This window comes from Humibacter ginsengiterrae (genome assembly GCF_054780115.1).
In genome coordinates this window covers 1-41,978 of sequence record NZ_BAAGWY010000021.1, presented here as the reverse complement: position 1 = coordinate 41,978, position 41,978 = coordinate 1, and the positions used below count along the sequence as shown (strand labels likewise).

General features: G+C 68.0%; 35 protein-coding genes and 1 tRNA gene. 29 read left to right on the top strand and 7 right to left on the bottom strand.

The window, feature by feature from the left end; all coding sequences use genetic code 11:
* The coding region (locus ACYVII_RS17975; protein WP_460537678.1) for a hypothetical protein at positions 1-238 on the bottom strand (238 nt) is incomplete at its 3' end.
* A gap of 195 nt (positions 239-433) precedes the next feature.
* Between ACYVII_RS17975 and ACYVII_RS17970 the strand changes: the two genes are divergently transcribed.
* A complete protein-coding gene (locus ACYVII_RS17970) occupies positions 434-844 on the top strand; it encodes a hypothetical protein (RefSeq protein ID WP_460537676.1) in 411 nt (136 codons plus the stop codon).
* A 15-nt stretch (positions 845-859) separates the two neighbouring features.
* On the opposite strand, the gene ACYVII_RS17965 is transcribed toward ACYVII_RS17970, so the two are convergent.
* A tRNA-Leu gene (locus tag ACYVII_RS17965) sits at positions 860-942 on the bottom strand.
* A gap of 81 nt (positions 943-1,023) precedes the next feature.
* Between ACYVII_RS17965 and ACYVII_RS17960 the strand changes: the two genes are divergently transcribed.
* A complete protein-coding gene (locus ACYVII_RS17960) occupies positions 1,024-1,626 on the top strand; it encodes an ANTAR domain-containing response regulator (RefSeq protein WP_440293280.1) in 603 nt (200 codons plus the stop codon).
* Positions 1,627-1,672: 46 nt separating this feature from the next.
* On the opposite strand, the gene ACYVII_RS17955 is transcribed toward ACYVII_RS17960, so the two are convergent.
* On the bottom strand, positions 1,673-2,104 hold the full coding sequence (locus ACYVII_RS17955) for a hotdog family protein (RefSeq protein ID WP_460537674.1): 432 nt from the start codon (positions 2,102-2,104) through the stop codon (positions 1,673-1,675).
* A 62-nt stretch (positions 2,105-2,166) separates the two neighbouring features.
* Here ACYVII_RS17955 and polA point away from each other — a divergent pair, with 62 nt between their 5' ends.
* The 5 genes from polA to coaE all read left to right on the top strand — a co-directional run bounded on the left by polA (position 2,167) and on the right by coaE (position 9,606).
* Complete coding sequence (gene polA, locus ACYVII_RS17950) at positions 2,167-4,833, top strand: DNA polymerase I (protein WP_460537672.1); 2,667 nt, start codon at positions 2,167-2,169, stop codon at positions 4,831-4,833.
* An 11-nt stretch (positions 4,834-4,844) separates the two neighbouring features.
* Complete coding sequence (locus tag ACYVII_RS17945; RefSeq protein WP_460537670.1) at positions 4,845-6,518, top strand: DUF885 domain-containing protein; 1,674 nt, start codon at positions 4,845-4,847, stop codon at positions 6,516-6,518.
* Positions 6,519-6,723: 205 nt separating this feature from the next.
* On the top strand, positions 6,724-8,181 hold the full coding sequence (gene rpsA, locus ACYVII_RS17940; RefSeq protein WP_460537668.1) for a 30S ribosomal protein S1: 1,458 nt from the start codon (positions 6,724-6,726) through the stop codon (positions 8,179-8,181).
* A 223-nt stretch (positions 8,182-8,404) separates the two neighbouring features.
* Positions 8,405-8,983 (top strand): MOSC domain-containing protein, encoded by a 579-nt coding sequence (locus ACYVII_RS17935; protein ID WP_460537666.1) that lies wholly within the window; start codon positions 8,405-8,407, stop codon positions 8,981-8,983.
* A 2-nt stretch (positions 8,984-8,985) separates the two neighbouring features.
* Complete coding sequence (gene coaE / locus ACYVII_RS17930; protein WP_460537664.1) at positions 8,986-9,606, top strand: dephospho-CoA kinase; 621 nt, start codon at positions 8,986-8,988, stop codon at positions 9,604-9,606.
* 20 nt (positions 9,607-9,626) lie between these two features.
* Here the strand turns inward: coaE and ACYVII_RS17925 are convergent, their stop codons facing one another.
* Both ACYVII_RS17925 and ACYVII_RS17920 read right to left on the bottom strand, forming a co-directional pair.
* Positions 9,627-10,607, bottom strand: a complete 981-nt coding sequence (locus tag ACYVII_RS17925; protein ID WP_460537662.1) for a M56 family metallopeptidase — start codon at positions 10,605-10,607, stop codon at positions 9,627-9,629.
* A 42-nt stretch (positions 10,608-10,649) separates the two neighbouring features.
* A complete protein-coding gene (locus ACYVII_RS17920) occupies positions 10,650-11,009 on the bottom strand; it encodes a BlaI/MecI/CopY family transcriptional regulator (RefSeq protein WP_460537684.1) in 360 nt (119 codons plus the stop codon).
* Between the two features lie 135 nt (positions 11,010-11,144).
* Between ACYVII_RS17920 and ACYVII_RS17915 the strand changes: the two genes are divergently transcribed.
* From ACYVII_RS17915 to ACYVII_RS17900, 4 genes are read left to right on the top strand one after another with little or no spacing between them, the layout of a single operon-like run.
* On the top strand, positions 11,145-12,713 hold the full coding sequence (locus ACYVII_RS17915) for a cytochrome ubiquinol oxidase subunit I (RefSeq protein WP_460537682.1): 1,569 nt from the start codon (positions 11,145-11,147) through the stop codon (positions 12,711-12,713).
* A gap of 32 nt (positions 12,714-12,745) precedes the next feature.
* Complete coding sequence (gene cydB, locus ACYVII_RS17910; protein ID WP_460537660.1) at positions 12,746-13,777, top strand: cytochrome d ubiquinol oxidase subunit II; 1,032 nt, start codon at positions 12,746-12,748, stop codon at positions 13,775-13,777.
* The gene (gene cydC / locus ACYVII_RS17905; protein WP_460537658.1) at positions 13,774-17,244 is read left to right on the top strand and encodes a thiol reductant ABC exporter subunit CydC; all 3,471 of its coding nucleotides are present in this window, start codon (positions 13,774-13,776) and stop codon (positions 17,242-17,244) included. The genes cydB and cydC overlap by 4 nt, the downstream gene beginning before the upstream one ends.
* Before the next feature lie 23 nt (positions 17,245-17,267).
* Entirely contained in the window at positions 17,268-18,803 is a 1,536-nt protein-coding gene (locus ACYVII_RS17900) for a class I adenylate-forming enzyme family protein (protein WP_460537656.1), read from the top strand.
* Here ACYVII_RS17900 and ACYVII_RS17895 read toward each other — a convergent pair.
* The gene (locus ACYVII_RS17895; protein WP_460537654.1) at positions 18,787-20,106 is read right to left on the bottom strand and encodes an MFS transporter; all 1,320 of its coding nucleotides are present in this window, start codon (positions 20,104-20,106) and stop codon (positions 18,787-18,789) included. The genes ACYVII_RS17900 and ACYVII_RS17895 overlap by 17 nt on opposite strands.
* Positions 20,107-20,297: 191 nt before the next feature.
* Between ACYVII_RS17895 and uvrB the strand changes: the two genes are divergently transcribed.
* The 9 genes from uvrB (at position 20,298) to uvrC (ending at position 32,365) form a co-directional block, all read left to right on the top strand.
* On the top strand, positions 20,298-22,367 hold the full coding sequence (gene uvrB, locus ACYVII_RS17890; RefSeq protein WP_460537652.1) for an excinuclease ABC subunit UvrB: 2,070 nt from the start codon (positions 20,298-20,300) through the stop codon (positions 22,365-22,367).
* Complete coding sequence (locus ACYVII_RS17885) at positions 22,364-23,119, top strand: HAD family hydrolase (protein ID WP_460537650.1); 756 nt, start codon at positions 22,364-22,366, stop codon at positions 23,117-23,119. The genes uvrB and ACYVII_RS17885 overlap by 4 nt, the downstream gene beginning before the upstream one ends.
* 9 nt (positions 23,120-23,128) lie before the next feature.
* Positions 23,129-23,938 (top strand): DUF4129 domain-containing protein, encoded by an 810-nt coding sequence (locus ACYVII_RS17880; RefSeq protein ID WP_460537648.1) that lies wholly within the window; start codon positions 23,129-23,131, stop codon positions 23,936-23,938.
* On the top strand, positions 23,935-24,456 hold the full coding sequence (locus ACYVII_RS17875; RefSeq protein WP_460537646.1) for a hypothetical protein: 522 nt from the start codon (positions 23,935-23,937) through the stop codon (positions 24,454-24,456). The genes ACYVII_RS17880 and ACYVII_RS17875 overlap by 4 nt, the downstream gene beginning before the upstream one ends.
* Positions 24,457-24,477: 21 nt before the next feature.
* Positions 24,478-25,491: an AAA family ATPase gene (locus tag ACYVII_RS17870; protein WP_460537680.1), complete on the top strand. Its 1,014-nt coding sequence runs from the start codon at positions 24,478-24,480 to the stop codon at positions 25,489-25,491.
* Complete coding sequence (locus ACYVII_RS17865; RefSeq protein WP_460537644.1) at positions 25,488-26,822, top strand: DUF58 domain-containing protein; 1,335 nt, start codon at positions 25,488-25,490, stop codon at positions 26,820-26,822. Before ACYVII_RS17870 ends, ACYVII_RS17865 begins: the two co-directional genes overlap by 4 nt.
* The gene (locus ACYVII_RS17860; protein WP_460537642.1) at positions 26,819-27,334 is read left to right on the top strand and encodes a hypothetical protein; all 516 of its coding nucleotides are present in this window, start codon (positions 26,819-26,821) and stop codon (positions 27,332-27,334) included. The genes ACYVII_RS17865 and ACYVII_RS17860 overlap by 4 nt, the downstream gene beginning before the upstream one ends.
* Positions 27,335-27,478: 144 nt before the next feature.
* Positions 27,479-30,370: an excinuclease ABC subunit UvrA gene (gene uvrA, locus ACYVII_RS17855; protein WP_460537640.1), complete on the top strand. Its 2,892-nt coding sequence runs from the start codon at positions 27,479-27,481 to the stop codon at positions 30,368-30,370.
* 6 nt (positions 30,371-30,376) lie between these two features.
* Positions 30,377-32,365 carry an excinuclease ABC subunit UvrC gene (gene uvrC, locus ACYVII_RS17850; RefSeq protein ID WP_460537638.1) on the top strand — a complete coding sequence of 663 codons (1,989 nt, stop codon included), beginning with the start codon at positions 30,377-30,379 and terminating at the stop codon, positions 32,363-32,365.
* Positions 32,366-32,410: 45 nt separating this feature from the next.
* Here the strand turns inward: uvrC and ACYVII_RS17845 are convergent, their stop codons facing one another.
* Positions 32,411-33,238, bottom strand: coding sequence for a M23 family metallopeptidase (locus tag ACYVII_RS17845; protein WP_460537636.1), 828 nt, complete (start codon positions 33,236-33,238; stop codon positions 32,411-32,413).
* A gap of 279 nt (positions 33,239-33,517) precedes the next feature.
* On the opposite strand from ACYVII_RS17845, the gene rapZ reads away from it, so the two are divergent.
* The 9 genes from rapZ to ACYVII_RS17800 all read left to right on the top strand — a co-directional run bounded on the left by rapZ (position 33,518) and on the right by ACYVII_RS17800 (position 41,801).
* Positions 33,518-34,402: a RapZ family nucleotide-binding protein gene (gene rapZ / locus ACYVII_RS17840; protein WP_460537634.1), complete on the top strand. Its 885-nt coding sequence runs from the start codon at positions 33,518-33,520 to the stop codon at positions 34,400-34,402.
* Between the two features lie 84 nt (positions 34,403-34,486).
* Positions 34,487-35,464 (top strand): DNA-binding protein WhiA, encoded by a 978-nt coding sequence (whiA, locus tag ACYVII_RS17835; RefSeq protein ID WP_460537632.1) that lies wholly within the window; start codon positions 34,487-34,489, stop codon positions 35,462-35,464.
* Between the two features lie 97 nt (positions 35,465-35,561).
* A complete protein-coding gene (locus tag ACYVII_RS17830) occupies positions 35,562-36,188 on the top strand; it encodes a superoxide dismutase (protein ID WP_460537630.1) in 627 nt (208 codons plus the stop codon).
* Positions 36,189-36,288: 100 nt separating this feature from the next.
* A complete protein-coding gene (gene gap, locus ACYVII_RS17825; protein ID WP_460537628.1) occupies positions 36,289-37,299 on the top strand; it encodes a type I glyceraldehyde-3-phosphate dehydrogenase in 1,011 nt (336 codons plus the stop codon).
* A gap of 23 nt (positions 37,300-37,322) precedes the next feature.
* Positions 37,323-38,540: a phosphoglycerate kinase gene (locus tag ACYVII_RS17820; protein WP_460537626.1), complete on the top strand. Its 1,218-nt coding sequence runs from the start codon at positions 37,323-37,325 to the stop codon at positions 38,538-38,540.
* Complete coding sequence (gene tpiA / locus ACYVII_RS17815; RefSeq protein ID WP_460537624.1) at positions 38,528-39,352, top strand: triose-phosphate isomerase family protein; 825 nt, start codon at positions 38,528-38,530, stop codon at positions 39,350-39,352. The genes ACYVII_RS17820 and tpiA overlap by 13 nt, the downstream gene beginning before the upstream one ends.
* Positions 39,353-39,404: 52 nt before the next feature.
* Positions 39,405-39,650 (top strand): preprotein translocase subunit SecG, encoded by a 246-nt coding sequence (gene secG, locus ACYVII_RS17810; RefSeq protein WP_460537622.1) that lies wholly within the window; start codon positions 39,405-39,407, stop codon positions 39,648-39,650.
* A gap of 42 nt (positions 39,651-39,692) precedes the next feature.
* Positions 39,693-40,061: an RNA polymerase-binding protein RbpA gene (locus ACYVII_RS17805; RefSeq protein ID WP_460537620.1), complete on the top strand. Its 369-nt coding sequence runs from the start codon at positions 39,693-39,695 to the stop codon at positions 40,059-40,061.
* A gap of 120 nt (positions 40,062-40,181) precedes the next feature.
* Positions 40,182-41,801 (top strand): outer membrane protein assembly factor BamB family protein, encoded by a 1,620-nt coding sequence (locus ACYVII_RS17800; protein WP_460537618.1) that lies wholly within the window; start codon positions 40,182-40,184, stop codon positions 41,799-41,801.
* Positions 41,802-41,978 lie beyond the last annotated feature (177 nt).

Below are 41,978 nucleotides of genomic sequence, written 5' to 3'. Positions count from 1 at the left end.
CTTCCCGGATCGCGAACATCTGCCGAGCCGCCTCGATGTTCACCATCGTCTGCGAGCCGACCGCATCATCCAGAGCGAAACCGATCACATCCTGCGCCGAGACAAACGACGTGCGCTGCGAAGGCTCAGCCGTCCAATCAACGTCCTCAGGAACATCCAGCTCGTCGAACCATGGCAACTCGACGGCGTCAGCCCACGAGCCCTCGCCGGCCGGGCCACGGAACTCGCCGTTGTTCATACCGCCGAAGGTAGATCAAGCCACCGACATTCGACCGAGGTCGTCGAAGCATCCAGATGCAACGCCGACGGATGGCCTTCTGCGCCGCCACCAACACCGTCATGACGAGGAGACGCAAGCCCGTGTGAGGCCCGAATCGGTGTGGATACACTCCGCCTGCGAATGCAAGCCGTTCACGACGCAGAGGAGGAAACCATGGCTGAATCGAACGATGAGTCCCGGAACGGAAGCGAACAGGGCGGCGTACGACACGGCCCCGAGGAGTCGAAGTCTGTGAAGTACTCGCAAGAGATCACGTCGACGGAGGAAGACCCCGAACGTGAGGGGCGCAGCCTCGTCACCACCAACCACGAGGTGATCAAGCGGTGGGCGGATGCCCGCGGTGCACGACCGGCGACGGTCGACGGAACCGAACACGGCGACCACCTCGGCGTGCTGCGGTTCGACTTCGGGGAACAGACTCAAGGATTGCGCGAGGTGAGTTGGGACGAGTGGTTCGACACGTTCGACCAACGCAAGTTGAACTTCATCTATCAGGAAGAGAAGTCCGACGGCAGCCAGTCCAACTTCTTCCAGTTCGACAATCCCGGGCGGGAAGACGCCTGAACGAGCTCTAGAGAGTGCCGGTGGTGGGACTCGAACCCACACGCCCTTTCGGGCAAAGCATTTTGAGTGCTCCGCGTCTGCCATTCCGCCACACCGGCTCAGGTGCGCTGTACACCATATCGCGGCTTCGCCGCTGAGACGCTCAATCACCTCGCCGACGTATCGTAGGCTTGTTCACCGTGACCGACACTGAGAACACCGCTGCACCGCGTCGAGTAGTCGTCGCGGAAGATGAATCGCTCATCCGTCTCGACATCGTCGAGATCCTGCGCGACAACGGGTTCGAGGTCGTCGGCGAGGCCGGCGATGGCGAGACCGCCGTCGCTCTCGCCACGGAGTTGCGCCCCGACCTCGTGATCATGGATGTCCGCATGCCGAACCTCGACGGGATCGAGGCTGCGAAGCGGCTCTCCGAGAATCACGTCGCACCCGTCGTGCTGCTCACCGCGTTCAGCCAGAAGGAGCTCGTCGACCGGGCCACCGAGGCAGGCGCACTCGCCTATGTGGTCAAGCCGTTCACCCCGAACGACCTTCTGCCCGCCATCGAGATCGCACTGGCGCGTTACCAGCAGATCATCGCTCTCGAGGCCGAGGTCGCCGACCTCAACGAGCGGTTCGAGACCCGCAAGCTCGTCGACCGCGCCAAGGGGCTGCTCAACGAGAAGATGGGGCTCACGGAGCCCGAGGCGTTCCGCTGGATCCAGAAGGCGTCGATGGATCGCCGCCTCACCATGCACGATGTCGCCAAGGCGATCATCGACCAGCTCGCGCCGAAGAAGTAGCACCCACGCGCGCGCACCCGCACGATGGGCGTGAGGGGACCGGTCGTTAGCCGCGCTCCTTGATCAGGTTCGTGATGCGGATCGTGGAGCAGCGCCGCCCGCGGTCATCCGTGACGGCGATCTCGTGCGTCGTCAGAGTGCGACCGAGGTGGATCGGCGTGCACACTCCGGTGACCACGCCACTGGTCGCCGAGCGGGTGTGGGACGCGTTGATCTCGATGCCCACGGCGAGTCGGCCCTCACCGGCCCACAGATTCGCCGACATGGATCCCAGCGTCTCCGCCAACACGACATAGGCGCCGCCGTGCAGCAGGTCCGCCGGCTGCGTGTTGCCCTCGACGGGCATCGTGGCGACGGCGCGATCGACGGAGAACTCGACCATCTCGATGCCCATCTTCGCCGCCAGAGCGCCCAATCCGCGCTTCCTGACGTAATCGAGGGCGTCGGGTGCGGCATCCGTTTCACCGGTCGTCGACATGCTGCTCCTGGTGCTTCGCGGGCCGGAAAGGAACGTCGCACGCCGCTTGTAGGCTGGCAGGCGTGTCGGACTCGGAAAAGCCTACCCTCCTGATCGTCGACGGCCATTCGCTGGCTTTCCGGGCGTTCTACGCGCTGCCGGTCGACAGTTTCACCACCCGTGACGGACAGCACACCAACGCCATTCACGGGTTCCTCTCGATGCTTCTTCTGCTGCTGCAGAACGAGCGTCCCAGCCACCTTGTCGTCGCCTTCGACGTGTCCCGGTACTCGTTCCGCACGAAGGAGTACGCCGACTACAAGGGCACGCGTGGCGCGACGCCGCCGGAGTTCTCCGGCCAGGTGCCGCTGCTGCAGGAAGCCCTTGCCGCGATGAATATCCCGACGCTGGAGAAAGACGACTTCGAGGCGGACGACATCCTCGCCACGCTTGCCACGCAGGGCGCGGAGCACGGCTACCGCGTGCTCATCGTCTCCGGCGACCGCGACACCATCCAGCTCGTCGACGACGACATCACGCTCCTGTATCCGAACGTGCGAGGCGTCTCAGAGCTGAAGCGCTACGACCGGCAGACCGTGCTCGACCGGTACGGCATCCCGCCGGAGAAGTATCCGGAGGTGGCGGCGCTGGTCGGGGAGACCAGCGACAACCTGCCCGGTATCGACAAGGTGGGCGAGAAGACCGCCGTGAAATGGGTGCTGCAGTACGGCGACGTGCAGAACCTCATCGCCCACGCCGACGAGATCAAGGGCGTGGTCGGGCAGAACCTGCGCGACCAGAAGGAGAACGCGCTGCGCAATCGACGCTTGAACCAGCTCGTGCGCGATGTCGAGCTGCCTGTCGGGCCGGCCGATCTCGCCCGCCGGCCGATGAACGAGCAGGCCGTGCGCGACTTGTTCGCCCGCCTCGAGTTCCGCACGCTGCTGGAGCGCGTTTTCAAGCTGATCGAGGGCGACGGGTCCGACACCGGAGCCGTCACCGGTGCGCAGATCGGCACCATCACCGCGCCCGAAGTGCAGGAACCGGTGGGCGAGGAGCTGCGCGGATGGCTGGCCGAGGCTTCCGCCAACGGGTCGCGGCCCATAGCGGTACAGCTCGACCGCGCCGGCGTCGTGCTCGCGGGCGTTGGTCTGTCCACCGACGACGCGTCCGCGTACGTGCAGGCGGGGGAGAACGGCACGCTCGATCCCGAGCTGGTCGCCTGGCTCGCCTCCGATTCGCCGAAGTGGTTCTACGACGCGAAGAACCAGCTCAAGGCGCTGGATGCCGCGGGCCTCGCCCTCGCCGGGTTGCAGTGCGACGCGAGGGTGGCCATTTGGCTCGTGAACCCGAACCGCACCCCCTCGGGTCTTGCCGACCAGGTGTATGAGGTGCTCGGGGAGCAGATGCCGCGGTCCGACCCGGCGCAGCTCGTTCCCGAGGTGGAGCCCGTCGGCGCGGCGACGGAGGCGTGGTACGTGCACCGGGTCGCCGAAGCGGTCTCGGTCGCGCTCGAGGAGAGCACGCGCGGTGTGCTGGAGAGCATCGAGTTGCCGATCACCGGTGTGCTCGCGCGCATGGAGCGGAACGGCGTCGCCATCGACACCGGCATCCTGCGCAGCCAGCGGGAGGAGCTCACGGTGCGCGCCGACGGTCTCGCGCAGGCGGCCTACACCGAGATCGGCCACGAGGTGAACCTGGGCTCGCCGAAGCAGCTGCAGCAGGTGCTGTTCGACGAACTCGGCATGCCGAAGACGCGATCGACGAAGACCGGGTACTCGACGGATGCCGGTTCGCTTGCCGACCTGCAGGAGAAGAACCCGCATCCGTTCCTCGACCTGCTCCTGCAGCACAGGGACGCCACGAAGCTCAAGCAGATCATCGAGACGCTGGAGAAGTCGGTCGGGCCGGATGCGCGCATCCACACCACCTACGACCAGACCGGGACCTCCACCGGACGCATCTCTTCGAACGACCCGAATCTGCAGAACATCCCGGTGCGCACGGAGGTGGGCAAGCAGATCCGCTCGGCCTTCATCAAAGGGGACGGCTACGAGACGCTCCTCACCGCCGACTACTCGCAGATCGAGATGCGCATCATGGCGCACCTCAGTGAGGACGCCGGTTTGATCGAGGCCTTCAACGCCGGGGAGGACCTGCACCGCTTCGTGGGGGCACGCATCTTCGGCGTCGCCCCGGAAGGCGTCACGCCGATCATGCGCACGAAGGTGAAGGCCATGTCGTACGGCCTCGCGTACGGCCTCAGCGCGTTCGGGCTCTCGAAGCAGCTGCGCATCGAGACTGCGGAGGCGAGGCAGCTCATGACGGACTACTTCGCCAGGTTCGGCGCTGTGCGCGACTACCTGCGCGACGTGGTCGAGAAGGCGCGCGTCGACGGCTACACGGAGACCATCTTCGGGCGTCGCCGTCCGTTCCCGGATCTCACGAGCACCAACCGTGTGATCCGCGACAACGCGGAGCGTGCCGCGCTGAACGCCCCCATCCAGGGCTCGGCTGCCGACATCATGAAGATCGGCATGATCGGAATCGACGCCGACATCAGGGAGCAGCAACTGCGCTCGCGCATGCTTCTGCAGGTGCACGACGAGCTCATCTTCGAGGTGAGCCCGGGGGAGTGGGATGCCCTGGCCGAGATCGTCTCGCGCCGCATGTCCACGGCTGCCCAGCTGCGCGTGCCCCTCACGGTGCAGCTTGGCCGAGGAGAGAACTGGGACGCCGCCGCTCATTAGGCTTATCCACCATGACTCAGCAACCGCAGAGAACTCCCACACCCATCGACGCGCTCGCCGAAGAGTGGGTCGACACCCAACTCGACATCGTGCCCGAGTACCACGTCTGGCTCGGCCGTCCCGGCCGCGAGGGCGACTACGCCGACTACTCGCCAGAGGGCAACGACCGGCTCGCCCAAGCACAGGCCGATGTGCTGCGTCGTGTCGAGGCCGCCGAGCCCGTCGACGAGATCGACCGCGTCACGAAGCTCGATCTGACCCGCGAGCTGAAGCTCGAGCTCGAAAAGCACGAGGCGGGCTTCTATCAGCGCGACCTCAACGTGATCGCTTCCCCCGAACAGAGCCTGCGCGAGATCTTCGACCTCGAGCCCACGGCCACGATCGAGAACTGGGAGGCGATCGCGCGCCGCATGCACAACCTTCCCGCGGCGATGCGCGGCTACATCGCTTCACTGCGATCGGGCATGCAGGCGGGCAACGTTCCCGCCATCCGTCAGGTCAACGAGGGCATTGCACAGGCGGACAAGCAGGTCCGCTCGAACGGCTTCTTCTTCGCGCTCGCACGCGACGCGAAGGCCGGCGACGACGAACTGCCCGATGCACTGAAGAGCGACCTCGAAAAGGGGGCCGCCGAGGCGGCCGCCGCATACGGAGAACTGGCGGTGTTCCTCGAGGACGAGCTCGCCGCTCACGCACCCGAGCAGGATGCCGTCGGTCGCGAGCTCTACTCCCTCGCCTCCCGTGGCTTCCTCGGCGCGACCGTCGACCTCGACGAGACCTATGACTGGGGCGTCGAAGAGCTGCGCCGCATGGTGGACGAGCAGGGGTCCATCGCCCGCGAGATCAAGCCGGGGGCATCCGTCGCCGAGGCGATCGCCTTCCTCGATGGTGACCCGGCGCGCAAACTGCACGGCACTGACGCGCTGAAGCGCTGGATGCAGGAGACCAGTGATCGGGCCATCGAAGAGCTCGGCAAGACCCACTTCGACATCCCAGAACCGATCCGGCACCTGGAGTGCATGATCGCACCCACCCAGGAGGGCGGCATCTACTACACGCCCCCTGCGGACGACTTCTCCCGCGCGGGCCGCATGTGGTGGAGCGTGCCGGAGGGCGTCACCGAGTTCGACACCTGGCGCGAGCTCACCACGGTGTACCACGAGGGTGTGCCCGGGCATCACCTTCAGCTCGCCACGGCGACGTACAACAAGGTGCAGCTGAACACCTGGCGCCGGATCGCCGGCACCTCTGGTCATGCCGAGGGGTGGGCGCTGTACGCCGAGCGCCTGATGGAACAGCTCGGCTACCTCGACGACCCGGCCGACCGGCTCGGCATGCTCGACGGCCAGCGCATGCGCGCCGCCCGGGTGGTGCTCGACATCGGCGTGCACCTGGCGAAGCAGCGACCCGACGGCGAGGGACCGTGGACCGGCGACTACGCCTTCGAGTTCCTCGGCCAGAACGTCAACATGAACGAGGGTTTCGTGCGCTTCGAGGTGAACCGCTATCTGGGCTGGCCAGGGCAGGCGCCTTCGTACAAGATCGGTCAGCGCATCTGGGAGCAGCTCCGCGACGAGTACCAGCGTCGGGAGGGCGAGGCATTCGACATCAAGGCGTTCCACAAGAAGGCGCTCGACATCGGCGGGGTCGGCCTCGACACGCTGAAGACAGCCTTGCTGGGATGAGCTGCGGCAGGCGCGGTTGAGACGCCGCGGCGGGGCGTCCGAGAGGAATAGCGGATGCCCCGCCGGCGTTGTTGCATGAGGCTGCCGCACGACGGTAGTCTGGAGAGTCACTTTTGTGACGTTCCTATCCGTCTGCCCGGCGGGAAATCCAATTGAAGCAATCCTTCCGGGCCTGATTCATGTCCATAACTGGAGTACCCACTCAATGACAACCGCAACGACCGACAAGGCACCCAAGCAGGTCGCGATCAACGACATCGGCTCTGCTGACGATTTTCTTGCCGCGGTCGAGAAGACTCTGAAGTTCTTCAACGACGGTGACCTCATCGAAGGCACCGTCGTGAAGATCGACCGCGACGAGGTTCTCCTCGACGTCGGTTACAAGACCGAGGGTGTGATCCCCTCCCGCGAACTTTCCATCAAGCACGACGTCGACCCGAGCGAGGTCGTCGGCGTCGGCGACACCGTCGAGGCGCTCGTTCTCCAGAAGGAGGACAAGGAAGGCCGCCTCATCCTGTCCAAGAAGCGCGCCCAGTACGAGCGCGCCTGGGGCGATGTGGAGAAGATCAAGGAAGCCGACGGCGTCGTGACCGGTCAGGTCATCGAGGTCGTCAAGGGCGGCCTGATCGTCGACATCGGACTGCGCGGCTTCCTGCCGGCATCCCTCATCGAGCTGCGCCGCGTGCGCGACCTCACGCCGTACCTCGGCCAGGAGATCGAGGCGAAGATCCTCGAGCTCGACAAGAACCGCAACAACGTCGTGCTCTCGCGCCGCGCTCTGCTCGAGCAGACGCAGTCCGAAAGCCGTTCCACATTCCTGGCCAACCTGCACCCGGGCCAGGTGCGCAAGGGTGTCGTGTCGTCCATCGTCAACTTCGGTGCGTTCGTCGACCTCGGCGGTGTGGACGGCCTCGTGCACGTCTCCGAGCTGTCGTGGAAGCACATCGAGCACGCCAGCGAGGTCGTCGAGGTGGGTCAGGAGGTGACCGTCGAGGTGCTCTCCGTCGAGCTCGACCGCGAGCGCGTCTCCCTGTCGCTGAAGGCGACGCAGGAAGACCCGTGGCAGGTCTTCGCCCGTACGCACGCCATCGGGCAGTTCGCACCGGGCAAGGTCACGAAGCTCGTTCCGTTCGGTGCTTTCGTGCGCGTCGCGGACGGCATCGAGGGCCTCGTTCACATCTCCGAGCTCTCCGGCAAGCACGTCGAGCTCGCCGAGCAGGTCGTGTCGGTCGGCGACGAGGTGTTCGTCAAGGTCATCGACATCGACCTCGAGCGTCGCCGCATCTCGCTGTCGCTGAAGCAGGCGAACGAGGGCGTCGACCCGGAGGGGACCGAGTTCGACCCGGCGCTCTACGGCATGCTCACGGAGTACGACGAGCAGGGCAACTACAAGTACCCGGAGGGCTTCGACCCCGAGACGGGCGAATGGACCGAGGGCTCCGACGCTCAGCGCGAGAAGTGGGAGCAGGAGTACGCCGAGGCTCAGTCGCGCTGGGAGGCGCACAAGCGCCAGGTCGCCAAGGGCATCGAGGAGGAGGCCGCTGCGGCGGAAACCACCTCACGTGGCGGTGCCACCTACTCGAGCGACTCGAACGCGAGCGGCACGCTCGCCGACGACGCGTCGCTCGCAGCTCTGCGCGAAAAGCTGTCGAGCAACAGCTGATTGAGGCGAGAGCCGAGCGAGCTTGCTCGCTCGGCCGAGCCGATTGAAGCTGTTGGACGGCGAAGCCGGAACACAGCTGATTGAGGCGAGAGCCGGATCACAGCTGATCGCAATCTGCGTTCACACGGAGCGGCCGGGTCCTTCGGGGCCCGGCCGCTCCGTCGCGTTCCGGATGCCGTCGGCCCGGTCGGCCGGTGGCCGTGTCTCCGGCAGAATGGAGAGCATGGATCACCGCGACAGCGCAGCACGACCGGATGCCGACACCCCGCGGGTGGTGTCCGTGAGTCGCGACGACGGGCACAGGTTCAGCAAGCCGCGCGTCGAGGAGATCCGGCTGATCGAGGGCTGGGGCGTGGAGGGCGATGCCCACGCCGGAACAACGGTGCAGCACCTGTCCCGAGTCGCTCGTGACCCTCAGCAGCCCAATCTGCGTCAGGTGCACCTGATCCACTCTGAACTGTTCGACGAGGTGCACCGAAACGGTTTCGACGTCGAGCCGGGCGAACTGGGCGAGAACATCACGACGGCCGGGCTCGACCTGCTCGCCCTGCCGACCGGAACGGTGCTGCACATCGGCGAGAGCGCGAGCATCCGCCTCACCGGCCTGCGGAATCCGTGCGAGCAGATCAACGGGATCGCACCGCGCCTGATGAAGGAGATGGTCGTGCGCCGGTCCGACGGCACCGTCGTGCGCAAGGCGGGCGTGATGTCGGTGGTGCTGACCGGCGGCGTCGTGCGCCCTGGGGATGCCGTGCGAGCCGAGCTGCCGTCCGGCGACCACGTCGCGATGGAGCCGGTGTAACCGTGCAGATCGTCGCACTCACCGGCGGCATAGCCTCCGGCAAGTCGACCGTGTCGAACCGGCTCGCGGAGCACGGTGCCGTGATCGTGGATGCAGACCTGCTCGCCCGGAAGGTCGTCGAGCCCGGCACTCCGGGCCTCGAGGCGATCAGGAGCAGGTTCGGCGACGCGGTGATCGCCGAGGACGGGTCGCTCGATCGACCGGCGCTGGGAGCGATCGTGTTCGGCGACCCCGACGCACTCGCCGATCTGAACGGGATCACGCATCCCGCCGTATGGCGGGCGGCGCTCGAACGCTTCGCGGAGGCGGAGGCATCGGACCGGGACGCCATCGTCGTCTACGACGTGCCGCTGCTCGTCGAGGCGTCGCCGGATCGGCCACTGCGGTTCGACCGCGTCGTCGTGGTGGAGGCGGACCGGGCAGAGCGCATCCGTCGGCTCGTCGCAGACCGCGGGATGACCGAGGCCGATGCCGAACGACGCATCGGCGTGCAGGCCGACGATGAGCAGCGGCGCGCGGTGGCCGACATCGTGATCGATAACAACGGCAGCACGGACGACCTGCTGCGGCGCGTCGACGCACTCTGGAACGAGCTACGCGGGCCGGCTCAGGACAGCCTCTAGCGAAGCCGCCGACAGTGCGGTCAGCGCACCGCGGGTCCCAGCAGCATCAGAGTCGGGAGCACGACGAGCGCGAGGGCGCCGGCCAGCACGGTGAGCCGTAGCGCTGGGGCCGCGGGCGCGGCGACATCCGTGAGCCTCGCGACGCGGGCATCCGCCCACTCGCCTGCCGACGACCGCGACGCGCTCGTACCGGACACCGTCGACGTGAGCATCCCGTGTGTGCCGGCGGGCGATTCACCGTCGGCGGGCGCTCCGGCGAGGGCCACGAGAGCGACCGCGCGCGACAGGTTGCGTTGCGAGACCGTGCGCCTGGCCTGGTCGTCGGCGAGCAGCTCGATCAGCAGGCCCACCGCTTCGTGGGCGCGGGTGGCGATCGGGAACCACGGGAGTGCGCTCCGCCACGCGCTGAATGCGACGAGCAGCACGTGGTGGTGTTGCGTGACGTGCGCGCGCTCGTGCGCCACGACCGCGGCGAGCTCGTCGTCGCTGAGCAGCTCGAGCAGGCCGGCCGACAGCACCGTCGTGGCCCGCGGCGCGCCCGGCAGGCAGTAGGCGACGGGTGCCGCGTGGTCGATGACACGCGTGCCGGGGCGTTCCGGCATCGGGTCGGAGAGCAGCCGCAGCAGGCGAACGTGATGACGACGTTGCCGCTCGGCACGCCAGCTCGTGCGCACGAGGTTCAGCAGAAGGTGCACTCCGAGAAGAACCGCCCCGGCCAGCGCGAACATCTCGAAGAAGTTCGCGTCGTGCGGGAGCCGGCCGGCGAACAGGTCCGCGGTGAACGCGCCCGCGGCATGCGGCAGATCGTCGCCGAACGGGATCAACCCGAAGACGAGCAGCGAGCCGATCATCGACAGACCTCCGGCGAGCGCGATCGCCTGCCAGAGCACAAGCGCCGCGCCCGGCATGCGGCGTGGCCAACTCGCCCCTGCCAGGACGACCGGCACGGGCCATGCGAGCGCGAACGCGAGGAGCGCGAGCGATGCGGCTACGGCGAGCACGCTATCGGCCGCCTCGCGGAGTTCGAGGGTCCGGGGACACGCCTACGCCTCCAGCAGCTTGCGCAGCCGCTCCGCGTCGTGGGGTGTGACCTGCCCGACGAATCGCGCGAGCACGGCGTCGCGATCGGACGCCGAGCCGAGCACCTCGTGCATGAGTTCGGCCACGTGCTGCTCGCGACTCATCGCCGGCCGGTACAGGTGGGGGCGGGCATCTCTGTCGCGCACCACGAAGCCCTTGCCCTCCAGGCGGGAGAGCACGGTCATGACGGTGGTGATGGCCGGCTCCTTGCCCTCGGGTCCGGATGCCTTGAGCGCGTCGCGCAGATCGGTCGCCGCGATGGGTGCAGGGGAGTCCCACACGACGTCCATGATCGCGCGTTCGAGCTCACCGAGTTTGACCACCGTGCGACTTGCCATATCTAGATTCTACCGCGCGTAGAAATGTTCGGGCGACCGTGGTACAACGTTCTACAGCGTGTAGAATTCTACGTAGCGTAGAACTGATCGAATCGAGGCGACGTGCACTTCACCACCGAGCTGGATCCGCTTCTGATCGCCCGCTGGCAGTTCGGCATCACCACCGTCTACCACTTCTGGATGGTGCCGCTCACCATCGGGCTCGGCCCGCTGGTGGCGCTCATGCAGACGTTGTGGATGCGCACCGGGAACGATCGTTATTACCGCATGACGAAGTTCTGGGGGAAGATCTACCTGATCAACTTCATCATGGGCGTGGCCACCGGCCTCGTGCAGGAGTTCCAGTTCGGTCTCGCCTGGAGCGAGTACAGCCGATTCGTCGGCGACGTCTTCGGCGCACCGCTGGCGATGGAGGCCCTGCTCGCGTTCTTCGTCGAGTCGACTTTCCTCGGCGCCTGGATCTTCGGCTGGGGCAAACTCCCGAAGCGCATTCACCTCGCCTGCCTCTGGCTCGCCGTGGCCGGTTCGGTCGTCTCCGCGTACTTCATCATCGCGGCGAACTCATGGATGCAGCATCCGGTCGGCGTGAAGCTGGTCGACGGCAGACCGGTGATGACGGATGTCTGGGCCGTGCTCGGCAACAACACGGCCGTCGCGGCGTTCACGCACACGATCTTCGGCGCGCTGTCCGTCGGTGGCGCGATGCTGCTCGGCGTCGGGTGGTACCACCTGTGGCAGCGCCGGCGCGACGGCATCGATCTCGTCGGCCGGGACAAGCGGGTGATCGTCGGAGAGGCGCCGGACATCCCCGGCCGGGACAAGGCCGACCACCGCGTGTGGCTCACGTCGCTGCGCATCGGCGCGGTCACGGCGATCATCGCGTTCGCCGGTGTCGCGATCACCGGCGACACCCAGGCCCGGCTGATGTTCGTGCAGCAGCCCATGAAGATGGCGTCGGCCGAGGCGGCCTGCCACACCGGCACGAGCTTCTCGGTACTGGCGTTCGGCGACATCGCGTCGAAGGACTGCAAGGGCGTCGTCAACGTCATCGAGATCCCCGGCGTGCTCGGCTTCCTGGCCAACGGGGACTTCAACGAGCCGGTGCGCGGCGTGAACGAGCTCGTGCCCGCGTATCAGCAGAAGTACGGAACTCACCTGCCCGACGACCCGAAGCTCGGGGCGCGAGCGGGCCAGAAGATCGATTACGTGCCGGTGATGGCCGTCACGTACTGGGGTTTCCGGCTGATGATCCTGTTCGGCGCTCTCGCGGCGTTCGCGTCCGCCGTCGCACTGTGGCTGACCCGGCGCGGAACCGTGCCGCGGTTCAGGTGGGTGATGTGGCTGGCCGTCGCAGGCATCCTGTCGCCGTTCGCCGCGAACTCCGCCGGATGGATCTTCACCGAGATGGGACGGCAGCCGTTCGTGGTGGCCCCGAACCCGACGCCCGGCGGCGTCGACGGCGTCTTCATGTTCACCGCCGCCGCCGTCTCGCCGGGGGTGACGTTCGGCGAGATCCTCTTCTCGCTGTGCTCGTTCTCGCTCGTGTACGCGGTGCTCATGGTGGTCGAGGTGCGGCTGCTCGTGAAGTACATCCGCGGTGGAGTGGCGAGCGCCATCCCCGAGTTGGGCGAGAAGCCCAAGGACCCGGACGCGCCCGCCGCCGACGACGTGCTGGCCTTCGCGTACTGACCCGCCTGGACGAGTAAAGAGAGGTACGAGCCGTGGACTTCCTTCCCACGCTGTGGTTCATCCTGATCGCCGTGCTCTGGACCGGTTACCTGTTCCTCGAAGGGTTCGATCTGGGGGTCGGGATGCACATGCTGATCTCCGCCCGCTCGGAGAACGACCGTCGTGTCATGCTCAACACGATCGGGCCGGTCTGGGACGGCAATGAGGTGTGGCTGATCACCGCGGCCGGCGCCACGTTCGCCGCATTCCCGTTCTGGTATGCGTCGCTCGTCTCGACACTGTATGTGCCGTTCGTCGTCGTGCTGCTCGGGCTCATCTTCCGCGCCGTCGCCATCGAATATCGCGGCAAGGGCCACACGGCTCGCTGGACGCGCTGCTGGGATCTCGCGCTCGGCGCTGGCTCCTTCGTGGCCGCATTCGGAGTGGGCGCGGCGCTGGCGCTGACGACGACAGGCCTCCCGATCGACCATAACGGCGACGGCGTCGGCGGTCCCTTCGCCTGGCTGAACGGCTGGGCCGTCGTGGGCGGTCTCGCGGTCGTGGGCTTTTGCCTGGTGCACGCCGCCACCTTCCTCGCACTGAAGACCGAGGGCGATGTGCGCGAGCGTGCCGGACGATTCGCACGGCGCTGGATGCCCGTGCTCCTGATCCCGCTCGCGCTCTGGGCGGTCGCGGTGCAGCTCATGCACGGCAAGGCATACACCTGGCTGCTCGTGGCAGGAGCCTTGGGAGCCATCGTGTGGGCGCTGCTGTCGGCCAGGCGCGGGCGGGAAGGGGCCGCGTTCGCCGGTACGGCCGGCTTCCTCGTGCTCGGCATCGCGTCGATCTTCGCGAACGTGTATCCGGTGGTGCTGCCGTCGACGGTCGATCCGGCATTCGATCTCACGGTCTCGAATGCGTCCAGCTCGTCGTACACGCTGGGAGTGATGAGCGTCGTCGCCGCATTCGGCATCCCGGTCGTGCTCGCCTACCAGGGCTGGACCTACTGGGTCTTCCGCAAGCGTATCGCCGGCGCCAGCATCCCTGCCGTGCGTCCCGTTGAAGCGGCGATGAAGCCCCGGTGACGGACACGACCCGGCGCTCGCCCGTTGACGGCCTCGCCGAGGTGGGCCGGAACCGACTCCTGATGCTCGGACTTCTCGGTGCACTCAAGGCGCTGGGACTCGTGCTCGTGGCCGACGCCCTCGCCACCGGCATCGTCACGGTGATCGCGCACGGCAATGTCGGTCCTACGGTGCTGGAGGGCCTCGGCGGTGCACTGCTGCGCGCTCTCGCCGTGTGGGGACTCCGTGTCGTCTCTCAGTCGGCCGCGGCCGGAGTCAAGCAGGGACTGCGCATCCGTCTCGCCCGAGCGTTTCTGGCCAGGCGTAGCGAAGGGGTCGGCGCAGACGCCGTCCTGGCCGCGACGGGCCTCGACGACCTCGACGCGTACTACACCTCGTATCTGCCGTCTCTGGTCAGCGCCGCAACCGTTCCGCTGCTCGTGGGTGCGCGCATCCTGGCCGCCGACTGGGTGAGCGCCGTCGTGATCGTCGTGACGGTTCCGCTGATCCCGCTCTTCATGGCGCTCATCGGACTGCACACTTCCGACCGGGTGGCGGCATCACTGGACGCCCTCGGCCGGCTCTCGGACCATCTGGTCGAGCTCGCGCGTGGACTGCCCGTGCTGGTCGGGCTCGGCCGCGACCGTGAGCAGACCGCTGCACTGGCGGAGATCTCCGAGAGCCACCGGCTGAAGAGCATGACCGCGCTGCGCACGGCATTCCTGTCCTCGCTCGCCCTCGACCTGCTGTCCACCATCTCGGTCGCCGTCGTCGCAGTGATCATCGGCGTGCGGCTTCTTGGCGGGGAGCTTCCCTTGGAGGCGGGGCTGATGGCGCTCATCCTCGCACCCGAGTGCTACACGCCGCTCCGGGACGTCGGCGCCGCGTTCCACGCATCGGACACCGGGCGGGAGGCCCTGCGCCGAGCGCGGGCGGCGATCTCGCGACCATCGGCTCGGAGCGGCATCACCAGGCGCCCCGGGGCAGGTGTCGTCGTCAACGACCTCACGATCCGGTACCCCGCCCGCACGGAGCCTGCTGTGCAGCGGCTGTCGTTCCGCGCACCGGAAGGTGCGGTCACGCTCCTGGCCGGCGAGAGCGGCGCCGGGAAGTCCACCGTGCTCGCCGTGCTCGCAGGACGCGGCGCCGCGCTGGACGACGACGCGGACTGCACGGGTCGCGTGGTCGCGCCGGACGCCGGGCGGACCGCGTGGATGCCGCAGCACCCGCGCTTCTCGTCACGCACGGTCCTCGAGGAGGTGCAGCTGTACGGGCCTGCCGATGGCTTCGGCGCGGCGGATGCCCGCGCCCTGCTCGACCGCGTCGGCCTGACCAGGCTCGCCGACGGCGACCCGGCCGAGCTGAGCCCCGGCGAAGCGCGCAGGCTCGCGTTCGCACGCATGCTCGCTGCAGCCTCCGCGGGGGCACGATTGGTACTCCTCGACGAGCCGACGGCGCACCTCGACGCCGACTCGGCCGCGAGCATCCGACGCGAGATCGCGCGGCTTCGGGGTCACGTCACCGTGCTCGTCGCCTCCCACGATCCCGCGATCCGCCTTCTCGCCGATCAGGTCGTGCCGGTCGGCACAGCGCACGCCGCCGACTCGATCCTCGGGCGCACAGGCGAGAGAACGGTCGATGACATCGGCGCGCCTGGCGACATCGATCGCGCACCGGAGGGAACCACCCCTGGATCCGGCTTCGTCGCCGACACCCCCGGCGCCGGCCGGTCGAACGGAAGCAGCGGGGCCGTCCGAGAGCTCGTCGCCTTCCTGCGGCCGGTCTCGTGGCGGATGCTCGCCGCCATACTCGTGGGCGTGCTCTCCAGCGGTTTCGCGATAGCGCTCACCGCGCTCTCCGGCTGGCTCATCGTGCGAGCCAGCCAGGAACCGGCGATCATGTACCTGCTCGTGGCGATCGTGGGCGTCCGCTTCTTCGGCATCGGCCGATCCGCGCTCCGCTACGCCGAGCGCCTGCTCACCCACGACGCGGTCTTCCGAGCGACCACAGCGCTGCGGCTGCGCCTATGGCGCGCTCTCGCCGAGGCGGGTCCTGCCGGCCGGCGGGCGCTCTCGCCCGCGAACGCGCTGGCCACGCTCATCGGCGCGGCGGACCGGGCACGTGATCTCGTCCCACGCGTCGTGCAGCCGCCCGTGGGGGCCGCCGTCGTGCTCGCTTGCGCCGCCGTCGTGCTCGGCATGCTCCACCCGGCCGCCGCGGGTGTGATGGCGGCGCTGGCCGTCATCGCCCTTGCCTTTGCACCGGGCGTCGCGTTCGCGGCCGGACGGTCGGCCGCGAGACGGACCGAGCTGGCGCGTTCGGGGATCCTCACCGCGTACACCGACCTTCTCGTCGCCCGCGACGACCTGACACCCGCCGCGGCCGACCGCGTCATCCACCGCATCGATGACGCCGGGGCCGCAGCCGCCAGGGGAGAGCGCCGAACGTCCTACACCGAAGGTGTCGCCTCAGCGCTCGTCGTTCTCGCATGCTGCGCCGCCGCGGTCGGAATGCTTCCGCTCGCTGCGGCGCCCGTGGCGTCCGGCCTCTTGCGGCCGGAACTCGTCGCCGTGCTGGTCCTGGTGCCGCTCGCGCTCATCGAGCCGCTTCTCGACGGCGTTGCGGCGGCGTCCCGGGCACCTGCGCTGGCAGGGGTTCTCGCGCACGTGCGCGCCACGACGGGCACCCCGGCCGGCGTGCCGCAGGGAAACCCCGCTACGCGAGCGAGAATGGGCGGCCTCCACGGCATCCGGCTCGACGGGGTGGCATACCGTTACCCAGGCGCGGCACGGCCCGTTTTCACGGGAATCGACGGCGCCGTCACGCGCGGAGAGTGGCTCGCCATCACCGGTCCGAGCGGGTCGGGCAAGTCCACTCTCCTCGCCATGCTGCTCCGCTTCGCGGACCCGCTCGTCGGCCGCTACCTGCTCGATGAACAGGAACCCGGCTCACACGTCGATGCCGCGGGCGCCGGCGCCGTGGATGCCCGCACGGTGCCGCCGCACCAGCTGCGCACTCGCGTGGCGTGGTGCCCTCAGGAGGGCCACCTCTTCGATTCGACCCTGCGTGCGAACCTGGTGATCGCGCGGCCGCGTTCCGATTCGCCGCCCGACGCCGAGCTGATGGATGCCCTCGACCGCGTTGGTCTCGCCCCCCTCCTCGCCACGCTGCCGCACGGTCTCGACACCAGGATCGGCCCGGCGGGGGAGCATCTCTCCGGCGGTCAGCGACAGCGCGTCGCCGTGGCGCGCACCTTGCTCGCACGCGGCGACGTCGTTCTGATCGACGAGCCGACGGCGCAACTGGACGAACAGGCATCCGCCGCTCTGATCGCCGACCTGCGGACCGCACTGCGCGATCGCGCCACGGTGCTGGTGACCCACGACGCCGAGCAGGCTCGGCGCGCCGAGCACATGATCGAGCTGTCAGGAAGTGCTGTCTCCGGAACAACACGGCAGGCACCGATCCCGCACACGGCTGCCGCATAGCCGCCACCGATACCCTCGATGGGATGAGCGGCGAACGAACGGACGGCACAGGCATCCCTTCGATCGGACGGCTCCTGATCGACCGAGCAGCCTCCGACGGCGGTCGCGCCTACCTCGAAGACGCGCGCAGCGATCGCAACCTCACGTACGCGCAGGCGATGGAGGCGGCGTCGGGGTTCGCCGCCGGCGCGGGCCTCGATGAACCCACGACCGTGTTCCTCCGGGAGCCCGACCCGCTGACGTTCGCGGTCGCACACCTCGGCGTCATCGCCGCAGGGCACCGATGCGTTCCGCTCGATCCGGCACTCGCGCCTGCCGACGTCGCCCGCCTCGCCGAGCTGGTCGCATCCGGTTCGTCCCGCGAAAGCGAACCCGTCATAGTCACGGCGGATGCCGCGTTCGCCGCAGCGGCCGGCGTCAGACGCATCGACCCGCCTGAGCTCGGTGCGACGCGGTCAGCGGCGATGCCACGTGCCGGGGGCGGCGCGGCAAGCCGGGCCGCGGCATCCGTTTTCCGCGACGGAGGCTCGGCGATGCTCTTCACGTCCGGTTCGACCGGCACCCCGAAGGGTGTCGAACTGCGCGCCGATCAGCTCGCGTTCGTCGGAGCGGCCGTCGCCGAGCACCTCGGTCTGACCTCTGAGGATCGCGGTTACAACCCGCTGCCGCTCTTCCACATCAACGCCGAGGTCGTCGGGCTGCTCGCCACACTGGTTGCCGGATCGACTCTGGTGCTCGACCAGCGCTTCCACCGCACCGGATTCTGGCCGCTGATGTCCGACCGCTGCATCACGTGGATCAACGCCGTGCCCGCGATCCTCGCCGTGCTCGCCACCGAACCCATCGAAGCGCCGCGCGGGCTGCGGCTCATCCGCACGGCGTCGGCGCCACTGCCCGGCCCGGTGGCCGAGGCGTTCACGGGCATCCCGCTCGTGGTCAGCTACGGCATGACCGAGGCGTCGAGCCAGATCACGGCGACACCGGTGGATGCGCCACGTCCCGGAACCGTTGGCGTTCCGGTCGGCACGGAGGTGCAGGTGCGCGGCGCGGCCGGGAGCCCGGTGGGGCAGGACGAGATCGGCGAGCTCTGGATCCGCGGCGCCGGCGTGGTGGACTCCTACTTCGGCGCAGCGGCGGCCGACCGGTTCGATGCGGACGGCTGGCTGCGCACGGGAGACCTCGGTTCGGTGGATGCCGACGGTTACGTCACGCTCGCCGGCCGCGTCGACGACGTGATCAACCGCGGCGGCGAGAAGGTGTACCCGCTGGAGGTCGAGGAGGCGCTCCTCGAGGACCCGGCGGTCCGGGAGGTCGTCGTCGTCGGCGCGCCCGACGACGTGCTCGGCGCCGTGCCGGTCGCCTTCGTGATCCCGGCCGAGGTGGCACGCAGCGACGAGGAGGACCGCACCCTGGTGGAGCGGTTGACGGCGCTCGCCGCGCAACGGCTTCCCCGGTTCAAGCGACCGCGCACGATCACCGTGGTGGATGACGTTCCGCGGGCACCCACAGGTAAGGTTCAGCGCGTGCGGCTGAGGGGAACGCTCACGCCTGACCGGTGACCGCGGCATCGTCAGCCGGCACGTTCGGCCGCACGATGCGGGGACGCATGATGCCGGCCAGCACTGTCGCGGCCACGAGGATGCCGATCGAGAGGCCGAATGGCCACGCGAATCCTCCGGTGACGTCGACCAGCGAACCGACGATGATCGGCGACACGATGCCCGCGACGCCGAAGCCGGTGTTCATCATGCCGCTCGCCGTTCCCGACCACAGGGGTGCGACATCCATCGGGATCGCCCACAGCTGCGCGTTCGTCAGCTCGAGGAAGAAGAACGAGAGTCCGAGCGAGACGACGGTCAGGGTCAGCGGCGGCGTGAATACCAGAGGCACGAGGCAGACGCCCGCGCCGATGAACCCGATCAGAAGCAGCGTGCGGCGCGAGCCGCTGGCGGACCAGCCGCGGCGCAGCAGCCAGTCGCTGGCCACCCCGCCGAGGGTGTCGCCGACTACGCCGCCGATCAGAACGAGCGAGGTCAGCAGACCGTACTTCGCGACGTCCTGATGGTAGACATCCGACAGCAGCGTCGGGATCCAGGTGAAGAACACCCACGCCACCCAGCCGTACGCGAAATCGACGAGCGTGACGGGCAGAATCGTGCGGATCAGCCGCTTCCAGGGCACCGGCGGCAGGTCCGCCGCCTTGGGCAGGTCGGGAACCTCGGCCAGCTCCTGCTTCGTGATGCCCTTCATCTCCTTGGGCCGGTCGCGGAACATGGCGTACCAGATCAGCGCCCACAACATGCTCAGGATGCCGACGTAGATGAAGGAAGACCGCCATCCGCTCCACAGGATCATCGCTGCGACTGCGATCGGCGCAAGCGCCGTTCCCAGGCGAGACGCCGAGTGGACGATGCCCTGCACGAACCCGTTGCGGTCCGCCGGCACCCACCGGCTCATCGCCTGCGTCGCGGTGGGGAACGTCGCCGACTCGCTGAACCCGAGAATCGCGCGGGCGATCAGCAACGTCGCCAGCCCTACGGCGAGCCCGGTGAACAGGGTGGAGAGCCCCCAGAGGACGCCGAGGATCAGCAGCCCGCGCCGCGGTCCGATCTTCTCGCCGATCCAGCCGCCGAAGATCTGCAGCAGCGCGTAGAACAGCGCGAACACCGATGCGGCGAGGCCGAACTCGGCGTTGGTGAGATGGAACTCCTTGATGATGCTCGGCCCGGCCGTCGCGATGTTGTTCCGGTCGAAGTACGCGATGAAGTACATGATGCACAGCAGCACCACGACCCGGCCGCGCCGACGATGCCAGAGGAGGGGTGTTCCGCGTTTCGCCGTCTGCTTCGTCGTCGCCGTCATCGTGCCGTTCCGTCACCCGCGTCTGAGTACATTCTCCGAAAGGTACGTTTTTACCGTAAGTGCACTGATTGCGCTGCTGAGCATTTTGCTGAGAATGCAGCCGGTGCTTGACGATCCGCTCTGAGCGTGATCCGGCCCGAGCGTGTTCGCGGCGCCCCCGCTTGTCAGGGGGTCTTCCTAGACTTGAATCCATGCAACCCACCCGTGCAGTCCGCCCGTTCGAGGTGGTCAGCGAGTACTCCCCGAGCGGTGACCAGCCGCAGGCCATCAAGGAGCTCGCCGCTCGCATCAACGCGGGGGAGACGGATGTCGTTCTGCTCGGCGCGACGGGCACCGGCAAGTCCGCGACGGCCGCGTGGCTCATCGAGCAGGTGCAGCGTCCGACGCTCGTGCTCTCGCACAACAAGACGCTCGCCGCGCAGCTGGCGAACGAGTTCCGCGACCTGATGCCGCACAACGCTGTCGAGTACTTCGTCTCGTACTACGACTACTACCAGCCAGAGGCTTACGTTCCGCAGACGGACACCTTCATCGAGAAGGACTCGTCCATCAACGCCGAAGTGGAGCGACTGCGGCACTCGACGACGAACTCGCTGCTGAGCCGACGCGACGTCGTCGTGGTGTCCACCGTCTCGTGCATCTACGGCCTGGGTGCGGCCGAGGAGTACCTGGATGCCATGGCCGCCGTGCAGGTGGGCCAGCAGATCGGCCGGGACAATCTCATCCGCATGTTCGTGAACATGCAGTACCAGCGCAACGACATCGACTTCTCCCGTGGCAAGTTCCGGGTGCGCGGCGACACCATCGAGATCATCCCGATGTACGAGGAGCACGCGATCCGCATCGAGCTGTTCGGCGACGAGGTCGAGGCGCTGTACTCGCTGCATCCGCTCACCGGCGAGGTCATCAAGCAGCTGGATGCGGTTTCAGTGTTTCCTGCAACGCACTACGCCGCGAGCCCTGAGACGATGCAGCGAGCCATCGGCACGATCAAGATCGAACTGGCGGAGCGTCTGGAGGAACTGGAGCGCCAGGGCAAGCTGCTCGAGGCGCAGCGCCTGCGCATGCGCACCTCGTTCGACATCGAGATGATGGAGCAGATCGGCTTCTGCTCCGGAATCGAGAACTACTCTCGCCACATCGACGGCAGGGCGCCGGGGGAGGCGCCGCACTGCCTGCTGGACTATTTCCCCGACGATTTCCTCCTCATCATCGACGAGTCGCACGTGACCGTGCCGCAGATCGGCGCCATGTACGAGGGGGATGCCTCGCGCAAGCGCACCCTCGTCGAGCACGGCTTCCGCCTGCCCAGCGCACTCGACAATCGCCCGCTGAAGTGGGAGGAGTTCACCGAGCGCATCGGGCAGACGGTGTACATGTCGGCGACACCCGGACGGTACGAGATGGGCATCGCCGACGGTGTGGTGGAGCAGATCATCCGCCCGACCGGCCTCATCGATCCCGAGGTCGTGGTGAAGCCCACGAAGGGCCAGATCGACGACCTGCTCGAGGAGATCCGGGTGCGGGTGGAGCGCGACGAACGCGTGCTCGTCACGACGCTGACGAAGAAGATGGCCGAGGAACTCACCGACTATCTCGCCGAGGCGGGCGTGCGGGTGCGGTACCTGCACTCCGACGTCGACACCCTCCGCCGCGTGGAACTGCTTACCGAGCTGCGACAGGGCGTGTACGACGTGCTCGTCGGCATCAACCTGCTGCGTGAGGGACTCGACCTTCCCGAGGTGTCGCTGGTAGCCATCCTCGATGCCGACAAGGAGGGATTCCTGCGGTCGTCGACGTCGCTCATCCAGACCATCGGCCGCGCCGCGCGCAACGTCTCCGGCCAGGTTCACATGTATGCAGACGTGCTCACCGACTCCATGAAACAGGCGATCGACGAGACGAACCGCCGCCGGGAGAAGCAGGTCGAATACAACACGGCGAACGGCATCGACCCGCAGCCGCTGCGCAAGCGCATCGCCGACATCACGGATGTGCTGGCGCGCGAGGGAGCAGACACCCAGAAGATGCTCGCCGCGCGAACGGGTTCGTCGAAGAAGAAGGCGCCGACGCCCAACCTTCGTCGCGAAGGCATCGCGGCCGAGGGTGCTGAGGAGCTCGAGTCCATCATCGCGGACCTGAACGACCAGATGCTCGCCGCCGCGGGTGAGCTGAAGTTCGAGCTCGCGGCGCGGCTGCGCGACGAACTCGCCGACCTGAAGCGGGACCTGCGCCAGATGGAGAAGGTCGGGCACGCGTGACCCGTGATCTGGCCGGCACCGTCGTGCTGTGGGATTTCGACGGAACGCTGGCTGAGCGCCCGGGGCACTGGTCGTCGTGCATGGTCGACGTGCTCGAGCCGCTCTGGCCCGGGCACGGCCTCACCGCAGAAGCGATCGAGGTGCACCTGCGTACGGGTTTCCCGTGGCAGGACACGACGGTGGATCGCCGGCACCTCACCGATCCCGACGCCTGGTGGTCCGCCCTGCATCCCGTGTTGCGAGCCGCGTATCTTCGCGCCGGTGTACCGGAAACGCTCGCCGACGATGCGGCGTCCGCTGTGCGCATCCGGTTCAGCGACGTCTCCGCCTGGCGAGTGATCGACGGGGCTTTGGATGCCCTGAGTGCGCTGCAAGCCGCAGGCGCACGACAGGCTGTGCTCAGCAACCACGTGCCCGAGCTTCCGCAGATCGTGGACGCTCTGGGGCTCGGGGGTTTCTTCGACCGCGTGTTCACCTCAGCCGCGATCGGGTGGGAGAAGCCGCACCCGCAGATCTTCTCGTATGCCATCACCGAGCTCGGCAATCCTCCCGAGGTGTGGCTGATCGGCGACAACCCGGTCGCCGACCTCAAGGGTGCGACTGCCGCGGGCATCCGGGCCGTCCTCGTCGAGGGCTCGTACCTTGCGAACGGCGGAGTCACGCACGCGGAGGCCGTGCGCATCATCGATGCGGCGATCGACGGGCGGAATGCCGAGCGCATCGCGGAGCACGTGGCGGGCAACGTGCCCTAACGTGAACGAGTGGGCAAGGGCGGTGCGGATCCTCGACGATCGGCAATCGGTGTGATCGTCGCCGTCACGCTGCTCGGGCTCGCCCTGGTCATGGGAACCCTGGTGTCGGGACCGCTCCGCGCAGGGCGGCCGCTCTGGCTCCCGACGGCCGGAAACGGAGCACCGCGTTCCGTCGCGCCCGCCCCGTTCCAGACCAGCAGCGCGGTCCCTGGGCCGGCGCAGCACTTCTCGCCGGCCGAGCTGCAGTTGTGGCTGCTATGGGCGGCACTGGCGGCGATCGTGGTGGCGGGCATCGTCGTCTACCTCATCAGGCGCTTTCTGCGCCGATCGCGGGTTATCACGGAGCCGAGGGATGGCCGAGTGTCCGCGTTCTCGGCGCCGACCGCGGACACTCGCACCGACGACCCGATCGCGCCGGTCGTGGTGCGCGGCATCGATCGCGCCATCGCACTGCTCGACGACGCCAGGGAGCCGCACGATGCCATCGTGCGGGCGTGGCTCGGTCTGCAGGAGGCGGCGGAGGCATCCGGCGCGGGGCGCCGCCCGTCGGAGACGCCCGGCGAGTACACGACCCGTATCATCGCCCGCTTCGGCACCGATCGAGATGCCGCGCTCACCCTGCTCGACCTGTACCAGGGGGTGAGATTCGGCGGGCATGAGGTCGACGCGAGCACGGTCGAGTCGGCACGCGCCTGCCTCGCCCGGTTGCGGGATTCGTGGCACGAATCGACTAACGCCGGCAGGGCGCAGCACCGCCCGGTACCGGATCTGCCGAGCAGCGGATCCTCCGCCCTCGAGGATCGGGGAGGCACCCCGTGACAGATCCGCAAGGCCGTCCCGGCGGCATCACAGCGGGCAGGACCGTTGGAGCCGTGGCGGCCGGCGTGGTCGCGAGCGTCGTGCTCTGGTACTTCGGAGTCGATCTCGGGTTCGCCTGCGCGATCGGGTTCCTCACGATCGCGATCGGCCTCGCCTGGGCCGCCTACAGCGGACCGAGCGCCGTACGCTGGCCGTTCGAACGCCCGACGCCGCGCCCTGGCACGCGGTCGGATGTCTCCCGGCTCGCGTGGGGATTCCAGATGCGCAGAGGATCGGTGCGCGAACCGGGGTTCAAAGCCGTACGCGAACTGGCCGCCGTGCGCCTTGCACGGTTCGGCCTCGACCTTTCGTCGGCGGGCGATCGGGACGCGATCGTCGCCCTCATCGGGGAGCCGTCGTACGCCGCCCTGAACCCGGTACGAGGCGTGCTTCCCTCGGTCGCACAGCTGGTGGGCTGTCTCGATGTGCTGGACGGCCTTTCCGACGCTCCATCCACACCCGACAGAAGAGGACACTGAACTCTTGTGACCGACGACAGCATGACAGTGCGCTCGCAGACCGAGGCCGCATCCATCGCGTCCATCGCGGAGACGACGACCGCGGTACTGGCCGCCGTGGAGAGCGTCGTCATCGGGCAGGGCGAGCCGTTGCGCATCGCCATGGCGAGCATCCTTGCGGGGGGCCACGTGCTGTTCGAGGACGTACCGGGCCTCGGCAAGACGCTGGCGGCGCGCAGCCTCGCCTCGGCCATGGGTCTGCCGTTCCGGCGCCTCCAGTGCACACCGGACCTGCTGCCCGCCGACATCACCGGCTCGTATGTGTACGCCCCGGCCAGCGGGGACTTCGTCTTCCGGCCAGGGCCCGTCTTCACCGGTCTGCTTCTGGCGGACGAGCTCAACCGCACCGCACCGAAGACGCAGTCCGCGCTGCTGGAGGCCATGGCGGAAGCACAGGTGACGGTAGAGGGGACGAGCTTCGCGCTGTCCGCCCCGTTCCACGTGATCGCGACCGCGAATCCGATCGAGTACGAGGGCACCTACGCCCTTCCGGAGGCGCAGCTCGACCGGTTCCTGGTGCGGTTGAGTGTCGGCTATCCGGACCGTGCGGAGGAGGAGCGGGTGCTCGCGAACCGGCTGGCACGCCGCCGGGAGGTGGCGACGGTTGCCGCGGTGACGGATGCCGGCGGCCTGCTGGCCATGCAGGCGGGCGTCGAGCGCGTGCACGTGGATGCGGACATCCTGCGCTACTGCGTCGACCTCGCGGCGGCCACCCGTGCCGACCGCACGGTCGAGGTCGGCGCGTCGCCTCGCGGTTCGCAGGCGCTCATGCTCGTCGCCCGGTCGCTGGCGGTGATGGACGGCAGGGACTACGTCACGCCCGACGACGTCAAGCGCGTTGCGGTGCCCGCGCTGGCGCATCGCCTCACTCTGACGCCGGCTGCATGGGCCGCAGGAACGGATGCCGCACGCATCGTCGCGGGCATCGTGGACATGGTGCCGGGCCCGCCCGTGGTGGCGCGGGCCGGAACGGTGCGTGACGGAACAGGGTCGTGACGATCTGGCGGCGCACCGCCGTCCCCGCGGCCGGAACGCTGTGCGGGCTGATCGTCTGCGCGGCGGCGATCGTGTTCGGCCGTGGCGACGTCGCGCTCGTCGGCGTGGCACTCTTCGTCGCCATGGCCATCGCGACGAGACGGCCCGCGACGACCGACTCGGTCGAGGTGACTCTCGTGCAGACGCAGGGGGAGGAGCCGGCCGAGCGACCGCTGGGGCGCGAACGGACGCGAACCGCGAGGGCCGCCGCACGCGCTGAAACGTATCGGCCGGCGGCACCGGTGCACATCGGGGTGACTGCTTCCGACGACGTCGAACTCGTGCTGCTGCGCGTCACCACGCTCGGGTTCGAGGTGCAGCAGTTCGCCGTGGTTCCACCCGCCCGACTGCACGCACGGGTTCCCCTGGCGCACTCCGGCGAGCAGGAACTCCTCGCGGCGGAGCAGCGTGGTGTGACTCGCGGAGCGGCGTTCGTCGCCGACGTCGCACCTCCTACCTCTCTCCACGTGGTCGTCGAGCCGGAGCTGACCCCGATCCGTTTCCTGCCCGTCCCTCACCGGCTGCGTGGACTCACCGGTGCACACCAGTCCGGCCGACCGGGCGACGGCGGCGAGTTCCGCGACATCCACCCGTTCGTCAGCGGCGACCGGCTCCGCCGGGTGGACTGGAAGGCCACGGCCCGCCTGGCTCGGCGGCCCGGCGACCTGTACGTACGACGCACCAACGCCACCTCCGACATCGACGTCGCGATCGTGTTCGACGACGCGGACGACGTGGGGGAAGCGGTCGCCGAGTGGACGCTCGGTGACCCGACGCTGACCGGGACGACGTCGATGGATGTCGCCCGCGACGCCGCCTGGAGCCTCGCCTCCGCCTACCTCGACGCGGGCGACGCGGTGGCGTTCCAGGTGCTGTCGCGGGCCGGAGGAGCGGTGCCTCGCGGCTCGGGCGGCCGGCAGCGCGAGCGGCTGAAGGCGGCGATCGCGCGCACGGCGCCGCATCCGCGTTTCCTCACACGCGCACGCACGCCGCTTGTCGCGCCGGGTGCGATGATCGTGCTGCTCTCCACATTCCTCGACGGCGATGCGGTACGGCTGGCATCCCTGTGGCGCGCCGCCGGACACCGCGTGCTGGCCGTCGACACGCTGCCGCGGCCCGACGTGAACGGTCTGAACCGTCGCCAGCTCCTCGCGCTGCGCGTGGTGCTCGGCCGCCGCGACGAGAGGCTGCTCGATCTGCGTGCGGTGGGTGCCGATGTCATCGCCTGGCACCGGTCGTCGGCTGAGCTCGCAGCCGACCTTCGCTCCGTGAGCCGGCCGAGGCGGTCATGAGCGAACGTCTGCACGCCAGGATCTCCGTCGGCCCGCACCTGCCCGGATTCGCTCCGCGGCTCGCCATCGCACTGGTCGGCGGCGTCGCCGCGCTTCTTCTGGTGCCCGTTCCGTTCGCATACCTCGGGCTCGCACTCGCGATCCTCGGCGCCCTGTTCCCCGCAACGCTGGCGGTGTGGGGGTGTGCGCTCGTCGTCGCGCTGGCCCAGCTCGGGAGAGTGCCCGAGCCCACGGACTGGCATCCGTACGTCACTCTCGCCGTCGTGCACCTGCTGCACGTGATCGGTGCGCTCTCGATCGTGGTCGAGCCGGGCGGGGTGCTGCAGGCGCGAGTGCTCCGCCGACCGCTGCTCGGCTGGGTGGCCGTGGAGGTGCCGGCTCAGTGCGTACTCGTCGCGGTGCTCATCTTCGCCTCGGTGCGTCCGATGCTTCTGCCCCTGCCCGGAGCGTTCGCCGCCGTGGGCGCCGTCTGTGCCGGCGCGCTCGTCGTGCTCGTCATCCGCAGGCGATGACCAGCCACGCGCCTCGGACGTTCGCGGCGGGCGAATGCGATCGCCGCTTCGCAGCTCAAAAAACTCGATCGCCTCGGGGTGGATGCAAGCATCCATCGCTCTCGGCTCACTCGTTTGTCAGACCCTCTCTCTAGACTTTTCGCCGTGTCGATCTCGAAAGTGGAAACCCACTCCAAACTCAGCGTTCGCGGTGCCCGCGTGCACAATCTCCGCAACGTGGATGTCGAGATCCCGCGGGATTCGCTGGTCGTCTTCACCGGGCTCTCCGGGTCGGGCAAGTCGTCGCTCGCGTTCGACACCATCTTCGCCGAAGGGCAGCGCCGCTATGTCGAGTCGCTGTCGGCCTATGCCAGGCAGTTCCTGGGGCAGGTGGACCGTCCCGATGTCGACTTCATCGAGGGCCTCAGCCCGGCGGTGTCCATCGACCAGAAGTCCACGAACCGCAACCCCCGATCGACGGTCGGCACCATCACCGAGATCTTCGACTACATGCGGCTCCTCTGGGCGCGCATCGGCGTTCCGCACTGTCCGGTCTGCGGTGAGGTCATCCAGCGGCAGACGGTGCAGCAGATCGCCGACCAGCTCATGGAGCTGGAGCCGGGAACCCGCTACCTCGTACTCAGCCCGGTGGTCAAGCAGAAGAAGGGCGAGTTCGTCGACCTGTTCGCCGAGCTGTCGGCTTCCGGCTACTCACGTGCCCTCGTCGACGGGGAACAGGTGCAGCTCTCCGCCCCGCCGACGCTGAAGAAGCAGTACAAGCACGACATCTCGGTCGTCGTCGACCGCTTGGTCGCGGGCCCGGACATCCTCACCCGCCTCACGGACTCGCTCGAGACCGCGCTTCGCCTGACCGACGGACTCGTCTCCGTCAGCTTCGTCGACGAGTCGGGGCCGGATGCCACGCGCAACTTCAGCGAGAAGCTCGCCTGCCCGAACGGGCACCCGATCCAGCTCACCGAGATCGAACCGCGCACGTTCTCGTTCAACGCGCCGTTCGGTGCCTGCCCCGAGTGCTCCGGCCTCGGCACTCGCATGTCGGTCGACGAGGAACTGCTGCTCGGCGACCCTTCGCTGAGCATCTCGGAGGGCGTGATCCTGCCGTGGAGCACCCAGGGCAAGGGCCTGTATCAGTACTACGACAAGCTGCTCGACGGCCTCGCCCGCGATCTCGACTTCGATCTGGATGCGCCGTGGGACGAGTTGCCGCGCACGGTGCGCGACGCGATCCTGCGCGGCAAGGACTTCAAGGTCAAGGTCAAGTGGCGCAACCGCTATGGCCGCGAGCTCAGCTACACGTCGGGATTCGAGGGTGTGGTGCCGTATATCGAGCGCCAGTACCTGCAGGCGGACTCCGACACCCAACGGCAGCGCTGGGCCGAGTACCTGCGCGAGGTGCCGTGCCCGGTGTGCCAGGGCAAACGGCTGAAACCCGAGGTTCTGGCCGTGCTCATCCACGGCCACAGCATCGCCGACGTCGCCGACCTGAGCCTGGCCGACGCCAGATCGTTCATGAACAAGCTCGAACTGACCGAGCGGGAGCAGGTCATCGCCGCCCAGGTGCTCCGCGAGATCAAGGTGCGCCTCGACTTCCTCATCCAGGTCGGGCTGAACTATCTCAGCATGGGCCGCGCGGCCGCGACGCTTTCCGGCGGCGAGGCGCAGCGCATCCGGCTCGCCACCCAGATCGGCTCCGGCCTCACCGGGGTGCTCTACGTGCTCGACGAACCGAGCATCGGACTCCACCAGCGCGACAACCGGCGGCTGATCGACACGCTCGTCGCCCTGCGCAACCTCGGCAACACGCTCATCGTGGTCGAGCACGACGAAGACACCATTCGCACGGCGGACTGGATCGTCGACATCGGGCCGGGAGCGGGTGAGGGCGGTGGCCGCGTCGTGCACTCCGGCACGTACGACCAACTGCTCGACAACGCGGAGTCCCTCACGGGCGACTATCTCGCCGGTCGTCGTGTGATCGAGACGCCCGCCGTGCGCAGGCCGGTCGACCCGGGACGGATGCTCCGCGTCGTCGGCGCAAACGCCAACAACCTGCGCAACCTGACGGTCGACTTCCCGCTCGGCGTCTTCGTCGCCGTCACCGGCGTGAGCGGCTCGGGCAAGTCATCCCTGGTGAACGACATCCTGTACCGGGTGCTGGCGAACCGCCTCAATGGTGCGCGCAAAGTGGCGGGCAAGCACACCCGCGTCACCGGCACGGAGCACCTCGACAAGGTCGTCCACGTCGACCAGGCGCCGATCGGCCGTACACCGAGGTCGAACCCGGCGACGTACACCGGCGTGTTCGACCGCATCCGCACACTGTTCGCGGAAACCGCCGAAGCGAAGGCTCGCGGTTACCTGCCCGGCCGGTTCAGCTTCAACGTCAAGGGCGGGCGCTGCGAGGCGTGCTCAGGCGACGGCACGATCAAAATCGAGATGAACTTCCTGCCCGACGTGTACGTCGCGTGCGAGGTCTGCGGGGGAGCCCGGTACAACCGGGACACGCTCCAGGTGCACTACAAGGGCAAGAACATCGCCGAAGTGCTCGACATGCCGATCGAGGAGGCCGCGGAGTTCTTCAAGCCGATCTCCGCCATCCACCGCTACCTGCAGACACTCGTCGACGTGGGGCTCGGCTACGTGCGACTCGGACAGAGCGCGACAACCCTCTCCGGTGGCGAGGCCCAGCGCGTGAAGCTCGCGACGGAACTGCAGCGACGGAGTAACGGCCGCAGCGTCTACGTGCTCGACGAGCCGACCACGGGCCTGCACTTCGAAGACGTGCGCAAGCTGCTCGAGGTGCTGAACGGTCTTGTCGACAAGGGAAACACGGTGATCGTGATCGAGCACAACCTCGACGTGGTCAAGTCCGCGGACTGGATCATCGACCTCGGTCCGGAGGGCGGCTCAGGCGGAGGTCGCATCATCGCGACGGGCACACCGGAGAAGATCGCGACCGTCAAGGGCAGCCACACCGGCGTGTTCCTGCGCGAGATGCTGGATGCCGACTCTCGCGTCGAGCAGAAGACCGCCTGATCCGCGATGGCAGACACCGTCCCGTATCGTCCCAAGACCGGCGAGATTCCCACCGGACCGGGCGTCTACCGGTTCAGGGACGCCAAGAAGCGCGTGCTCTACGTCGGCAAGGCGAAGAACCTCCGCGCCCGGCTGAGCAACTACTTCCAGCCACTGCGCAATCTGCACGAGCGCACCAGGCGCATGGTCACCACGGCCGCCAGCGTGGAGTGGACGGTCGTCGCCAACGAGTTCGAGGCTCTGCAGCTCGAGTACACCTGGATCAAGGAGTTCAACCCTCCGTTCAACGTGCAGTTCCGCGACGACAAGACCTACCCGTACCTCGCGGTCACGCTCGCCGACGAGGTGCCGCGCGCCATGGTCACCCGCAACCGCGGCATCAAGGGGGCGCGCTACTTCGGCCCGTACACCAAGGTGTGGGCCATCCGGGAGACGCTCGACCTCATGCTCAAGGCGTTCCCGATGCGCAGCTGCTCAGACGGCGTGTATCACAGAGCTGAGCTGACCGGCCGCCCCTGCCTGCTGGGCGACATCGGCAAGTGCGTCGCACCGTGTGTGAGCCGGGTCACCCTCGATGAGCATCGCGAGGTGGCCGACGACTTCGTGTCGTTCATGGCCGGCAACGACACCAGCTACGTGCGTGCCCTCGAGCAGCGGATGCGCGAGGCCGCCGAGCACCAGGAGTACGAGGCGGCGGCCCGCCACCGCGACAGTATCCAGGCCATGCGCGCCGTGATGGAGAAGACGGCCGTCGTGTTCTCGGACGACGTCGACACGGATGTCTTCGGCATCGCCGACGACGAGCTCGCCGCAGCGGTTCACCAGTTCATCGTGCGAAGCGGCCGCATTCGCGGAACACGTAGCTGGGTGGTCGACAAGGAGCTCGACGTCGACGTCGCCCAGCTCGTCGAGACGGTGCTGGAGAATGCGTACGACGGCGAGTTCGCCCCGCCGCGCGAGATCCTCGTCCCGGTGCTGCCTGATGACGCAGCCGAGCTCGAACTGTGGCTCGGCACGCGCCGAACGCAGGGTGCGGAAGGCACGCGCAGCAGGGGAGTGGCGCCGTCCAAGGTGCGACTCCGCGTCGCACAGCGCGGGGAGAAGGCCGCGCTGGCGCAGACCGCTGAGACGAACGCCAAGAACGCGCTCATGCTGTACAAGACCCGGCGAAGCGCGGACTTCGTCGCGCGGTCGCAGGCACTCGAAGACATCCGGGATGCGCTGGGCATGCACGAGGCGCCGCTGCGCATGGAGTGCTACGACGTCTCGCACCTCTCCGGCACCAACATCGTCGCGTCGATGGTCGTGTTCGAAGACGGCCTTCCGCGAAAGGACCAGTACCGCAGGTTCAGCATTCCCGCTTCCACCGACGACACGGAATCCATCTACCAGGTGCTCACCCGGCGGCTCGCGTACCTGAAGTCCGACCCGGACGAGGCCGGCACAGATGCCGTCGAGGAGGCGAGCAAGGGGCCGGCGACGGCGGACGCGGACGGTTCGGATGCTGCGGGTACGGCAAACGACATCGCGGAGGCCGAGGTGGGCCGGCGCCCGCGCAAGTTCTCGTATCCGCCGCAGCTGCTGCTCGTCGACGGCGGGCAGCCCCAGGTCGCAGCGGCGAGGCGCGCACTGGAGGAGTCCGGTGTGACGGGCATCCAGCTCGCAGGGATCGCCAAGCGGCTGGAAGAGCTGTGGCTGCCGGACTCCGACTTTCCCGTCATCCTGCCCCGCAACAGCGATGCCCTGTTCCTCGTGCAGCGCATTCGTGACGAGGCGCATCGCTTCGCGATCACGTATCAACGCGCTCGTCGGAAGCGGGACATCGCTTCGGTTCTCGCCGACGTGCCCGGACTGGGCCCGGCCAGGGTGAAGGAGCTGTTGCGGCACTTCGGCTCGGTCGCCGAGCTGAAGAAGGCCGGCGTGGAGCAGATCGCCGAGGTGCGCGGCATCGGCCCGCGGCTCGCCGCGACGGTCGAGGAGGCGCTGCGGGGCTGAGTCTCGGAGCGGGAGTCAGCCGGAACGACAGACTCTCCGATGTCGTCAGCCCGCGTTCGCCCGCAGCCAGGCCAACGGATCGACGAGGCCGCCGTTGACCCGCACTTCGAAGTGCAAGTGGTTCGCGGTCGACTGCCCCGTACTGCCGACGAGACCGATCAGCTGTCCCACGGCAACGGTGTCTCCCGCCTGCACGGCACGACTCCCATATGTCATGTGGCCGTAGGTCGTCTCCACCCGCTGCCCGCCGATCTCGTGCTCGATGACGACTCCGACGCCGTAGCCGTAGTAGCTCTCGCTCGAGACCTTCACTGTTCCAGCGGCCACGGCGAAGATCGGCGTCCCAGCACCCACGAGCAGGTCCACGCCCTGGTGCTCGCCACCCCTTGCCATGAATCCGTCGCCGATCGAGTCGTAGTAGGGCAGCGGCCAGCGCACCGCGCCGGAACCAGGGGCGACCATATTGAGGTCGACCTTGCCGAGCGCCGATGCCGCCTGCTTCGCCTTCGCCGCTGCAGCGGCCGCCGCCTTCGCGCGGTCCAGCTCTTCCTGAGTCGTCGCGGAGAAGTCGTCGTGTTGCGGATCCGGTGCCATGACCGCCCCGATGGCGAGTCGCTGAGCGGCGCCGTGATGGTACGACATCGTCGCAACCGGGTCGCCCTGCGGCGACGAGGCGAAGGCCGGCAGCGAGACGGTCGCGAACATTCCGCCGACGACGCCGAAGATGAGGAACGCACGCAGCGCCCGCCGGACTCCTCCCGCAGTGCCGCCAGGACGAGTCGCTTGACGTTCCTTGCCCGTATCTGCGCGCCGGATGCGCGTGCTGCGGAGGTCGGCCGGGGCGGCCCGGTGTTTCGTGCGGGATTCGTTCATAGGCGATTCGTGTCGTCGTCGGCCTCGGCGCGGTCGAATCCGTACGGAAACGTACCGGGGCAAGACCGACCGTCTGAAAGTACTCGAAGATTACGGTTCTGTCACGTTCCGACACGAGGCAGACATCCGTGTCTGCGTCACGGGAACCGCCGTCGCAGGTCTGCCAGCCCCGCCAGCACTGGCCGAACGGCGTTGCCGATAGGCTGGTGTGAGCCCGATCACGCCGAGCGCCGAGCACCAGCGACGGCGTGGCGGAGCACGCGGCGTGGTGGAGGACGCATGGGCGAGGAACCCGAGAGCTCGGAGCAGCAGGAGCTGTTGATCGTGACCGGCATGTCCGGAGCGGGTCGTTCCACCGTGGCCAACGCGCTGGAAGACCTCGACTGGTACGTCGTCGACAATCTCCCGCCCCAGATGCTGCGCCCGCTCATCGACCTGGCCGGTCGCGCAGGGTCCCGGCTGCCGCGGGTCGCGGCCGTCGTCGATGTGCGTGGCCGCGGCCTGTTCTCCGACCTGCAGGAGATGGTCCAGTCTTTGCGCGGCGGTGTGCAGGTGCGCGTGCTGTTTCTCGACGCGACGGATGCCGCGCTCGTGCGCCGCTTCGAATCCGTGCGCCGTCCGCACCCGCTGCAGGGAACCGGCACGATCCTCGACGGCATCACTGCCGAACGTGCCCGCGTACGCGAGCTGCGCGAATCGGCCGACATCATCATCGACACGTCGGACCTCAACATCCACCAGCTCGCCGTGGAGATCAACCAGATCTTCGCCGCCCAGGACTCCGCAGACATCCAGCTCACGCTGATGAGCTTCGGCTTCAAATACGGACTGCCACCGGATGCCGACCTCGTCGCCGACGCGCGCTTCCTGCCCAACCCGTTCTGGCAGCCCGATCTGCGCGCGCTCACCGGTCTCGACCCGGAGGTGCGCGATTTCGTGTTCGAGCAGACGGGCGCCGTGGAGTTCGTGGACGACTACTCGAAGGCGCTGCGTCCGGTGCTGGAGGGGTATCGCAGAGAGAACAAGCGGCACGCCACCATCGCGGTAGGCTGCACTGGGGGCAAGCATCGCTCGGTGGCCATGGCGGAAGCGCTGGCCGCTCGTCTGCGCGATGCTCCCGGCGTCGCAGTGGCGATCAAGCACCGCGATCTCGGCCGGGAATGACGCATCGCGTACCGCGTCGCCTCCCTGCCCGGACGGCAGCTACGACCGACACGAGACCTTTCAACACAGAACGGAACCACGCGATTGGCACTGACCGCTGACGTCAAAGAAGAGCTCCTCGGCGTCGAGGCGGGCAAGAACACGGTGCGTGCAGCGGAACTGGCCACCATCCTGCGCCTCGCCGGCGGACTCCATCTCATCTCCGGCCGCATCGCCGTCGAGGCGGAACTCGACTCGCCCGCACTGGCCCGTCACGTACGCAAGGCGCTCGCCGAACTGTACGGCGTGCGCAGCGAGGTCTCGGTCACCTCTGCCGGCGGCATCCGCAAGAACACGGTATATACGGTCCGCGTGCTCGAAGGGGGCGAGACGCTCGCCCGTCAGACCGGACTCCTCGACCAGCACCGGCGACCCATCAGAGGGCTGCCGAACCGGCTGACCACGGGCTCCAAGGAAGACCTGGCCGCCGTGTGGCGCGGCGCGTTCCTGGCGCACGGCTCGCTCACCGACCCCGGCCGCTCCGCAGCTCTGGAGATCACGTGCCCTGGGAACGAGTCCGCGATGGCGCTGGTCGGGGCGGCCGGCCGCCTCGACATCCCTGCGAAGGCGCGCGAGGTGCGCGGCGTGCACCGCGTGGTCATCCGGGATGGCGAGGCGATCAGCGCGATGCTCGCCCGCATGGGTGCGACGGGCACCGTGCGCACCTGGGAGGAGTTGCGGCAGCGCCGCGAGGTTCGTGCCACTGCCAACCGCCTGGTGAACTTCGACGATGCGAACCTGCGGCGCTCTGCGCAGGCCGCCGTCGCCGCATGCGCACGAGTCGAGCGCGCCATGGAGATCCTCGGGCCGACCATCCCGGATCATCTGCGCTACGCGGGAGAACTGAGGCTCTCGCATCGTGACGCGAGCCTGGACGAGCTCGGCCACCACGCGGACCCGCCCATGACGAAGGATGCCGTGGCCGGCCGCATCCGCCGCCTGCTCGCGATGGCGGACAAGCGCGCCGCCGATCTGGGCATCCCCGGCACTGAGGCCAGCCTCCCTGCCGACCTCGACCTGTAGCGCGCCTGCCGGGCTGAGGCAGCGATCACTAAACTGGAACGGTTGCTCAGACCGCGCTGCGCATCTCGCACGCGGGTCGATCACGAGGAGAGAGTGAATGGCTGACTACACGCTTCCTGACCTTCCATACGACTACTCGGCGCTCGAGCCGAACATCAGTGGCCGGATCATGGAACTGCACCACGACAAGCACCACAAGGCCTATGTCGACGGGGCGAACACCGCCATCGCCAAGCTCGCCGAGGCGCGCGACAACGACGACCTGACGAACATCAACAAGCTGGAGAAGGATCTCGCCTTCAACCTGGCAGGCAACGTCAACCACACCGTGTTCTGGACGAACCTCTCACCGGACGGCGGCGACAAGCCGACGGGCGAGCTGGGTGCGGCGATCGACGAGTTCTTCGGGTCGTTCGACAAGTTCCGCGCGCACTTCACGGCGTCTGCACTGGGCATCCAGGGCTCCGGATGGTCGATCCTCGCCTGGGACTCCCTCGGCCAGAAGCTCATCATCGAGCAGCTCTACGACCACCAGGGCAACCTCGCGACGGCGACCGTTCCGCTCCTCATGCTCGACATGTGGGAGCACGCGTTCTACCTCGACTACCAGAACGTGAAGGCGGACTACGTCAAGGCGTTCTGGAACATCACGAACTGGGCCGACGTGCAGGAGCGCTTCACGCGGGCACGCGAGAAGACCTCAGGCCTGCTGGTACTGTCGTAAGCGGGTCGGTGTCCCGGACGGGATCCGCCCGGGACACCGTCGTCCGTTCGTCCCCCTTTGAATCCTGCGCCGAACGGCGCCCCAGTAACAGGAGACATCTGTGTCCGTGAAGATCGGCATCAACGGGTTCGGCCGCATCGGTCGCAACTACTTCCGCGCAGCGCTCGCGAAGGGCAGCGACCTCGAGATCGTCGCCGTCAACGACCTGACGGACACGAACACCCTCGCGCACCTCTTGAAGTACGACTCGGTCGGCGGCCGGCTGGACGCGACGGTCCAGGTCACCGACGACAGCATCGTGGTCAACGGCAAGCCGATCAAGGTGCTCGCGGATCGCGATCCGGCGAACCTCCCGTGGGGCGAGCTGGGCGTCGACATCGTCATCGAGTCGACCGGTTTCTTCACCAACGCCGACCTGGCGCGCAAGCACATCGAGGCCGGCGCCAAGAAGGTCATCATCTCCGCACCCGCGACCGGCGAGGACGGCACGTTCGTCATGGGCGTGAACGAGGAGAAGTACGACCCGTCGACGATGAACATCATCTCGAACGCCTCCTGCACCACCAACTGCCTCGCCCCGCTGGCCAAGGTCTTCAACGACACGTTCGGCATCGAGCGCGGCTTCATGATGACCGCGCATGCTTACACGGCCGACCAGAACCTGCAGGACGGCCCGCATAAGGACCTGCACCGCGCCCGCGCCGCAGCGATCAACATCGTGCCGGCATCCACCGGCGCCGCGAAGGCGATCGGCCTGGTGCTCCCGGAGCTCAACGGCAAGCTCAGCGGCTCCTCGTACCGCGTGCCGGTCCCGGTGGGATCGATCGTCGACCTGACGCTCGTCACGGGTCGTGAGAACCTGACCGTCGACGAGATCAACGCAGCGTACAAGGCCGCGGCGGCCGACGGGCGGCTGAAGGGCATCCTGCAGTACAACGACGACCCGATCGTCTCCACCGACATCCAGCACAACCCGCACTCGTCGATCTTCGACGCCGGCCTCACGAACGCCAGCGGAAACCTGGTGAAGGTCTCGAGCTGGTACGACAACGAGTGGGGCTACTCGAACCGCCTCGTCGACCTGACCGAGTACGTCGCCGAGCGTCTCTGATCCGCGACAGGCGAGGAACTCGATTGACGCTCCGCACTCTCGACTCGCTGGGTGCGCTTGCCGGTCGCACGGTCGTCGTCCGCTGTGATCTCAACGTCCCGCTGAAGGACGGGGAGATCACGGACGACGGCCGTGTCCGCGCGTCGCTGCCCACTCTGAACGCCCTCATCGAGCAGGGCGCTCGCATCGTCGTCATCTCGCACCTCGGCCGTCCCGACGGTGCCCCCGACCCGAAGTACAGCCTCGCGCCGGTGGCGGCACGCCTCGGCGAACTGCTCGGCAAGCCGGTGCGCTTCGCCACCGACACGGTCGGGGAGTCGGCGAAGGATGCCGTCTCGTCGCTCGCCGACGGAGATGTGGCGGTGCTCGAGAACCTCCGCTTCAACCCGGAGGAGACGAGCAAGTCCGAAGACGACCGTGCCGCTTTCGCCGCGAAGCTCGCGGAGTTCGGCGACGCCTTCGTCTCCGACGGCTTCGGGGTCGTGCACCGCAAGCAGGCGAGTGTCTACGAGCTCGCCAAGGCGCTGCCGAGCGCTGCCGGCCTGCTCATCGCGACCGAACTCGCTGTGCTCGAGCGCCTCACTGACAGCCCGGAGCGGCCGTACACGGTCGTGCTTGGCGGGTCGAAGGTCTCCGACAAGCTCGGCGTGATCGGGCACCTGCTGCCGCGCGTGAACACGCTGCTCATCGGCGGCGGAATGCTGTTCACCTTCCTCGCCGCACAGGGCTACAAGGTCGGCTCCAGCCTCCTCGAGGAGGACCAGCTGGAGACGGTGCGCGGATATCTCGAGAAGGCGCAGGAACTGGGCGTCGAGCTCATCCTGCCGACCGACATCGTCGTCGCATCGAAGTTCGGCGCCGACGCGGAGCACGAGGTGCGTCCGATCGCGGGCATCGAGGACACCACGTGGGGAGCATCCGGACTCGGGCTCGACATCGGTCCGGAGACGGCGGCGAAGTTCGCGGAGATCATCCGTGAGTCGGTCACCGTGTTCTGGAACGGCCCGATGGGTGTGTTCGAGCTGGCGCCGTTCGCGGCCGGCACCCGTGCCGTGGCACAGGCGCTCACCGAGACGCGCGGACTCAGCGTCGTCGGCGGAGGCGACTCCGCCGCGGCTGTGCGCGCACTCGGCTTCGACGACGATCAGTTCGGTCACATCTCGACCGGCGGGGGAGCGAGCCTCGAGTTCCTCGAGGGCAAATCGCTGCCAGGACTGGAGGTGCTGGGATGGCAGGCATGACAACGGCTCGCGGCGGTGGACAGCCGCACGGCGCGCGCGTCCCACTCATCGCCGGCAACTGGAAGATGAACCTCGACCACCTGCAGTCGATCGCGTTCGTGCAGAAGCTGGCATGGAGCCTGAAGGATGCCCGCCACGACTTCGGCGCGGTCGAGGTCGCCGTCTTCCCCCCGTTCACCGACCTGCGCAGCGTGCAGACTCTGGTCGCGGCCGACAAGCTTCCGATCGTGTACGGGGCCCAGGATGTCAGTGAGCACGCACCTGGGGCTTTCACCGGCGAGATCGCGGCGGAGTTCCTCGCCAAGCTGGACTGCACCTACGTCGTCATCGGCCACTCGGAGCGCCGCACCCTGCACGGTGAGACGGACGAGGTCGTCGCGGCGAAGACCAGAGTGGCGGTGGACGCCGGGCTGGTGCCGCTGATCTGCGTGGGCGAGACCGCCGAGGACCTGGAGACGCACGGCGCCAGCGCCGTGCCGGTCGCACAACTGAACGCGGTGCTGGAGTCGCTCCCGAAGGGCACCGACTTCGTCGTGGCGTACGAGCCCGTGTGGGCCATCGGGTCGGGACAGGCGGCCACGCCGGAACAGGCGCAGCAGGTCGCCTCGGCACTCCGCGCCGCGATCGCCGAACGCCTCGACGACGACACCGCGAAGGGCACGCGCATCCTCTACGGCGGATCGGTGAAGGCGGAGAACATCGCCGGCTTCATGCGTCAGCCGGATGTCGACGGCGCGCTCGTGGGCGGGGCGAGTCTCGATGCGGACGGCTTCTCGGCGATCGTGCGCTTCCAGAAGCACGTCGGCGTTTGAGGAAATCGATATACTGATCCTCGCCTCCCGCAACCCGAAAGGCCCTTCACTCGTGCAGATTCTCACGGTCGTTCTCCAGGTGCTGCTCGGCATCACGAGCCTCCTGCTGACCCTCCTTATCCTGCTGCACAAGGGACGCGGTGGCGGTCTGTCCGACATGTTCGGCGGTGGCATGACCTCCAACCTCGGAGCCTCCGGCGTGGCTGAGCGCAACCTCAACCGCATCACGGTCGTTCTCGGTCTGGTCTGGTTCGCCTGCATCGTCGTGCTGGGGCTCATCACGAAGTTCAGCGCGTAGCGACGCGTCCGTCGTCGCCTTACGCGCGATCAAGGAGGATTCATGTCAGCTGGCGGCAGCGCGATCAGGGGGTCCCGGGTCGGTTCCGGCCCGATGGGCGAGCAGGACCACGGCTTCCACGCAGAGCGGATCGCCGTGCAGTACTGGGACGCCCTCGGCAACGAGACCGTCCGCTACTTCGCGGCGAACCTTCCCGACGAGGAGATCCCAGACATCATCGACTGCCCGACGTCGGGCCTTCCCGCGGGCCGGGACAAGGAGAACCCGCCGGCAATGGCCAAGCTCGAGCCGTATAAGACGCATCTGGCCTACGTGAAGGAGCGCCGTACGGAGGAAGAGGCCGAGCAGCTCCTCGACGACGCGCTGAAGCAGCTTCGCGAGCGCCGCGGCAGGCTCACGCCCACGAACTAGCGGGGTTCGCCGCACCATCGCGGCCGGCGGACGCAGTCTGGTCCGCCGTTCCGCCTCGCTCGAAGTGATCTCTCGGCCGTACTATTGAGATATCACTTTATCGACGAGGTGGTGACCTCGATGGCGGCTGAATTGAAACGGCGCACCTTTTTGCGCCACGCCGGTCCGTGGCGCGCGTTGCGTCGCGGCGCAGGCTTCGCTGCAACGGCGACGACGCTCCTGCTGCTCTCCGCGTGCACCGGTGGCACGACGGCCGGCAGCACCTCCTTTCCGGGTGCGGCCACGCCGACCGGGTCTTGGCCGTACCCGAACGGGGATCTCGCGAACACCCGCGACGCGACGAGCTCGGTGATCTCGTCGAAGAACGTCTCCGCTCTGCGCGAAGCGTGGTCGCTCAAACTGACCGGCACCCCGGCCACAGGAGTCAAGGACACGGGGGCGTTCGCCGCCGCACCTGTCGTTGCAGGCGGAGTGGTGTACATCCAGGATCTGGACTGCAACGTCTACGCCGTCTCGCTGGCGACCGGAAAGCTGAAGTGGGAGTACCAGGTCGGCATCCCCGAGAAGAGCGGTCCTGGCCCGAACGGTGTCGCCGTCTCGGACGGCAAGGTGTACGGAGACACCCCCGATGAAGTGTTCGCGCTCAGCGCGTCGACGGGCAAGGTCGACTGGACGAACTCCGGTGTGCTCGGCAGCGGTGAAGGATCGTTCGAGATTCAGCCCGCGGTCGCCGACGGCCGCGTCTATCTCGCGAGCGCGTATGGATCGGGGCGCGGCGGAGGCGTCCTGCTGGCGCTGAGCGCCTCCTCCGGACACGTGCTGTGGAAGTTCGAGACCGTGACCAGCGGAACAGCGCTGGGCGTGAGCTCCCTCGGCCTCGGTTCAGGAGGGGCATGGGAGACGCCGCTCGTGGGCACCGACGGATCGGTCACGTTCGGCGTCGGCAACCCGTACCAGTCGATCGGCTCAGCCGTATCGCATCCGTCGCGGCAGCTCTACACCGACAGCCTCGTCAACCTCGACGCCGTCACGGGGAAGCTCCGCTGGTACTACCAGGCGGTGCCGAACGACTTCAAGGATCACGACATCCAGGCGTCGCCGGTCGAGACGACCGTCGACGGGCTGCAGGCGATCATCGGGTCGGGCAAGCTCGGATTCGTCATCGCGACGAACGCGGCCACCGGAACGGTGCTGTGGAAGACGCCGGTCGGCGCGCACAACGGCACAGATGACGATTCCCTGCACGCGCTCTCACACCGGTTCACGCCGAAGTATCCGTACACGTACGAGCCGGGCGCGCTCGGCGGCGTGCTGTCGAATATCGCGGTGGCAGACGGCAGCGTCTACGTCGCCACCCTCGATCTTCCGTTCACCCTTCCCAAATCGACCGGCGTGAACGGCACACCTTCCTCCGGGGCGAAGGCCGGGGGAGAGGTAGAGGCGCTGAGCCTGGCCACCGGCAATGTGCAATGGGACACGAGGGTGTCGAGCCTCCCGCTGGGCGCGACGACCGTTTCAGGCGATCTCGTTTTCACGACCCTGTACAGCGGTGAGCTGCTCGCACTGGACCGCACGACGGGCGCCGTGATCTACCGTCACGAATTGCCCGCGTCGACGAACGCGCCCATCGCGGTGTTCGGCAACACCGTTCTCATCCCGGCCGGCGCGCCGAAGACCACGAGCGGCGCTCAGGGTGCGGCGCAGCTGATCGCCTACACGGTGCGGTCTAGTGTTCGCTGACACTCCGACTGACTCCATCAGTTCGGCAGAGCACGCGAGCGTGCTCTGCTCTCGGCTCAGACCCTATGAGTGTGGGGTTGTGGGTTTGGTCTTGTAGGCCCAGGGCCTCACGGTGCAGATTCGTGGATCATCTCGAGAGTGGCTCGGGATGCCGACATGCAGCGGAGGCCCTGGTGT

Excerpts from the sequence above, each read along its gene's own strand:
- ACYVII_RS17895 (WP_460537654.1), bottom strand. The coding sequence starts at position 20,106 with ATGACGGCGACGACGAAGCAGACGGCGAAACGCGGAACACCCCTCCTC.
- rpsA (WP_460537668.1), top strand. The coding sequence starts at position 6,724 with ATGACAACCGCAACGACCGACAAGGCACCCAAGCAGGTCGCGATCAAC.
- ACYVII_RS17900 (WP_460537656.1), top strand. The coding sequence starts at position 17,268 with ATGAGCGGCGAACGAACGGACGGCACAGGCATCCCTTCGATCGGACGG.
- ACYVII_RS17845 (WP_460537636.1), bottom strand. The coding sequence starts at position 33,238 with ATGAACGAATCCCGCACGAAACACCGGGCCGCCCCGGCCGACCTCCGC.
- ACYVII_RS17935 (WP_460537666.1), top strand. The coding sequence starts at position 8,405 with ATGGATCACCGCGACAGCGCAGCACGACCGGATGCCGACACCCCGCGG.
- uvrB (WP_460537652.1), top strand. The coding sequence starts at position 20,298 with ATGCAACCCACCCGTGCAGTCCGCCCGTTCGAGGTGGTCAGCGAGTAC.
- ACYVII_RS17970 (WP_460537676.1), top strand. The coding sequence starts at position 434 with ATGGCTGAATCGAACGATGAGTCCCGGAACGGAAGCGAACAGGGCGGC.
- rapZ (WP_460537634.1), top strand. The coding sequence starts at position 33,518 with ATGGGCGAGGAACCCGAGAGCTCGGAGCAGCAGGAGCTGTTGATCGTG.
- tpiA (WP_460537624.1), top strand. The coding sequence starts at position 38,528 with ATGGCAGGCATGACAACGGCTCGCGGCGGTGGACAGCCGCACGGCGCG.
- ACYVII_RS17830 (WP_460537630.1), top strand. The coding sequence starts at position 35,562 with ATGGCTGACTACACGCTTCCTGACCTTCCATACGACTACTCGGCGCTC.
- ACYVII_RS17800 (WP_460537618.1), top strand. The coding sequence starts at position 40,182 with ATGGCGGCTGAATTGAAACGGCGCACCTTTTTGCGCCACGCCGGTCCG.
- ACYVII_RS17945 (WP_460537670.1), top strand. The coding sequence starts at position 4,845 with ATGACTCAGCAACCGCAGAGAACTCCCACACCCATCGACGCGCTCGCC.
- ACYVII_RS17955 (WP_460537674.1), bottom strand. The coding sequence starts at position 2,104 with ATGTCGACGACCGGTGAAACGGATGCCGCACCCGACGCCCTCGATTAC.
- ACYVII_RS17805 (WP_460537620.1), top strand. The coding sequence starts at position 39,693 with ATGTCAGCTGGCGGCAGCGCGATCAGGGGGTCCCGGGTCGGTTCCGGC.
- ACYVII_RS17870 (WP_460537680.1), top strand. The coding sequence starts at position 24,478 with ATGACAGTGCGCTCGCAGACCGAGGCCGCATCCATCGCGTCCATCGCG.
- uvrC (WP_460537638.1), top strand. The coding sequence starts at position 30,377 with ATGGCAGACACCGTCCCGTATCGTCCCAAGACCGGCGAGATTCCCACC.
- ACYVII_RS17860 (WP_460537642.1), top strand. The coding sequence starts at position 26,819 with ATGAGCGAACGTCTGCACGCCAGGATCTCCGTCGGCCCGCACCTGCCC.